General features: G+C 62.9%; 56 protein-coding genes and 1 CRISPR repeat array (1 of these 57 cut by a window edge). Of the genes, 29 read left to right on the top strand and 27 right to left on the bottom strand.

The window, feature by feature from the left end; translation table 11 throughout:
- A protein-coding gene (locus tag VGE08_RS08365; protein ID WP_331067409.1) for an MFS transporter crosses the window boundary here: on the top strand, positions 1 to 56 show its 3' portion. Its footprint begins 1,876 nt before the window's first position; only the last 56 of its 1,932 coding nucleotides appear in the window; the start codon falls outside the window, past its left edge; the stop codon is at positions 54 to 56.
- A 118-nt stretch (positions 57 to 174) separates the two neighbouring features.
- On the opposite strand, the gene ald is transcribed toward VGE08_RS08365, so the two are convergent.
- Positions 175 to 1,287 (bottom strand): alanine dehydrogenase, encoded by a 1,113-nt coding sequence (gene ald, locus VGE08_RS08360; RefSeq protein ID WP_331067408.1) that lies wholly within the window; start codon positions 1,285 to 1,287, stop codon positions 175 to 177.
- A 159-nt stretch (positions 1,288 to 1,446) separates the two neighbouring features.
- Between ald and VGE08_RS08355 the strand changes: the two genes are divergently transcribed.
- Positions 1,447 to 1,908: an Lrp/AsnC family transcriptional regulator gene (locus tag VGE08_RS08355; protein ID WP_331067407.1), complete on the top strand. Its 462-nt coding sequence runs from the start codon at positions 1,447 to 1,449 to the stop codon at positions 1,906 to 1,908.
- 265 nt (positions 1,909 to 2,173) lie between these two features.
- Here the strand turns inward: VGE08_RS08355 and VGE08_RS08350 are convergent, their stop codons facing one another.
- A complete protein-coding gene (locus VGE08_RS08350; RefSeq protein ID WP_331067406.1) occupies positions 2,174 to 2,599 on the bottom strand; it encodes a winged helix-turn-helix domain-containing protein in 426 nt (141 codons plus the stop codon).
- A gap of 71 nt (positions 2,600 to 2,670) precedes the next feature.
- Here VGE08_RS08350 and modA point away from each other — a divergent pair, with 71 nt between their 5' ends.
- On the top strand, positions 2,671 to 3,495 hold the full coding sequence (gene modA / locus VGE08_RS08345) for a molybdate ABC transporter substrate-binding protein (RefSeq protein WP_331067405.1): 825 nt from the start codon (positions 2,671 to 2,673) through the stop codon (positions 3,493 to 3,495).
- On the opposite strand, the gene modC is transcribed toward modA, so the two are convergent.
- Both modC and modB read right to left on the bottom strand, forming a co-directional pair.
- The gene (gene modC / locus VGE08_RS08340; RefSeq protein WP_331067404.1) at positions 3,481 to 4,641 is read right to left on the bottom strand and encodes a molybdenum ABC transporter ATP-binding protein; all 1,161 of its coding nucleotides are present in this window, start codon (positions 4,639 to 4,641) and stop codon (positions 3,481 to 3,483) included. The genes modA and modC overlap by 15 nt on opposite strands.
- Positions 4,642 to 4,646: 5 nt before the next feature.
- Positions 4,647 to 5,336, bottom strand: a complete 690-nt coding sequence (gene modB / locus VGE08_RS08335; protein WP_331067403.1) for a molybdate ABC transporter permease subunit — start codon at positions 5,334 to 5,336, stop codon at positions 4,647 to 4,649.
- A 176-nt stretch (positions 5,337 to 5,512) separates the two neighbouring features.
- On the opposite strand from modB, the gene VGE08_RS08330 reads away from it, so the two are divergent.
- The 7 genes from VGE08_RS08330 to VGE08_RS08300 all read left to right on the top strand — a co-directional run bounded on the left by VGE08_RS08330 (position 5,513) and on the right by VGE08_RS08300 (position 11,039).
- Positions 5,513 to 5,887, top strand: coding sequence for a hypothetical protein (locus VGE08_RS08330; RefSeq protein WP_331067402.1), 375 nt, complete (start codon positions 5,513 to 5,515; stop codon positions 5,885 to 5,887).
- 332 nt (positions 5,888 to 6,219) lie between these two features.
- On the top strand, positions 6,220 to 6,570 hold the full coding sequence (locus tag VGE08_RS08325; RefSeq protein ID WP_331067401.1) for a hypothetical protein: 351 nt from the start codon (positions 6,220 to 6,222) through the stop codon (positions 6,568 to 6,570).
- A 355-nt stretch (positions 6,571 to 6,925) separates the two neighbouring features.
- Positions 6,926 to 8,137, top strand: coding sequence for a molybdopterin molybdotransferase MoeA (locus VGE08_RS08320; protein WP_331067400.1), 1,212 nt, complete (start codon positions 6,926 to 6,928; stop codon positions 8,135 to 8,137).
- 2 nt (positions 8,138 to 8,139) lie between these two features.
- On the top strand, positions 8,140 to 9,189 hold the full coding sequence (moaA, locus tag VGE08_RS08315; protein ID WP_331067399.1) for a GTP 3',8-cyclase MoaA: 1,050 nt from the start codon (positions 8,140 to 8,142) through the stop codon (positions 9,187 to 9,189).
- Positions 9,190 to 9,206: 17 nt separating this feature from the next.
- Complete coding sequence (gene moaC / locus VGE08_RS08310) at positions 9,207 to 9,674, top strand: cyclic pyranopterin monophosphate synthase MoaC (RefSeq protein ID WP_331067398.1); 468 nt, start codon at positions 9,207 to 9,209, stop codon at positions 9,672 to 9,674.
- Positions 9,664 to 10,572, top strand: a complete 909-nt coding sequence (locus tag VGE08_RS08305) for an NTP transferase domain-containing protein (protein WP_331067397.1) — start codon at positions 9,664 to 9,666, stop codon at positions 10,570 to 10,572. Before moaC ends, VGE08_RS08305 begins: the two co-directional genes overlap by 11 nt.
- A complete protein-coding gene (locus tag VGE08_RS08300) occupies positions 10,569 to 11,039 on the top strand; it encodes a molybdenum cofactor biosynthesis protein MoaE (RefSeq protein WP_331067396.1) in 471 nt (156 codons plus the stop codon). The genes VGE08_RS08305 and VGE08_RS08300 overlap by 4 nt, the downstream gene beginning before the upstream one ends.
- Positions 11,040 to 11,048: 9 nt before the next feature.
- On the opposite strand, the gene VGE08_RS08295 is transcribed toward VGE08_RS08300, so the two are convergent.
- The 3 genes from VGE08_RS08295 to VGE08_RS08285 all read right to left on the bottom strand — a co-directional run bounded on the left by VGE08_RS08295 (position 11,049) and on the right by VGE08_RS08285 (position 14,467).
- The gene (locus tag VGE08_RS08295; RefSeq protein ID WP_331067395.1) at positions 11,049 to 12,506 is read right to left on the bottom strand and encodes an OmpA family protein; all 1,458 of its coding nucleotides are present in this window, start codon (positions 12,504 to 12,506) and stop codon (positions 11,049 to 11,051) included.
- 64 nt (positions 12,507 to 12,570) lie between these two features.
- Positions 12,571 to 13,860 carry a glutamate-5-semialdehyde dehydrogenase gene (locus VGE08_RS08290; RefSeq protein WP_331067394.1) on the bottom strand — a complete coding sequence of 430 codons (1,290 nt, stop codon included), beginning with the start codon at positions 13,858 to 13,860 and terminating at the stop codon, positions 12,571 to 12,573.
- Between the two features lie 43 nt (positions 13,861 to 13,903).
- Positions 13,904 to 14,467, bottom strand: a complete 564-nt coding sequence (locus VGE08_RS08285; RefSeq protein ID WP_331067393.1) for a DUF924 family protein — start codon at positions 14,465 to 14,467, stop codon at positions 13,904 to 13,906.
- A gap of 97 nt (positions 14,468 to 14,564) precedes the next feature.
- On the opposite strand from VGE08_RS08285, the gene VGE08_RS08280 reads away from it, so the two are divergent.
- The 3 genes from VGE08_RS08280 to VGE08_RS08270 all read left to right on the top strand — a co-directional run bounded on the left by VGE08_RS08280 (position 14,565) and on the right by VGE08_RS08270 (position 17,545).
- Positions 14,565 to 16,154, top strand: a complete 1,590-nt coding sequence (locus VGE08_RS08280; protein ID WP_331067392.1) for an alpha/beta hydrolase family protein — start codon at positions 14,565 to 14,567, stop codon at positions 16,152 to 16,154.
- A 257-nt stretch (positions 16,155 to 16,411) separates the two neighbouring features.
- Complete coding sequence (locus VGE08_RS08275) at positions 16,412 to 17,224, top strand: SDR family NAD(P)-dependent oxidoreductase (protein ID WP_331067391.1); 813 nt, start codon at positions 16,412 to 16,414, stop codon at positions 17,222 to 17,224.
- 54 nt (positions 17,225 to 17,278) lie between these two features.
- Complete coding sequence (locus VGE08_RS08270; RefSeq protein ID WP_331067390.1) at positions 17,279 to 17,545, top strand: hypothetical protein; 267 nt, start codon at positions 17,279 to 17,281, stop codon at positions 17,543 to 17,545.
- A 103-nt stretch (positions 17,546 to 17,648) separates the two neighbouring features.
- On the opposite strand, the gene proB is transcribed toward VGE08_RS08270, so the two are convergent.
- The gene (proB, locus tag VGE08_RS08265; protein ID WP_349258663.1) at positions 17,649 to 18,794 is read right to left on the bottom strand and encodes a glutamate 5-kinase; all 1,146 of its coding nucleotides are present in this window, start codon (positions 18,792 to 18,794) and stop codon (positions 17,649 to 17,651) included.
- Positions 18,795 to 18,987: 193 nt separating this feature from the next.
- On the opposite strand from proB, the gene VGE08_RS08260 reads away from it, so the two are divergent.
- From VGE08_RS08260 to VGE08_RS08225, 8 genes are all read left to right on the top strand, one after another.
- A complete protein-coding gene (locus VGE08_RS08260; RefSeq protein ID WP_331067388.1) occupies positions 18,988 to 19,329 on the top strand; it encodes a DUF6763 family protein in 342 nt (113 codons plus the stop codon).
- Between the two features lie 337 nt (positions 19,330 to 19,666).
- Positions 19,667 to 20,743, top strand: a complete 1,077-nt coding sequence (locus VGE08_RS08255) for an acyl-CoA desaturase (protein ID WP_331067387.1) — start codon at positions 19,667 to 19,669, stop codon at positions 20,741 to 20,743.
- A gap of 34 nt (positions 20,744 to 20,777) precedes the next feature.
- Positions 20,778 to 22,082 carry an NAD(P)/FAD-dependent oxidoreductase gene (locus tag VGE08_RS08250; RefSeq protein ID WP_331067386.1) on the top strand — a complete coding sequence of 435 codons (1,305 nt, stop codon included), beginning with the start codon at positions 20,778 to 20,780 and terminating at the stop codon, positions 22,080 to 22,082.
- A gap of 39 nt (positions 22,083 to 22,121) precedes the next feature.
- On the top strand, positions 22,122 to 22,919 hold the full coding sequence (locus VGE08_RS08245) for a DUF1365 domain-containing protein (protein WP_331067385.1): 798 nt from the start codon (positions 22,122 to 22,124) through the stop codon (positions 22,917 to 22,919).
- Positions 22,916 to 24,175, top strand: coding sequence for a cyclopropane-fatty-acyl-phospholipid synthase family protein (locus VGE08_RS08240; RefSeq protein ID WP_331067384.1), 1,260 nt, complete (start codon positions 22,916 to 22,918; stop codon positions 24,173 to 24,175). Before VGE08_RS08245 ends, VGE08_RS08240 begins: the two co-directional genes overlap by 4 nt.
- Before the next feature lie 12 nt (positions 24,176 to 24,187).
- The gene (locus VGE08_RS08235) at positions 24,188 to 24,652 is read left to right on the top strand and encodes a hypothetical protein (protein ID WP_331067383.1); all 465 of its coding nucleotides are present in this window, start codon (positions 24,188 to 24,190) and stop codon (positions 24,650 to 24,652) included.
- Between the two features lie 99 nt (positions 24,653 to 24,751).
- Entirely contained in the window at positions 24,752 to 26,167 is a 1,416-nt protein-coding gene (locus VGE08_RS08230) for an FAD-binding oxidoreductase (protein ID WP_331067382.1), read from the top strand.
- 202 nt (positions 26,168 to 26,369) lie between these two features.
- Positions 26,370 to 27,302 carry a DUF3187 family protein gene (locus VGE08_RS08225; protein ID WP_331067381.1) on the top strand — a complete coding sequence of 311 codons (933 nt, stop codon included), beginning with the start codon at positions 26,370 to 26,372 and terminating at the stop codon, positions 27,300 to 27,302.
- A gap of 151 nt (positions 27,303 to 27,453) precedes the next feature.
- Here VGE08_RS08225 and VGE08_RS08220 read toward each other — a convergent pair whose 3' ends face one another.
- The 4 genes from VGE08_RS08220 to VGE08_RS08205 form a co-directional block, all read right to left on the bottom strand.
- Entirely contained in the window at positions 27,454 to 29,490 is a 2,037-nt protein-coding gene (locus VGE08_RS08220; RefSeq protein WP_331067380.1) for a PhoX family phosphatase, read from the bottom strand.
- Positions 29,491 to 29,564: 74 nt separating this feature from the next.
- On the bottom strand, positions 29,565 to 29,765 hold the full coding sequence (locus VGE08_RS08215; protein WP_331067379.1) for a hypothetical protein: 201 nt from the start codon (positions 29,763 to 29,765) through the stop codon (positions 29,565 to 29,567).
- A gap of 69 nt (positions 29,766 to 29,834) precedes the next feature.
- Positions 29,835 to 30,194, bottom strand: a complete 360-nt coding sequence (locus VGE08_RS08210) for a hypothetical protein (protein WP_331067378.1) — start codon at positions 30,192 to 30,194, stop codon at positions 29,835 to 29,837.
- Positions 30,195 to 30,555: 361 nt separating this feature from the next.
- Complete coding sequence (locus tag VGE08_RS08205) at positions 30,556 to 30,981, bottom strand: hypothetical protein (RefSeq protein WP_331067377.1); 426 nt, start codon at positions 30,979 to 30,981, stop codon at positions 30,556 to 30,558.
- Positions 30,982 to 31,460: 479 nt separating this feature from the next.
- Between VGE08_RS08205 and VGE08_RS08200 the strand changes: the two genes are divergently transcribed.
- Positions 31,461 to 31,961: a hypothetical protein gene (locus VGE08_RS08200; protein WP_331067376.1), complete on the top strand. Its 501-nt coding sequence runs from the start codon at positions 31,461 to 31,463 to the stop codon at positions 31,959 to 31,961.
- A gap of 222 nt (positions 31,962 to 32,183) precedes the next feature.
- On the opposite strand, the gene VGE08_RS08195 is transcribed toward VGE08_RS08200, so the two are convergent.
- Genes VGE08_RS08195 through VGE08_RS08185 form a run of 3 tightly spaced genes read right to left on the bottom strand, consistent with a single transcriptional unit; the run spans position 32,184 to position 35,502 of the window.
- Complete coding sequence (locus VGE08_RS08195) at positions 32,184 to 33,284, bottom strand: cysteine synthase A (protein WP_331067375.1); 1,101 nt, start codon at positions 33,282 to 33,284, stop codon at positions 32,184 to 32,186.
- A complete protein-coding gene (gene cysG, locus VGE08_RS08190; protein WP_331067374.1) occupies positions 33,281 to 34,723 on the bottom strand; it encodes a siroheme synthase CysG in 1,443 nt (480 codons plus the stop codon). Before cysG ends, VGE08_RS08195 begins: the two co-directional genes overlap by 4 nt.
- A gap of 35 nt (positions 34,724 to 34,758) precedes the next feature.
- Positions 34,759 to 35,502, bottom strand: a complete 744-nt coding sequence (locus VGE08_RS08185) for a phosphoadenylyl-sulfate reductase (RefSeq protein WP_331067373.1) — start codon at positions 35,500 to 35,502, stop codon at positions 34,759 to 34,761.
- A 129-nt stretch (positions 35,503 to 35,631) separates the two neighbouring features.
- On the opposite strand from VGE08_RS08185, the gene cysB reads away from it, so the two are divergent.
- A complete protein-coding gene (cysB, locus tag VGE08_RS08180) occupies positions 35,632 to 36,609 on the top strand; it encodes an HTH-type transcriptional regulator CysB (RefSeq protein ID WP_331067372.1) in 978 nt (325 codons plus the stop codon).
- A gap of 95 nt (positions 36,610 to 36,704) precedes the next feature.
- Positions 36,705 to 38,516, top strand: coding sequence for an ABC transporter transmembrane domain-containing protein (locus VGE08_RS08175; protein ID WP_331067371.1), 1,812 nt, complete (start codon positions 36,705 to 36,707; stop codon positions 38,514 to 38,516).
- A 91-nt stretch (positions 38,517 to 38,607) separates the two neighbouring features.
- On the opposite strand, the gene VGE08_RS08170 is transcribed toward VGE08_RS08175, so the two are convergent.
- From VGE08_RS08170 to VGE08_RS08135, 8 genes are all read right to left on the bottom strand, one after another.
- Positions 38,608 to 39,342, bottom strand: a complete 735-nt coding sequence (locus VGE08_RS08170; RefSeq protein WP_331067370.1) for a slipin family protein — start codon at positions 39,340 to 39,342, stop codon at positions 38,608 to 38,610.
- A 29-nt stretch (positions 39,343 to 39,371) separates the two neighbouring features.
- Positions 39,372 to 40,835 carry a nodulation protein NfeD gene (locus tag VGE08_RS08165; RefSeq protein ID WP_331067369.1) on the bottom strand — a complete coding sequence of 488 codons (1,464 nt, stop codon included), beginning with the start codon at positions 40,833 to 40,835 and terminating at the stop codon, positions 39,372 to 39,374.
- A 214-nt stretch (positions 40,836 to 41,049) separates the two neighbouring features.
- Positions 41,050 to 41,538 (bottom strand): DUF934 domain-containing protein, encoded by a 489-nt coding sequence (locus tag VGE08_RS08160; RefSeq protein WP_331067368.1) that lies wholly within the window; start codon positions 41,536 to 41,538, stop codon positions 41,050 to 41,052.
- Positions 41,513 to 43,171: a nitrite/sulfite reductase gene (locus VGE08_RS08155; protein WP_331067367.1), complete on the bottom strand. Its 1,659-nt coding sequence runs from the start codon at positions 43,169 to 43,171 to the stop codon at positions 41,513 to 41,515. Before VGE08_RS08155 ends, VGE08_RS08160 begins: the two co-directional genes overlap by 26 nt.
- Before the next feature lie 138 nt (positions 43,172 to 43,309).
- Positions 43,310 to 44,185, bottom strand: a complete 876-nt coding sequence (locus tag VGE08_RS08150; protein ID WP_331067366.1) for an acyl-CoA thioesterase II — start codon at positions 44,183 to 44,185, stop codon at positions 43,310 to 43,312.
- A gap of 1 nt (position 44,186) precedes the next feature.
- Positions 44,187 to 45,251, bottom strand: coding sequence for an NAD(P)/FAD-dependent oxidoreductase (locus VGE08_RS08145; RefSeq protein ID WP_414717472.1), 1,065 nt, complete (start codon positions 45,249 to 45,251; stop codon positions 44,187 to 44,189).
- Positions 45,252 to 45,332: 81 nt separating this feature from the next.
- Entirely contained in the window at positions 45,333 to 45,983 is a 651-nt protein-coding gene (locus VGE08_RS08140) for a response regulator transcription factor (RefSeq protein WP_331067364.1), read from the bottom strand.
- The gene (locus VGE08_RS08135) at positions 45,980 to 47,695 is read right to left on the bottom strand and encodes a GAF domain-containing protein (RefSeq protein WP_331067363.1); all 1,716 of its coding nucleotides are present in this window, start codon (positions 47,693 to 47,695) and stop codon (positions 45,980 to 45,982) included. Before VGE08_RS08135 ends, VGE08_RS08140 begins: the two co-directional genes overlap by 4 nt.
- Positions 47,696 to 48,148: 453 nt before the next feature.
- Between VGE08_RS08135 and VGE08_RS08130 the strand changes: the two genes are divergently transcribed.
- Positions 48,149 to 48,814 (top strand): TonB family protein, encoded by a 666-nt coding sequence (locus VGE08_RS08130; RefSeq protein ID WP_331067362.1) that lies wholly within the window; start codon positions 48,149 to 48,151, stop codon positions 48,812 to 48,814.
- 38 nt (positions 48,815 to 48,852) lie between these two features.
- On the opposite strand, the gene VGE08_RS08125 is transcribed toward VGE08_RS08130, so the two are convergent.
- Positions 48,853 to 49,317 (bottom strand): hypothetical protein, encoded by a 465-nt coding sequence (locus VGE08_RS08125; RefSeq protein ID WP_331067361.1) that lies wholly within the window; start codon positions 49,315 to 49,317, stop codon positions 48,853 to 48,855.
- A gap of 131 nt (positions 49,318 to 49,448) precedes the next feature.
- Between VGE08_RS08125 and VGE08_RS08120 the strand changes: the two genes are divergently transcribed.
- Both VGE08_RS08120 and VGE08_RS08115 read left to right on the top strand, forming a co-directional pair.
- A complete protein-coding gene (locus tag VGE08_RS08120; RefSeq protein ID WP_331067360.1) occupies positions 49,449 to 50,726 on the top strand; it encodes an NAD(P)H-binding protein in 1,278 nt (425 codons plus the stop codon).
- On the top strand, positions 50,708 to 51,172 hold the full coding sequence (locus VGE08_RS08115) for a DUF2269 domain-containing protein (protein ID WP_331067359.1): 465 nt from the start codon (positions 50,708 to 50,710) through the stop codon (positions 51,170 to 51,172). Before VGE08_RS08120 ends, VGE08_RS08115 begins: the two co-directional genes overlap by 19 nt.
- Here VGE08_RS08115 and VGE08_RS08110 read toward each other — a convergent pair.
- Positions 51,145 to 51,708 (bottom strand): hypothetical protein, encoded by a 564-nt coding sequence (locus tag VGE08_RS08110; RefSeq protein WP_331067358.1) that lies wholly within the window; start codon positions 51,706 to 51,708, stop codon positions 51,145 to 51,147. The two genes, VGE08_RS08115 and VGE08_RS08110, sit on opposite strands and share 28 nt — an antisense overlap.
- Before the next feature lie 82 nt (positions 51,709 to 51,790).
- Between VGE08_RS08110 and VGE08_RS08105 the strand changes: the two genes are divergently transcribed.
- On the top strand, positions 51,791 to 52,351 hold the full coding sequence (locus tag VGE08_RS08105; RefSeq protein ID WP_331067357.1) for an isochorismatase family cysteine hydrolase: 561 nt from the start codon (positions 51,791 to 51,793) through the stop codon (positions 52,349 to 52,351).
- A gap of 95 nt (positions 52,352 to 52,446) precedes the next feature.
- The gene (locus VGE08_RS08100; protein WP_331067356.1) at positions 52,447 to 54,489 is read left to right on the top strand and encodes an NAD(+) synthase; all 2,043 of its coding nucleotides are present in this window, start codon (positions 52,447 to 52,449) and stop codon (positions 54,487 to 54,489) included.
- A gap of 176 nt (positions 54,490 to 54,665) precedes the next feature.
- On the opposite strand, the gene VGE08_RS08095 is transcribed toward VGE08_RS08100, so the two are convergent.
- Positions 54,666 to 54,866, bottom strand: a complete 201-nt coding sequence (locus VGE08_RS08095; protein WP_331067355.1) for a DUF2905 domain-containing protein — start codon at positions 54,864 to 54,866, stop codon at positions 54,666 to 54,668.
- 133 nt (positions 54,867 to 54,999) lie between these two features.
- Entirely contained in the window at positions 55,000 to 55,404 is a 405-nt protein-coding gene (gene rnk, locus VGE08_RS08090; RefSeq protein ID WP_331067354.1) for a nucleoside diphosphate kinase regulator, read from the bottom strand.
- Positions 55,405 to 55,743: 339 nt separating this feature from the next.
- Positions 55,744 to 56,506: direct repeats of the CRISPR family, unit length 36 nt; unit sequence GCTTCAACGAGGCCGCAGCAGTTCGCTGCGGAGATC.
- Between the last annotated feature and the right edge of the window lie 54 nt (positions 56,507 to 56,560).

Here is a 56,560-nt window from a genome sequence, read left to right as displayed (position 1 = left end):
CCGACGTGCAATGCCTGCGGCAACGCGTCGTCGAATTGCGCGGCCCGGCTCGATAGCTTCCGGGCCAAAAAAAGCCCGCCGATAAGACGGGCTCAACAGGGGGATTGATTCCAGTGCGACGGTGCCATCAAAGCACCGTCGCTGCTCAAAAGCACTTGTTCGAAAGTCCTGTCTTCAAGCCGCGACGCCACGAGGGCTGTAATCCAGGTGCAGATCTCGAGCTACTGCCTCGTGCGTGATGGCGCCCGCGTGCACATTCAAGCCCGCCGCGAGGTGCGGATCGGCGGTCAGCGCCTTCTCGACACCCAGATCTGCCAGTTGTTTCACGTAGGGCAACGTCGCGTTGGTGAGCGCGAACGTCGAAGTACGCGGCACGGCGCCTGGCATGTTGGTTACGCAGTAATGCACGACACCATCGACGGCGAACGTCGGATCGGCATGCGTCGTTGGCTTGCTGGTCTCGAAGCAGCCGCCCTGATCGATGGAGATGTCCACCATCACGGCGCCTGGCTTCATTTTGCTGACCATGTCGCGCGTCACGAGCTTGGGCGCAGCGGCGCCCACCACGAGCACGGCACCGACGACGAGATCCGCTTGAGTCACCAGCGATTCGACGGCTTCCACCGTCGATGCCATCGTCTTCAGACGGCCGCCGAACAGCGCATCCAGTTCCCGCAGACGCTTGAGCGATTTATCGATCACGGTGACATCCGCACGCATGCCAACCGCAATCTCCGCGGCCGCAGTACCCGATACACCGCCGCCCAATACGACGACTTTCGCCTGGGCCGTACCCGGCACACCACCAAGCAACACACCCAAACCGCCGTGCGCTTTCTGCAACGAAGCGGCGCCCACCTGCACCGACATGCGGCCGGCGACTTCGCTCATCGGCTGCAGCAGCGGCAGCGAACCATTGGGAGCAGTGACTGTTTCGTAAGCGATGGCCGTCGCACCGGAGGCCATCAAGGCTTTGGCCTGCGCCGGATCGGCGGCGAGATGCAGATAAGTGAACAGGACCTGGCCGGGGCGCAGCATCTTGCATTCGGCGAGCTGCGGTTCCTTCACCTTCACCACCAGGTCGGCGGCATCGAAAACTTCCTTGGCAGTGGCAACGATCTTGGCGCCGGCCGCGACATACGCCGCGTCTTCGACACCGATGCCCGCGCCCGCCGAGCTTTGCACCAGCACCCGATGACCGGATGCCACCAGCTCGCGCACGCCGGCGGGAACCAGGCCTACACGATATTCATGATTCTTGATCTCTTTCGGTACGCCAATTTGCATAAAACCTCGGGTTATCTCCCCGGTGGGGAGGGGTTGAGAGTTGCAGGCGGCTCACTCTAGGACCGGGCCTGCGCTGGAAGTTGCTGCAAACGGGCGCCATTCAGCGGATTTGTGGCAGAATCTGCTTCATTACTCCGATTTTCAGACGGATTCTTGCGCATGAAATTCGACCGTTTCGATCGCGCCATCCTCCAGGCCCTGCAACACGAGGGGCGGATTCCGAACAGCACCCTGGCCGAGCGAGTGAATCTGTCGGAATCCGCTTGCCTGCGCCGCATCCGTCAGCTGGAAGAATCCGGACTGATCGAGGGCTACACCGCGCTCATCAACCAGCAGAAGGCCGGCTTCCCGGTGAACGTGTTCGTCAACATCACGCTCGAGCGCCAGGACGAATCCGATCTGCGCAAGTTCGAGGAGGCGGTACGCAAGATTCCCGAGGTGATGGAGTGCTATCTGATGACCGGCGACTACGACTATGTGGTGCGCGCTGTCGTCGCCGACACCGCCGATTTCGAACGGCTCCACAGCAAACATCTCACCCGTCTGCCCGGAGTGGCCCGCGTACACTCGAGCTTCGCGCTGCGCACGGTGCAAAAGTCGCGAGAATTGCCGATTCGTTGATGGAGCATGTGACAGTCTCGTTACAGATCTGATGCGCCGCTGACGTCCGTCATTGGCTGGCCGTCAGACAGGCGTTGCTAGAGTGCCGGCCAACGTCGCACGAGGTTGAAACAAGCAACTTCCAACAATCCTCACTGTGATGGCTGACTCGCCCTGATCACCGTCCCGATATGCAGGATTGGACATAGCGCGCCCGCCAGCTCCGTTATATCCTCGCGGCTATTTCGCCAGTCTGTTCGCGAGGTCGTCGGTGAACGAGCGTCTGCTAACGAGATACGGATCGCCGGGACGCGGCGGCCGATGGCGAGCGCAGCGAGCGAGCAATGGTGCGCTTGGTGCCCTTGCGCTCCGGGCTCACCGTCTCGAGCATGTGACCGAAGTACTTCTCGGCGCGCGCGTTGGTTTCTTTTTCGAACTGCCGGTACGCCGCCACGATAGCCTGGCCGAACTCGGTGAGCGTGGTGCCACCGCCGCCGCTGCCACCGGTGCTGGTGAGCACGAGCGGCTCGCGAAAGATCTGGTTGAGACTGGCGAGCAACTGCCATGCGCGGCGATAGCTCATATCGAGCTCGCGCGCGGCCTGCGACAACGAACCGCAATCGCGCATCTTCTCGAGCAGCGCGACCTTGCCCGGCCCGATGGCATGGACGGAGTCGAAATCGACGCGCAAGGTGATCTTGAGCCGGCTCATCGCAGTCTCCACGAACGATGCGCGACGTTAACGCAGCCCAGGCGGCCTTCCAAGCACCAGGCGGTACGCACGTGATCAAATCGCTCGCACGCCTGTGCACGCTGTTGTTCCTATCGGCCGCGCTGCTGGGCGGGCCAGCGCTTGCGGCCGAGCCACAGCGCGAACCGCTGATCGTCTTCGCTGCCGCCTCGCTCACCGAAGTGCTGCAGCAGATCGCGCCGCTTTACACGCGACAGTCCAACGTACCGGTGAAGTTTTCCTTCGCCGCAAGCTCCGCGCTGGCCAGGCAGATCGAATCGGGCGCCCGCGCGGATGCATTTTTGTCCGCGGACCAGGATTGGATGAACTACCTGCAGGAGCGCAAGCTGATCAAGGCCAGCACGCGCTCCGACCTGCTGGGCAATCGCCTGGCCTTGATTGCGCCGAAAGACAGCAAAGTCACATTGAAGCTGCAGCGTGGTGCGCCACTGCTGGCGGCTTTAGGCGCGAAAGGCCGGTTATCGACGGGCGATCCTGACTCGGTACCGGTAGGCAAGTACGCCAAGGCGGCGCTAGGCAATCTCGATTTGTGGCCTGCTCTCGAGCCGCGGCTGGTGCGAGCGGACAACGTTCGCGTGGCTTTGATGTATGTGGCGCGGGGCGAGGCGCCTCTGGGCATCGTGTATGCCACGGACGCCGCGGTCGAGCCGCAAGTGCGCATCGTCGATCTGTTCCCCGAGTCGTCGCACGCTCCGATCACCTATCCGGCCGCGGCAACCGCGAGCGCATCGCGTGAGGCAGAGTCGTTCCTGAAGTTCCTGCGAGGCGCCGAGGCCCGCGCCATCTTCACCAAGGCCGGGTTCACAGTGCTTGGCGGCGGTGAACCTGCGCCGCAAGGCAGCTCAGACAGCCGGTGATGAAGACTTGAGCGAAGCGAGATGCTCCGTGGGCCGAGCTTCGAGGAACGCATGCCCGCGAATCGACACCGACTTCACCAGCACCCATACAGGCAGGCCGACGCGCAGACCAAGCGCGATCGATGCAGCTCGGGTGACGCGAGAGAGTAACGAAGCGCCACCAATGTCGACGTACACCAGATCGGTTTCCGGATCGTCGGGAACGATTCGAGCGACCGTGCCCATCATCGTGTTGCGCACGCTGAGATTGTCGGGACGACTGGTGGCGAGAATGATGTCGCGAGCGAGCAGTTGAACACGCACCGCCGCTCCGGCACGCGCATCGCGCAGATGTATGTTCAGCAAGCTCGAGCCGATACGAACCGTCGCAAGCCCCGTTCCACCATCGACCCCTTCGATAGTCCCATGCAGCACCGCACCGACTGCGTCCGGCCCGACGATGGCGCGCAGTTCCGGATGCAGACTGAGATCATCCAACGTGCCTTGCGACAGCACCTTGCCGCGCTCCATCAGCACGACGTGAGTGGCCAGCCGAAGGACCTCCTCGAACTGGTGGCTCACGTAGATCATCGGGATCGCGAGCTCGTCGCGCAGCTTTTCGAGATAGGGCAGCACTTCTTCGCGGCGAGCGGCATCGAGCGAGGCCAGCGGCTCGTCGAGCAACAGCAGTTGCGGTTGCGAGAGCAAGGCGCGGCCCAATGCGACGCGTTGACGCTCCCCTCCAGACAACTGATGAACCCGCCGTGACAGCAACGGCTCCAGCCCCAGCATCGGCGCAACTCGATCGAGCGTGATAGGCATCTGCGTGCCCGCGACTCGGCTCTTGGACATGAGGCGTTGAGTGCGCTTCTCGCCGTAACGCAGATTGGCCAACACATCCAAATGCGGAAACAACCGCGCGTCCTGGAATACGTAACCGATGCGTCGATGCTCGGCGGGCACGCGCGTTCCATTCCCTTCCAGCAACGCACCATTGATCGCGATGCGTGCCTCGTCGGCTGGCAGCAGCCCGGCAACGATGTTCGCCAACGTCGTCTTGCCACAACCGGAGCGACCGAACAGGGCGATCACGCCGGGGGAATCGACCTCGATGGCCACGTCGAGCAGGAATTCATCGCGGCGTTTCCTGGCGCGGATACTGAACATGCGCGCTACCTTCCCAGCATCCAGCGCACGCGGCGCGCAATCACCTCGGCCGCGATCAATCCGAGCAGTCCCAGCGAAAAAGAAATCGTCGCGAGCCGAGCCGCAACCGCATCTCCGCCGGGCGTCTGCAGCGCGGTGTACAACGCCAGGGGCAAGGTCCGCGTCTCGCCCGGAATGTTGGAGACAAAGGTGATGACGGCGCCAAACTCGCCGAGCCCGGCCGAGAACGCCGTGACCGCGCCGGCGAGAATGCCGGGTAACATCAACGGCAGCGTCACGCTGAAAAATCGGTCCCAGGGGCCGGCGCCGAGCGTTCGCGCGGCATCCTCGAGGCCGGCATCGACACCTTCCAGCGACAGTCGAATGGCGCGCACCATCAACGGAAAGCTCATGACCGCCGTCGCGAGCGCCGCACCTGCGCTGGTGAACACCAGCTGGATGCCGAAGGTCTGGTATAGCCACCCGCCGATGGGCCCGCGCATGCCAAACAACAACAGCAACAAGTAGCCGACCACCACCGGAGGCAGCACCAGCGGCAGGTGCACGATCGCGTCGAGCAGCAGGCGGCCGCGCAGCATGTGGCGAGTCAACAGCCACGCCACGGCAATGGCCAGCGGCAAGCTGAACAGCACGCTGCGCAGGGCAATCGACAGGCTCAGGCGGACGGCGTCCACCTCGGCGGCGGTGAGCATCATCGCGCCAGTATAGAGAAAAGGAGACGCAGCGATTTCCGCCGATATTCGCTGCCCGGGCGCGGGTGCCGGCATCGTCGACATTTTCACCATAGCCAAGCGGCGCAAGCGGGCTTTAAGATGCACCCGCCTGACCATCGGGATCAGCGCCTTTCTCCGTCGAGCGAAGAGGACCCGTCATGAACAAAACCACTATTACCGGAGCGCTGCTGGCCAGCCTGCTGGCCACCGCCGCCGCGAGCGCGGACTGCACGTATCCCAAATCCCCCTCGGGCCTGCCCGATGGCGCCACCGCGACCGAGGAAGAGATGATCAGCGGCATGAAGGCCATCAAGGAGTACAACAACCAGGTCACCTCCTATCTGAGCTGCCTGGAAACGGAAATGAGCACTCGCATCGAGGCCGCCGGGACGGACGCGCCGGCCGAGCAGGTCGAGCAGATCAAGGCCATCCACACCAAGCGCCACAACGCCGCCGTGGAAGAGCTGGAGGCGACCGCCGCCCGCTTCAACGAGCAGGTGAAGGTCTATAAGAACCGGGCAAAGAAGAGCTGAGGCTCGTTGACAATCCTTTGACAACCCCCTGACAAAATGGGGGGCGCGCGATGCACCGCGCGACAGCCAGGTGACAGAAGATACGCGGCGCTTATGTGAAAGCGCCGCGTGGTCCGCAGGCCGGGGAGATCCCCCGAACGCCCGCCGCGGACATCCCCCCAGGGACCCATTTCACGCTTTGCCGCGCACCCCAGCGGCCAGTGCGACCCTCGTCGCAGTTGTGCAAGGAGCCTCCAGATCGACCCTCAAGCGGACGCGCGTAGGGCCGATGCCGGCAGTGACCGCCGTTGCACCCGACGGCCTGCTTTATGGCAATAGCTGGAGTACGAAGAATGAATCGCAAGTTGCTCACCATCGGCGCTGTCTTCGCCGTCGCCTTTGGCGCGGCTACCGCCCATGCCGAATGCGCCTTCCCCAAGGCCCCGGACACCATCCCCGATGGCAAGACCGCGACCGAGGCGGAAATGGTCGCCGCCATGCAGGCCTTCAAGGCTTACAACGATGCAGTGACCGCGTTCGGCGCGTGCCTGGAAGAGGAGACCAAGAGCAAGGCCGCCGGCACGGCGCAGCTGATGCAGCTGAAGACCATGCAGACCAAGAAGCACAACGCCGCCATCGATGAGCTGCAGACCAAGGCGAAGCTGTTCAACGAGCAGGTTCGGGTGTTCAAGGCTCGGGGCTGAGAACGGCTGCCTTTCGAGGCGACCTGACGTCGCCTCGAAGCGCACAAGCGACAGCACAGGGACGTACTGGCTGGCCGAGTTTCCAGGCCGAGTTTCCAGGCCAAGCTTCCAGGGATGGCTGGTACAGATTGATTTCTCGGGGGGCGAGTTGCACACGGCAGGTCCATGTGCCTCGCCCTTCGCGCTATTTGCAAGGTCTCGCGCAAACTCACATTGATCCAAATCAAGTGAATGCGAGTACACGGATGTAACGACTGGTGCCGGCGCCCTCTCGGGGCTCCGGACAACTTGCACATTCCTGCGCTCTTCCCCTAGCGATATAGCGATCCTCGGAAGCTCGTGACACACTGCGCGTGTGCCCAGCCCTCTGCCCACACCCGCTGAAGCCGAAGCCGCGATTCGCCAACACGCGCGGCCGCTGCCGGCCGTCCATCTGCCGCTGACCGAGCTGTCGGGCGCGGTGCTGCGCGAATCCATCACGTCGACTCGCGATCAGCCACCGTTCGACCGGGTCACCATGGACGGCATCGCCTTCTCGTTCGACAGCTGGGCAGCCGATCGCAGCAGTTTTCGCATTGCCGGCACGCAGGCGGCCGGCGCCGCGCCCGTGACATTGCACGATCCTGGCGACTGCATCGAAGTGATGACCGGCGCGATGTTGCCGATCGGCTGCGATTGCGTGGTGCCAGTCGAGAACATCGAGATCTCGGACGGCATCGCCCGACTGCGCGACGACGCGCCGGCGCCGGTTCGCAACCTCAATATTCACGGCCGCGGCATCGACTCCCGGCGCGGCGACTTGCTGTTGCCCTCGGGCTGCCGGCTGGGGCCCGCCGAAGTAGCGGTCATTGCATCCAACAGCCAGACGCATGCATTGGTGTCGCGACCGCCGCGTATCGTCGTAATCTCGACCGGCAACGAGTTGGTCGAGCCCGGCCAGCCGCTGCAGGACTGGCAGATCGCACGCTCCAATGTTTATAGCGTGCTCGCATCGCTGCGGCAGCATGGCTACTCGGCGCTGACGCAAGATCACGTTCCCGACGATCTGGCCGCACTGCGCGAGCGGCTGCGAAATCATCTCGCCAGCAACGACGTGATGATCCTGAGCGGCGGCGTCTCCATGGGGCGTTTCGACTACGTCCCACGGGTGCTCGAGGAGCTGGGCGTGCGCAAGATCTTTCACAAGATTGCACAGCGGCCCGGCAAACCCATGTGGTTTGGCGTAGGCGCAGGCGGACAGTCCGTGTACGCCCTGCCTGGCAATCCGGTGTCGACGCTGATGTGCCTGACGCGCTACGTGCTGCCCGGCCTACAGGCTGCGCAAGGCGCGATTCCGGCCGAGGTTGAAACCATCTCCCTGGCCCAAAGCTATGATGTGAAGCCGCCACTGACCGTCTTCTTGCCCGTGACGCTCACGCAGACAATCGCCGGCCAATGCGCCATGCCGCACCCGACGCGCGGCTCCGGCGATTTCACCTCGCTGGTCGGCACGGTGGGGTTCGTGGAACTGCCGCCGGGCCCGCGAGTCGTTCTGGAAGACGTGTCCTTGCCCCTCTATCGCTGGTAACCATGCCCTCCTCAATCGTCGAATTGCCCGTGAAGCATCGCCCGCACGACACGTTGGGCCGGCCGCTGCACGACCTGCGCATCTCGGTCATGGACCGGTGCAACTTCCGCTGCCCGTATTGCATGCCGAAGGAAACGTTCCACGAGAACTACCGTTTCCTGAAATCGAACGAGCGGCTGTCGTTCGAAGAGATCGTGCGTCTGACGCGACTGTTCGTGGACCTGGGCGTGAAGAAAGTACGCCTCACCGGCGGCGAGCCCTTGCTGCGCTCCAATGTTTCCGACCTGATCGGCGACCTGACCGCTATCGAGGGCGTGCAGGATGTGGCGCTGACCACCAACGGCGTGCTGCTCGCTCAGCATGCGGTCGAGCTCAAAGCCAATGGCTTGCACCGGATCACCGTCAGCCTGGATACGCTCGATGCCGAGATCTTCAAGCGGATGAGCGGCGGCATGGGCGACCTGGATCGCGTGCTCGATGGCATTCGCGCCGCGCAGGAAGCCGGCCTCGCACCCATCAAGATCAACACGGTGATCGAACGCGGCCTGAACGATCACACCGTCCTCGATCTGGTCGAACGCTTCCGCGGCACCGGCGTGATCGTGCGCTTCATCGAATACATGGACGTGGGCAATCGCAACCACTGGAGCCTCGATCGCGTCGTTTCTTCGCGCGAGCTGGTGGAGCGCATCGGTCAACGCTGGCCGTTGCATCCCGTCGATCCGAACTATCGTGGCGAAGTCGCCGAGCGTTATGCATTCGATGACGGTCTCGGCGAGGTCGGCTTCATTTCTTCCATCACCAATCCGTTCTGTGGCGATTGCACGCGGGCGCGGCTGTCCTCCGAAGGCGTGCTCTATACCTGCTTGTTTGCGCGCTCCGGCATCGACCTGCGCGCCCCCATGCGCAACGGGGCATCGGACGAGGAACTGACTCAGCTGATCTCGAATACGTGGCTCAGACGCGGCGATCGCTACAGCGAAATCCGCTCGACTCTGAAGAATGGCGAACAGCCATTGCGCAAGATCGAGATGTACTACATTGGAGGCTGAGCGGGGCGGCTGATCGAATGGCGACGTTTACTCATATCGACTCCAGCTCGCGCCCGACCATGGTCGACGTGGGCGACAAAGCCGTCACCAAGCGGACAGCGACCGCGCAGACGCGCGTGCGCTTTCCAGCTGAAGTTGCCGAGGCATTGCGCACGCAGCAGTTCAGCACGGCCAAAGGCCCGGCATTTCAGACAGCGATCATCGCCGGCACAATGGCAGCGAAGCGGACGCACGACCTGATTCCGTTCTGTCATCCGCTGGGCATCGAGAAGTGCAAATTCGACATCGTCATGGACGGCGACGACGCCGTCATCGAGTGCACGGTCGCCGTCCATCACAAGACGGGTGTCGAGATGGAAGCGCTGACCGGCGCGAGCGTCGCGGCGCTCACCATCTATGACATGTGCAAGGCGTTGTCGCATGACATCGTCATCGCGGAAACGCGATTGCTAGAGAAGCGTGGAGGAAAGAGCGATGTCGGCTGAAGCCCCCTTGTTCGGCCTCGTGCTGGCCGGCGGCGCCAGCACTCGCATGCAGCGGGACAAGGCTGCGCTCGAATATCACGGCCAGTCCCAGCTCCACTGGACGTTTCAATTGCTGTCGCACGTGTGCGCGGCGACGTTTGTTTCCGTGCGCCCGGATCAACGCGAGGAGCCGACGCGCGCCGGCTTTCCCCAAATCGTGGATCGTCAGCCGGGCATCGGTCCGATCGCCGGCATCGCCGCGGCTTTGCAGGCTCATCCCAAGGCCGCGTGGCTGGTCGTCGCTTGCGATCTGCCGTTCTTGAACGAGCAGACGCTGCGCCATCTGGTGGCCCATCGCGATCCTCACAAGCTCGCCACCGCGTACAAGAGCAACCACGATGGCCTGCCCGAGCCCTTGTGCGCCATTTGGGAGCCCGCCGCTCGCGAAGCCGTGCTTGCCTTCGTCGCCGCGGGCAAACACTGTCCCCGCAAATTCCTGATCAACGCGGACGCGCTGATCCTGGATCTGCCGGACGCCCGCGCGCTCGATAACGTGAATACGAAAGACGAGTACCAAGCCACCGTAGCTACACTCGGCCACGGGGCCGCCGTTACTTCTGCTCCACCAGCTACGCACACCGGCACTGCAGCCAATGGCGGCGGTACCGACTCCAAGGCGCGCACGCTTCGTATCCAGTACTACGCCATCCTTCGCGAACAGGCCGGACGCAGCGAAGAAACATTGGACACCACCGCAGCAACGCCGGCCGAGCTCTACGACGAGCTGCGCCGCCGTCACCCCTTCCAGCTCACGCCCTCGCAGCTGAAAGTGGCATTGAACTCCGAGTTCAGCGACTGGCAAGCGCCTTTGCGTCACGGCGATACTGTTGTCTTCATACCCCCGGTGGCAGGCGGATGAAACCCTTCTCCTTCAGCTCCACGGCCCTGACGCTCGACGCCTATCGTCACGAGCTGGCCGATCCCACCGCCGGCGGCTACGCCTCCTTCGAAGGCTGGGTGCGTAACCACAACGAAGGCCACGCCGTCACGCGCCTCGAATACGAAGCGTTCGAAGCACTGGCCAACAAGGAAGGCGAGCGCATCGTCAACGAAGCCATCGAGCGCTTTGGTGTGTTAAAGGCCGCGTGCGTGCATCGCATCGGCTCGCTCGCCATCGGCGATGTAGCCGTCTGGGTCGGCGTCAGCTCCAAACACCGCGCCGAAGCCTTCGCCGCCTGCCGCTACATCATCGATGAAGTGAAACACCGAGTGCCCATCTGGAAGAAGGAGCACTACATCAACGGCGACTCGGGTTGGGTGAACTGCGAACGCTGCGCGGTTCCAGGTCATGATCACACGCACGCGCACCCGCACGCGCATGAGTGAGCGGGGACGCTAGCCCGTTCCCTGCAACTGAATCACCAGATCGATCCGCCGATTCCTTGCCCGCCCCGCGGCCGTCTCGTTGGTCGCCACCGGCCTCGCCTCGCCGTAACCGATGGAGCTGATCTTCTCCGCATTCGCTCCAAATTGGCTCACGAGATACTGCTTCACCGCATCCGCCCGGTCCTGCGACAAGATCAGATTGGCAGAGTCGCTGCCATTCGCATCGGTGTGTCCCTCGATCAGAATGGACGCATCGGGAAACAACGCCAGCGCCTGCTGAACCTTACGCATCAACGGCGCACTGCTGGCCTCGATGGTGCTGCGGCCCGAAGGGAAATTGATGCCCATCAACGACACCACCACATCCCCACCCTGCCGATAAACTCGTGCCTCATCCGAAGTAAACGACGCCTCGATCGCAGCGATGCTCGCTCGCAGCCTCGCCTGCGCATCCACCTGCCTCTGCAACGCAATTCGCTCCTGCGATTCGCCCCCCAGGCGCGACTCCAACCGCTGCAACTGACCGTTGAGCGCCGCAATCTGCTCCTCGCGATCCTGCAGCTCGGTCTTGAGCCGGCGCATTTCCTGCGCCTGCTGCTGAGCGTATTCGCCCAGTTCCTTCATCGGCCCGTGCTGCCCCTCGTCAAAGCGAATGTCCAGCTCCATGTCCGCGGCGATACGCTCCAGCGGTTCTTCCCAGGAGAGAATGAGCGCCTCGATGCCCCCTTGATCGCTCTTCTCCTGCTGCAGGACTTTCTCGATCTGCTGCGCCAGGTAAGTCGCGTGCCTTGCGTCATACCTCGCTTGGGCAGCAAGCCTTTTCGCGTTGCTCACGTCGTAGCGATTGCGCTGAATCTCCTGCTCCGCCTCGGCCAGATGCCGCTTGGCCGATTGCAGCGTTCTCGGCGCATAGCGCGCCACCTTCGCCTGATCCGCTCGTGCGATCAGATTGCGCGCTTCGTTGAGAATGGCACCTTTGATGCCGATCAGCTCGGCCTCTCGCAACAGCACTTCGGCTTCGGCCGCTCTTTTTTGCGCGTTGGGCAGATCGCCGCTTTCATTCTCGCGCATGGCCTGCAGGAAACGATCGTTGGCCTTGGCCCACGCATCCGACGCGAACTTCGGCGCTTCGGCAATCAATGCATCCTGGCGAGTCTTGATCACGCCCGCCAGGCTTTGCTTCGCACTCGCCGCGACCGTGCGCGCCTTCTGCAGCGCCGCCTCGCCTTCCTGCACGCGAGCTGCAACTTTTTCAGCGGAACGACCGCGTTCAGCTTCCCGGGCCGCGCTCTGGCTCGCCTGGACCGCCGCAGCGAACGTTCGCGGCGCGAGCACATCGAGTTGCTCGGCTCGCCCCTGCTCAATCGCAGCCGCCAAAGCAGCAGCATCCATGGTGTCGGCCGCCAGCGCGGGCCCGCCGGCCAGGCCGAGAAACAGCACAACGATCAGCGCGAATAGCTGGGACATACGAACGGGGCTCGAATCGTAACGTGGCCGGAAGTATACGTTGCTTCGCGCGCGTGAGACGTAATCAGGGCCGGATCTGGCCAGCCCCGCGCACCACGTACTTGTAACTGGTGAGCTGCTCGACGCCGACCGGGCCGCGTGCATGGAATTTATCGGTGGAAATGCCGATCTCCGCGCCCATGCCGAATTCGCCGCCATCGGCGAACTGAGTCGATGCGTTATGCAAAACGATGGCGCTGTCGACGCCACTCAGGAAGCGCTCGGCCGTGGCGGCATTGCCCGTGACGATGGACTCCGTGTGAGCCGAGCCATACTTCGCGATATGCGCGATCGCATCGTCCACGCCATCGACGACCTTCGCTGCGATGATGGAGTCCAGATATTCCGTGCTCCAATCCGCCTCGGCAGCCGGCACCACGCGCGCATCGAGGCGCTGTATTGTTTCATCGCCACGCACTTCACAGCCGGCATCGAGCAAGGCTTTGAGCACGGGCTCGGTCGCGCTGCTGCCGCGATCGAACAGCACAGTCTCGGCGGCTCCACAAACCCCCGTGCGCCGCAGCTTGGCATTGAGCACGACATCACGCGCCATGCTCACATCCGCCTCTCGATCCACATAGACATGGCAATTGCCATCGAGGTGACCGATCACCGGCACGCGCGCTTCGGCCTGCACTCGCTCGACCAGGCTGCGGCCGCCGCGGGGCACCACCACGTTGATGAATTGAGTCATGCTCGACAGCATGTAACCGACAGCGGCGCGATCCGTGGTCGGCACGATTTGAATCGCCGCCTCGGGCAAGCCCGCGGCACGCAAGCCAGCCACCAGGCACTCGTGGATGGCCTGGCTCGAACGACTGCTTTCGCTGCCACCCCGAAGAATCACGGCATTGCCCGATTTCAAACAAAGCGCGCCGGCATCGGCAGTCACATTCGGCCGGCTTTCGTAAATGATGCCCACGACACCCAGCGGCACACGCACGCGCTCGATCTTCAATCCGTTCGGCCGCGTCCAGCTGGCGATGACGCTACCGATCGGGTCCGGCAGAGCGACAATCTCCTCGATGCCCCGCGCCATGGCCTCGACGCGCTGCTCATTCAAGATCAGTCGATCGCGCAACGCGGGCGAAATGCCTTTCTGGGCGGCCTGCTCGACATCGGCTCGATTGGCCGCCAGCAATTCGGCACGGCGCTCGCGGATTGCGGCGGCAGCCGCGCGCAGGGCGGCGTTCTTGGTCTCGGTGCTGGCCTGAGCCAAAGCCTTCGCGGCGTCCTTGGCCGCGCGGCCGAGGCCTTGCATCAACTCGGCGATCGCGGCGCTGTCGGACTGTGTAGCGGGAGTGGGAGCGTTCATGAGTCGATTCTAGCGGCAGCGGCCCCGGGGACAGAAGCGTCGGCTACACCAGCGGCGCTTCCGTGGCGAGAAATTCCAGCTCCTCGGGCGTGGATTGCCGACCGAGAATGGCATTTCGATGAGGAAACCGGCCGAAGCGCGCGACGACATCATAGTGATGGCGCGCGTACTTCAAACCATCCGGACTGCCCAACCCGGTGAACAAGCGCAGCGACTCGGCCTGCGCGGCCCGCTCTTCGCTGTGCATGAAGGGCAAGTAGAGGAAATTCCGTTGCGTCGTGCTCAACGAACGATCCTTGCCACTTGCAACGGTCGCGCGTGCCAGCGAGAGCGCAAGGGCATCCGTTGAGTAAGCTTGTGGCGTCCTGCGAAAGATGTTGCGAGGGAATTGATCGAGCGCGATCACTGCCGCAAGCAACGTGCGCGCATCGGCTTTGTCAGGATCTGGCGGATTGTTCTTCAGCGCCGCGTGCAGCGACCCGAATCGGTCTCGGCACATTTCATCGACCTGCTGACTGCTGCCGAACCAGTCCCGAGCCGTCAGCTCTTCGAACCAGAAACGCAGCACCTGCTCGACCCAGCCTTCGGGTAATTTTTTCGAGGACACGGTCAGATCCGTGCTCGCCGGAAATTTTTCATGATCCACCGATCCAGGTTCCGCTCTCACGCATTAACACCTACGCACGGCAGAGGATATATGAGACATGGCGACAGGGTTCAGATTTCCAGGCTTGAAAGTATTCGCAGTACTTGGCTGCGTCGCCTTGCTTGCGGCATGCAGCAACAACGACGATGACGACAATGGCGATGCCGGCGCAGGCGACCCGCCTCCGGCCGAACCCGCGCCCACCGCTGGAACGCTGATCGAGTCTCCGCCGCCGCGACTCACCTCTTTGACCGCCGCCGATCTGATCAATGCGGTGAACGTGAGCTCGGTAGGCCAGCAGATCCTGGATCTCATCGTCGATCCGGAGTGCGGTGTCGACGTGCACCAGATTCGCTACAACACACTCGATCCCGTCGAACAGGCTACGACTGCTTCTGGCGCGCTGATGATTCCGACTGGCACCAATGCCGCATGCCAGGGCGCACGCCCGATCGTCGTGTACGCGCACGGGACCGCGGCCGAGAAGGCCTATAACATCGCGGATCTTTCCAATCCCGACAACGCCGAAGGTCTGTTGATTGCCGCGACGTTCGCCGCTCGAGGTTATATCGTCGTCGCGCCCAACTACGCCGGCTACGACACATCCGAGCTGACCTATCATCCGTATCTGCACGCCGGGCAGCAGGCCAAGGACACGTACGATGCTTTGACAGCCGCTCGCAGCGCGCTGCCGACAAGCACGGCGCCGACTGTCACCGATGATGGGCGTCTATTCGTCACCGGCTACTCGCAGGGTGGCTACGTCGCGATGGCGGCGCATCGCTTGATGCAGACCAATGGTGTGGCCGTCACTGCCTCGGCGCCGATGTCAGGACCGTATGCACTCGCGGCGTTCGGCGACGCCGTGTTCCAGGGTCAGGTCATCGACAGCGCGCCACTGCTGGTGAGCTGGCTGATGACGACCTATCAACGCATCTACGGAAACATCTATTCGGCGCCCACCGATGCATTCGAAGCGCAGTATGCGACCGGCATCGACGCGTTACTGCCGACCACGGGCACGCGCGGGGCCCTGTACGACCAGGGGCTACTGCCTCGCGAGCAACTGTTCAACAGCACACCGCCCGACCCGGCGTACGCAGCCTATACACCAGCCACCACGCCTGCGGATCTGGCGCATGTATTTGCCCGAGGCTTCGGGACCGCGCCGTTGCTCACCAACACTTTCAGAGCCAGCTATCTGCAGGACTCGCTCGCCACCCCGGACGGCGGCTTTCCAACCTTCACCGACGGCATGCCCGCCACCGCTCCGGCCCATCCGCTGCGCATTGCGTTCAAGGCGAACGATCTGCGTAACTGGAGTCCGACCTCGCCGGTGCTGCTCTGTGCCGGACATGACGACCCGACCGTCCTTTATATGAATACAGACCTGATGCAACGCTACTGGGCCAACGCCGGCGTCACTGCCGGGATTCGCGTGCTGGACGTCGATGACGACCCGTCGCTCGGCGATGACGATGCGACGCTGAAGCTGGCTTTCAACGCCGCCAAAGCATCCGTCGTCGCCGCCGCTGTGGCGGGTGGTGCGAGCGATGGCGGCGCCGCGGCCGTTGCCGAGGCTTATCACAGCACGCTGGTGCCGCCGTTCTGTCTCGCGGCGACGCAGTCCTTCTTCGATGGCTTCTAACTGGAGCGCCTATGGCGCGGCGGTTGGCGGTTAGCGGTTGGCCAGAATGGCTGGTCTTGGAACCCCAACCGCTATCCGCTAACCGCTGTCGGCTCTGCTGGCACTCGCACCGTCGTGCCATTGCATTAATCCGCACTCCCGCACACACTCATTGGTCGACGGACGACAGTCCGAGCTGCTCCTGGGCGCGGCTCGCTGCAAGTTCCGATCTGCAAGAGACGCTCCAAAAAAATACCGGACAAGAACGCAGGACTCCCATGCGCATCCCCAACCCCGCCGTCGACGGTCAACTCAAAGGCAAAGTCGCGCTGGTCACCGGTGCCGCCAGCGGTATCGGCCGCGCGAGCGCACTGATATTCGCGCAGGCAGGTGCCGCCGTCGTGGCATTGGATCGTGCGGCCGAGGTGGAAGACACGGTTGCCGCCATTCGCAAGGACAACGGGCGCGCCGTGGCCCTCTGCAAGGACTCCTCGCACGAAGAAAACATTGCCGATGCCATCGATACGGCCGTGCGTGAATTCGGCGCGCTGGATGTTTGTTTTGCCAACGCCGGTATCAGCGGCGGCCTGGTGCCGCTGCACGAGCAGACGCCGGAACACTGGCTCGAGGTGCTGACCATCAATTTGATCGGTACCTTCCTCGCCGTGAAGCATGCGGCCAGAGTCATGGCGCCGCGTAAGCGCGGCTCGATCATCTGCACGGCATCGGTCGCGGGCTTGCGCTCGGGCGCGGGCGGCTCGCCCTACAGCGCCAGCAAGGCGGGGGTCATCAGCCTGGTGCAAACCACGGCGGATCAGCTGGCCGGCAGCGGTGTGCGCATCAACGCCATCTGCCCCGGACTGATCGAAACCGGCATGACCAAACCCATCTTCGATCAAGCACGCGCGCGCGGCACGGACAACAAGATCGGCCAGCTCAATCCGCTGCGGCGCGCCGGAGCACCCATCGAGATTGCCCGCACGGCGTTGTTCCTGGCCTCGGATGCTTCCTCCTACGTCAACGGCCAGGCGCTCGCAGTGGACGGCGGATTGTCCAGCTCGCACCCCATCGTGCCACCCCGGATTCCGTGAGGAACCGCCGAGGCCAGCGAAGCGTCTGGAAGGGGGACACGATGGAGGATCACCATGCGCGACGCGCGCGAATTTGACGACGACTTCGGCCGGCCGCGGCACAGCCGCTCGGTATTCGGCGCGGTCGAATCGGTTTTGTTGCTGGGCGCATTGGCCGTGATCGCCTCACCCGCGATCAAGGGGATCGCGCGGCGCTATCGGGTCCGCAATCCCGCCGCGGCGGACAGTGACCATGTCGATGAGTCTCTCAAAGAGACGTTTCCCGCCAGCGATCCGCCGGCATCGCGCTTCGTGGACATTCCGTCGAACCGGAGGAATTGACCGGCCGAGCCGAGCAGCAACAAAAAACTGAGCGCAATTCTGGCGCAGTGAAGTTGTTGTAAGACTTGCATGTATTCCCTGATGCTTTCGACCCGCCGAGGTTTCAGCGAGTGAGCACCAGGTCGTCGCGATGGATCATCTCGTCGCGCCCGTGAAATCCGAGCAGCGCCTGAATCTCGCTCGACTTGCGTCCCAACAATCGTTCGGCGTCGGTGCTGGAATAGGCGACCAGGCCGCGCGCGATTTCGTTCCCGGATTCGTCGCGCACGATCAGGGCATCGCCGCGTTGAAACGGACCCACGATGCGAGTGACGCCCGCCGGCAACAGACTCTTGCCCCGGCTGAGCGCAGCGGCGGCGCCCGAATCGACATACAGCTCGCCAGCGGGTTGCAGCGTGCCGGCGATCCATTGCTTGCGCATGGTCGCAGGGCTCGCGGATGGATAGAACCAGCTGCAGCGCGCGCCCTCTTCGATCCGGCGTACCGGGTGCAACTCGCGGCCCAGCGCCACGCACATATGACAACCTGCACCGACCGCGATTTTCGCCGCGGTGACCTTCGTAGCCATGCCGCCGGTGCCGACCGCGGATGCCGAGCCGCCAGCCATGGCTTGGATTTCCGGAGTGATCGAGCGCACCTCGGGGATGAACTGCGCACCAGGATCGCGCGTCGGATCGGCGGTGTACAAACCGTCCACATCCGATAAGAGGATGAGGCAATCTGCGCTGATCATCTGCGCCACGCGCGCCGCCAGCCGGTCATTGTCGCCATAACGAATCTCGGCGGTCGCCACGGTGTCGTTCTCGTTGATCACCGGCACCGCGCCCAGCTTCAGCAATGTCCGAAGAGTATTGCGCGCATTCAGGTAGCGGCGGCGCTGTTCGGTATCGCCGGGCGTGAGCAGGATTTGCGCCACGCTGAGCTGGTGCTCCTCCAGGACTTCGGTCCAGGCGTGCGCCAGGCGGATCTGGCCGACCGCCGCGGCCGCCTGCTTCTCCTCCAGCTTCAACTTGCCCGGCGGCAGCCCCAATTGCCGCCGTCCCAGCGCAATCGCGCCCGAAGACACCAGCAGCACCTCCTGGCCCCGCCGACGCAGGGTGGCGATGTCGGCCGCCAGGGTGGCCAGCCAGTCACGCTTGAGCGCGCCACTGGCACTATCTGCCAGCAAGGCGGAACCCACCTTGATGACAATACGTCGTGCCTGCAGCAGCGGCCGGGCGGAATCGGGAACTTGCGACGGCGGCGTCATGGCTTGGAGAACCGGCTTGAGCGTCATGGCACGAAGTGTGAAAGGGCGCGGCAGTGTAGGCAGCCGCCGAATCCTCGTCCATCCGCCCCGTGGCAACCGCACGGGGGGCTGTTTCACTCACTTGGCAGTCTTGGAGAATGCCCCTAATATTCCGCCGCCGGTGAGCACACCGGTCCCGTCTTGAGGTGTTTGCGTGGCCAGAGATTACGACCCGGTCCAGGGAAAATGGTACGAGGATCTCGAAGAAAACGAGGTCTTCAAAGTGCTGTCCGTGGATCCCGACCAGGAGCTGGTCGAGGTGCAATACGAAAACGGCGATATCGAGGAGATCGACCTCGATACCTGGCACGAGCTCGACCTGGAGCAGGCCGAGGAGCCCGAGGGCTGGGCCAGCGACGATGAAGATGACGACGAAGAAGAAGACGAAGACGAAGACGAGGACGATTGGGACGAGGACGAAGACGATTGGGACGACGAGGACGAAGACCTCGACGAGGATGACGACGACGACTACAACGATCGGGACGACGCCTGAGCTGGCGGCGTTTCGCCTCCCTTCTCCCTAGCCTCCGCCCCTTCGCATAGACGAATTCACGACCGCGCCGTTCCGACCGGCGCGGTCGTTACCCATCCTGCTTCCGCCGCGCGGCCCTGAGCTGGCCGACCCCGGCCCCCGGTCCACGACCCGTTGTCGCCACGCTCCGACAGGTGCGTTTGGAAACACGGGGAATCAGTCTGGGGGTCACCTGCTTTCTTCCTGTCCTGGAATTGCGGGATTCCCCCAAGCGCACGCTCGCCCGTCCCTACCGCCAGGCAAGCATTGAATCCGCAGCTCGCCGCTCATGCGAAATCCGTTGCGAGGACGCATGAGTATGAGCAATCACCCTGAAGTCGCGCAGCCGCTGAGTCCGGCAAAAGTCACGCCGTTTGACGGGCCGGTCGAAACCGCAACGGCCGACTTCGGCAAGCGGCCCGACGCAACCGCCTCGGCCGGTTTCGGCAAACAGCAGGGAAAGCTGCTGACCAGCCTGACCAGCTGGCTCGACGCCGGCGCGGGCCTGGCCAATTTCGACAATGCCAAGATCGACCGCGTCGACTGGCTGCGCGTGATTCCTTTCATCGGCATGCACATCGCCTGTCTCGCCGTGCTCATCGTCGGCGTGAGCCCGGTTGCGGCGCTGGTGGCGTTCGGCCTGTACGTCATCCGCATGTTTGCGATCACCGGTTTTTATCACCGCTACTTTTCGCATCGCTCCTTCAAGACTTCGCGCGCCGGCCAGTTCGTGTTCGCTCTGCTCGGCGCCTCCGCCGTGCAGCGCGGCCCGATCTGGTGGGCTGCGCACCATCGTCATCACCATGCCTTCTCCGACACCGAGCAGGACGTGCACTCGCCGGTGCAACGGGGCTTCCTGTGGAGCCACATGGGTTGGTTCCTGTCACGTCGGCATTTCCAGCCCGACCTGTCCCGCGTGCGCGACCTGCTGCGCTTTCCCGAGCTGAAGCTGCTCGACCGCTTCGACATCCTGGTACCGGTGGCGCTGGCGGTGGGCTTGTTCTTCCTGGGCGCCGCGCTCGAGCGCTACGCGCCGGGCCTGCACACCGATCGCTGGCAGATGCTGGTGTGGGGCTTTTTCGTTTCCACGGTGGTGACCTATCACGCCACCTACACCATCAATTCGCTGTGTCATCGCTTCGGCAAGCGCCGTTACGAGACCAGCGACGACAGCCGCAACAACCTGTGGCTGGCGCTGCTCACTTTCGGCGAAGGCTGGCACAACAACCACCATCACTATCCGGCGTCGACGCGCCAGGGGTTCTACTGGTGGGAGATCGACCTGACGTACTACGGGCTGCGAGTGCTCGCGCTGCTCGGCATCGTCTGGGATCTCAAGCCGGTGCCACGCGAAGTGCGCGATGCGCGCACCCGCGTGCATGCCAAAGCCGAATAACAACAAGCATCCATAACTTTCGGGACAGGTCCATATGCGCATCGCAGTCATCGGCGCCGGCATCGCAGGCTTGTACGCGGCCTGGAAGCTGAGCGGCCAGCACGACGTTACGGTGTTCGAAGCGGGCAACTATCCCGGCGGCCACACCAACACCGTCGACGTCGAGTGGCAGGGCAAACACTACGCGGTCGACACCGGCTTCATCGTCTTCAACGACTGGACCTATCCGAACTTCATGGCCATGCTGCGCGAGCTCGGCGTGGAGTGGCAGCCGTCGAACATGAGCTTCAGCCTGCGCTGCGAGCGCACCGGCCTGGAGTACAACGGCACTTCGGTGAACGCGCTGTTCGCACAGCGTTCGAACCTCGTCAGCCCGTCGTTCCTGCGCATGATCTACGACATCCTGCGTTTCAACCGCGAATCGCGCGCCTTACTGAAAACCAATGACGACAAGCTGACGCTTGGCGAATACTTGCGCAACAACGGTTATTCGGAATCGTTTGCAGAGCGCTACATTCTGCCCATGGGGCGCGCCATCTGGTCTGCCGAGGCGGATGCGATGCTGTCGTTCCCGGCGCGCTTCTTCGTAGATTTCTTCGAGCGCCACGGCTTTCTCAACATCGACAACCGTCCGCAATGGCAGGCGGTGAAAGGCGGTTCGCGTGAATACGTGCGCAAGCTGATTGCTTCGATGAAAGCTGACGTGCGCTTGTCGACGCCCATCGAAGGCGTGCGCCGCCGGTCGAATGAAGTCGAGGTCTGCACCCGACGAGGCGAGGTGCATCGCTTCGATCACGTATTCATTGCGTGTCATAGCGATCAGGCGCTCGACATGCTGAGCGATCCGACTCCTGCCGAACGCGAAGTGCTGAGCGCATTTCCGTATGCAGCGAACGAAGCCATTCTGCACACGGATACCTCGCTGCTGCCGCGCCGACCGCTGGCACGCGCCGCGTGGAACTATCACGCGCTGAAGAATCCGCAGCAGCCGGTCGCGCTCACGTATGACATGAACATCCTGCAGACGCTGGACGCGCCCACCAAGTTTCTGGTCACGCTCAACCACGCGGATGCCATCGACAAGAGCAAGATCGTCCAGCGCATCGCCTATCACCACCCGGTGTATCTGCCGGCAGGCGTTGCCGCCCAGGCGCGGCATCGCGAAGTGAACGGCGCTCGCCGCACTTACTATTGCGGCGCCTATTGGCGGTACGGCTTTCATGAAGACGGTGTCGTAACCGCGATGCGCGCGCTCGAACACTTCCAGTGGGACATTACTTCCCGCAGCGAACCTGGCGCCGAACCCCAGGTCGCGCCGGTCGCCGCCGGCGCGGCTTGACCATTCACTAGTCACCAGTCACTAGTCACTTCTGATCTCATGCATAGCTGCATCTACAACGGCTCCATCCGGCACCGCCGGCACGAGCCGGCCGGTCATCAGTTCCGTTATGAACTGTTCATGATGTATCTGGACCTGGCCGAGCTGCCACACCTGTTCGATCGCTACTGGTGCTGGTCGACGCGGCGGCCCGCGTTCGCGCGCTTCAAGCGTTCCGACTATCACCACACGCTCGAAGACAGCGACGATGCTCACGGCGAGCTGAGCCTGGACGAAGCAGTCCGCCGCACGGTGACCGCGCAGACCGGCCGCAGGCCGGATGGCCCGATTCGCCTGCTTACGCACATGCGCTACTTCGGGTACATCTTCAATCCCGTGTCGTTCTACTACTGCTTCGACAGCAGCGGCACCAAGGTGCAGACCATCCTGGCCGAGATCACCAACACGCCGTGGAAGGAACGTCACGCGTATGTGCTGCCAGTCTCGGCGGCCACGCGCAACGACAATGTGTTGCGCTTCGAATTCGGCAAGGAATTTCACGTCTCGCCGTTCTGGCCGATGGAGATGAGCTACGACTGGCGCTTGAGCACGCCCGGCGAGCAACTGCGCATTCACATGGACAATCTGCGGCACCAGGACGGACAAACCCGTCGCGTGTTCGACGCGACACTGACGCTGCAGCGCCAGGAAATTTCCAGCGCCGCGCTGTCGCGCGCGCTGCTGAAGTATCCGCTCATGACGGTCAAAGTTTCCGGAGCGATCTACTGGCAGGCACTGCGCCTGTGGTACCGACGCACGCCGTTCTTCACTCATCCGAAGTGGACCCCGACGCCATGACAACAGCAAGACCGTCGATTCTGCCCAACACCCCCGCCCTGGTAGCCAACGACTCGTGGCTGCAACGCACTGGCCGCGATGCGCTGCTCGGGCAATTGAAACATTTGAAGCATGGCGAGGTCACGGTCGTCGAAGGCGGTCAGGTGCATCGCTTCGGCAAGCACACTCCGGAATGTTCGCTGTCCGCGACGGTGGACGTAGCGCATCCGCAGTTCTGGGCCGATGCCGCCTTCGGCGGCACGACTGGCGCGGGCGAGGCATACATTCACGGCCATTGGCGCTGCGATGACCTGGTCGCACTGGTGCGCATCATGGTGTTGAATCGCGAGATCATGCAGGGCATGGAAAGCGGGCTGGCGTTCCTCACCGCGCCGTTGCGCCGGATCTTCCATTGGATGAACCGCAACTCCAAGGATGGCAGCCGCAAGAACATTGCCGCTCACTACGACCTGGGCAACGAGTTCTTCCAGCTGTGGCTGGACGACACCATGGCCTACTCGTGCGGCATCTTCGAGACGCCGGAAGCCACGTTGGAGGAAGCCTCGCTGGCGAAGTTCGAGGCAGTGTGTCGCAAGCTGCAGCTCAAGCCCACCGACCACCTGGTGGAAATCGGCACCGGCTGGGGCGGTCTGGCGATCTATGCGGCCAGGAAGTATGGCTGCCGCGTCACGACCACCACCATTTCCAAGGAACAATATGCGCTGGCCAAGGAGCGCGTCGCCACCGCGGGCTTGAGTGACCGCATCGACCTGCGTCTGGACGACTATCGCGATCTTACCGGACAGTACGACAAGCTGGTGTCCATCGAGATGATCGAGGCCGTGGGTCATCAGTACCTGGATACTTACATCGCCAAGTGCGCCTCGCTGCTCAAGCCCAATGGCGCGATGCTGATCCAGGCCATCACCATCCAGGACCAGATCTACGACGACGCACTGAAGAGCGTGGATTTCATCCAGCGTTTCGTGTTTCCGGGCAGCTTCATTCCTTGTGTCACCGCCATCACCGATGCGGTGACGCGCGCCACGGACATGAAGGTCTATCACCTCGAAGACATCGGGCCGCACTACGCCACCACATTGCGCAGGTGGCGCGAGAACTTCTTCGCCAATATCGGCCAGGTGCGGGCATTGGGGTATCCGGAGGAATTCATCCGGCTGTGGGACTACTACCTGTGCTACTGCGAAGGCGGCTTCGCCGAGCGTCAGCTCGGTGACGTGCACATGTTGATGGTGAAGCCGGGCTGGCGCGGGTAAAGTTGCGGGCGCATGCTGCCGCTGCGCCTCGCCATCTTCGCCGCTGTTTTCGGTATCGCTCTGTCCGGGCTGTTCTGGCTGCTCGGCAACCTGGGCGAGCCGGAGCTGCTGCGCTCCAAAAAGGCCGTGGTGGTGAAGGGCTGCGATCCCATCGAAACCGAGGATGCAGCCCGGGTCTGCCCGCAGCTGTTCTGCCAGAAGTTCCTGCTCGACACGCGGGCGTTCGAGCTGCGCTACCGGTTTGACGTGACGGTCGACAAGCGCTCCGGAACGGAGCATTTGATCGGCGGCGTGGCCAAGCCGTTCGTTGCCAAGCCTGGCGATGGGCCACCGCGCAGCTTCGCATGCGTGCTGGAAGGCAAGCAGGTGGTTGCGGGCCGGGCGCTGCCGGCTGCGGAACTGGCGGAACTTGCGGAGCAGGACAGCTGGCAGGAGCTGACGGCCGACGCGGCCAATGCTGAAGCCGCCGGCCACTGACTCACCGAAACACTGATCTGGGCCTGCATCTGGGCTTGCATCTACGCTGGGCAGCGCAGCCGCTGCGAGCGCCGGCCTTTGGCGTTAAGCTTGCTGGCCATGACCATCAGCACTTCCCTGCTCGCCGAGCTACGCCGCGTCGTCGGGCCTCAGGGCTATCTGGATCAAGCGGCCGACATCGAACCCTTCCTCGTCGACCATCGCCAGCTCTATCGAGGCGCCACGCCGCTGGTATTGCGCCCGGACAGCACGCAGCAGGTCTCCAACATCATGCGCCTGTGTAACGAAGCGCGAGTCGGCGTCGTGCCGGTCGGCGGCAACACGAGTTACTGTGGTGGCGCAACGCCCAGCGAGGACGGCTCGCAGATCGTGTTGTCCCTGTCACGCATGCGGCGCATCCGTTCGGTCGATCCACTGAACTACACCTTGATTGCCGAAGCAGGCTGCGTGCTCGCGGAAGTGCAAGCCGCCGCCTCCTCGGTCGACCGATTGTTTCCAATGAGTTTGGGATCGGAAGGCTCTTGCCAGCTCGGCGGCAACCTGTCCACGAATGCTGGCGGCACCGCCGTGCTTCGCTACGGCATGATGCGCGATCTCGTTCTTGGACTGGAGGTCGTGCTGCCGGACGGACGTATCCTCGACAGCCTCAAACCCCTGCGCAAAGACAACACTGGATACGACTTGCGCGATCTGTTCATGGGCGCCGAAGGCACCCTCGGCGTGATCACCGCGGCAGCATGCAAGTTGTTCTCGCGACCCGCCTCGTCAGTGACCGCGTTCGTCGGTCTCGCCGATCCTCAGCGTGCGGTGGACTTGCTATCCCGATTGCGCACGTTTACCGGTGACGCGGTCTCGACGTTCGAGCTCATTCCGCGGGCCGCGCTGGAACTGGTGCTCGAACACATTCCCAACACCGCCAACCCGCTGGACCAATATCACGACTGGTACGTGCTGCTGGAAATCGGCATGGGCCGGCACGATGAAACGCTGCGAGGCGCCATCGAGTCGGAGCTGGCCGACGCCATGGAGCAAGGGCAGATCAGCGACGCAGCACTGGCCAACAACGAGTCGCAGCGGGAGATGTTCTGGCGCCTGCGCGAGAGCATTCCCGAAGCCCAGCGCCGCATCGGCGCCAGCATCAAACATGACGTTTCGGTAACGACCAGCGAGCTGCCGCGCTTCATCATCGCAGCGTCCCGCCTGGTGCGCGAGATTTCGCCGCAAGGTCGTATTGTTTCCTACGGTCACCTGGGCGACGGCAATCTGCATTTCAACGTCAGCCGCCCCGCCGGCGGCGACGATGAATCGTTTTTGCGGCTGGCACCGAACATAAACCGGGCCGTGCACGACCTGATCGCACGCTATGGCGGCAGCATCAGCGCCGAGCACGGCATCGGCAGGCTCAAGCGCGAGGAGCTGGTTCGTTACAAACAACCGGTGGCGCTCGAAGTCATGCGCGCCATCAAACAGGCGCTGGATCCCAACGGCATCATGAATCCCGGCAAAGTGCTGTAGGGAGGATTGCCACACCATTCATGTCCAGGAGGACCGCCCATGACGACGCGTCGAAAAATGTTCGCCACGCTGCTCGTCATCTGCTGCTGGGGAACGGCAGGGGCGGCCGAGCAGCGTGAATGGCATCATCCGGGCCTGCTTCGCGGGCGCGACCTCACGCCTTTTGGTTTGTTTCGTCTCGACATGCTGCCCCGCGCACACCGTGGATGCGCGGCAGGACAGCTGGGCATTCGAGATTCTCACCGCTTACCAGAACACGTTCGTCATGAGCGACAACGTGCGCGGCTATCTCGAAGCGCGCGGCGTGGGCCGGCAGGCGCTGAGTCAGGAGGATGCGGACGCAATCCTGAACATGCCGGGTGACGCCTACTACGTCGATGGCGAAGTCGGCTTGATCGATGTCGTGTTCCACAAGCGCCTGAGCTCCTGGTGGACCTCGTACCTGAGCATTCCATACATTGGCTACGGCCGCGGCGTGCTCGACAGCACGATCGAGTCCTTCCACGATGCCATGGGATTCAGCCAGCAAGGCCGCGACCTGGTCGCGCGTAATCAGTTTCAGATGGTCTATAACATCCGTGGCGCGCGACTATCCCAACTTGCGCAGTCGCGCGGCGGATTTGGAGATCCCGTGCTGGGTTTGCGCTATTCGCTGCCTGAGCCGCGTTACGGCTGGGATGTCGTGTTCGAGCTGGCGGCGAAGTTCGCGGTCGATGGCGAACGTTTCCTGTTGTCTACGGGCCGTGATGATTACGGTACGCAGCTCACATTGCAAAGAACGTGGGGACGACACGCGTTGTATCTTGCCGGCAGCGCAGTGTATTACGCCGGCGGACCTGAGACGCCGGCCGACGAGCACCAGATCATTCCGACGGCGCTATTCGGGTATGGCTTCGGCATCACGCCCAGCACCACCACCATCCTGCAGGCGTATGCCAGCCGCAGCACCGTGCAGGATGCGCGCGATCTCGAAGAGCTGACGGAGAACAAATATCAGCTCAGCGTCGGCTTGCAGCAACGGGTCGGTGACGTGCAATGGAGCCTGGCGGTAACGGAGAACATTTCCAACTTCGGCAACACGCCGGATATCGGCGCGCAACTGGGGCTCGCGTATATTCCGATTGGCCGGCGTTAAGCATCCCCCCTCACCCCAGCCCTCTCCCAAAGGGAGAGGGAGCCAAGCGATAATTCTTGCCCCTCTCCCCTTGGGAGAGGGGTTGGGGTGAGGGTCCTGGGAAGAGAGGTTGGGGTGAGGGTCCTGGGGAGAGAGGTTGGGGTGAGGGCGCTCAGCCGCCGATGACACCGCCACCCTCTTTCCGAATCGCGATCACGCTCGCCCGCGGCTGACTGTCTCCCCCGTCGGGCCAGTGGCTGCGCGGTTCGGCAGTGCTACCACCCTCACCGGGATGCTGGATGCTGATGAACAGAGTTTCGTCATCCGGCGAGAACTGGCAGCCGCAGACTTCACAGCCCACCGGGCCGCTCATGAACTGCTGCAAGCGGCCGCGATTCGGGCCCACAGTGGGCGTCACCCAGCAACCATTGTTGCTACCGTCGGGCTGTGCGCCATCGGACACCATCCATAGATTGCCCGCGCGATCGAAGCCGATGTTGTCTGGGGAAGCGATGGCGCTCAGGTCCGCGGCATTGGCATAGCCAGCGTAATACGCACTGTCGCTCTTCAACTCATTCATGTCAGTGATCAAGCGCCCGCCCGAAGGGTCGCCCGCCAGCAGGAACACTTCCCAAGAGAACTCCAGCGACGTGTGATCCTCGCCGTCTTCGGTGATCTCGATGATGTGGCCGTTCGCATTCGCGCTGCGCGGATTGGCTGCGTTGGGTGCGCTGTCGATTTCTCGTCCGCCATACGTCATGGTGCCTGGCTCGACAGTGCGGCTCTCGTTACGTGTGCACGCGATGTAGATGCGGCCGGTGGTTGGATTTGCTTCAACGTCCTCGGGGCGATCCATCGGTGTCGCACCCAACAGGTACGCGGCCATGCGAGCTTTGATGAGCACGTCGGCCTGGTCGCGAAACCCGGCTGCGGCATTCAGCGGCCCTTTCGGATCGAACACCAGCGGCAGCCATTGGCCCTTGCCGCTCGCGTCGAAACGCGCTACGTGCAGCGTGCCTTGATCGAGCAAGTTACGGTTGGCCGCGCGGTTCTTCGCATCAAAGCGTCCGTTCGAGATGAATTTGTAGACGTACTCGAACTTGTCATCGTCACCCATGTACACGGCAACCTGGCCGTTGCCCGCAATCACCGGGCTTGCGCCTTCATGGGCGAAGCGCCCGAGCGCGGTCCGCTTGATCGGAGTGCTGGTCGGGTCGAGCGGGTCGATCTCCACGATCCAGCCGAAGCGGAACGGCTCGGTCGGCGTCGTCGCCAGATCGAACCTCGCGTCGGCGATGTCCCAGTTGTACAGCGATTGGTTTTTCCACATGCGCCAGCGGCGATGCGACTCCACGATGAAGGGGTCGACATCACTGCGCGCCTCGAGCTGGTCCAGATTGGCGAAGTAGTCCTGAATGTTCTCTTCCGCGGTGAGATAGGTACCCCACGGCGTCTCGCCGCCGGCGCAGTTCGCGAATGTGCCAAGAGCGCGCTCGCCGGCAGGATCATTCTTCGTTCGCATCAACGCCGTACCGCGCGCGGGCCCACCGATGCTGATTGGCGTATCCGCGGTGATTCGGCGATTGAAACGCGAGTCCTTCACGAATTTCCAGCAGCCGCGCTCCCGCTTGATTTCGACGATCGACACTCCCTGAGCGGCTTTTGCGACGGGCACGACCTGCGGATGTTTCTTTACGTAGTCGCGGCTCGCTCCGCCACGGATACCCCGAAAGCCCGGATGACCTGGAAACATCAGCGCATCGTCCGTGTACTCGTTGTTCACGCACAGCACGCCGTGATCGCCGCGCCCCTTCAACGGGAAAAAATGAATCGCATCGCAGTTCTGGCCGAACTGGTTGCGCTGATGTTCGGCGGCGTTGGGCTCGAGCAGCACGCCGGCGTCGAGTCTTGCTGCGTCGAGGTCGGGCACCTTGGAGGTCAGACTCTCGCCCCACCGAATCAGCACATCGTGCGTATAGCCGGGCGGTAACACGATGGCATCGGCGCTGCTGCCACGGATCGGCTTGAATCCCAGCTGCGTGGCCTTGGAAGCTCGTGCATCCGTCGGCGCGAACAATGCCGAGCCCACCATGGCCCCGGTCACCATCGCCGGCGCGATCGCGGCGCCGGCTTGCAACACACGTCGGCGAGTCAGCCGTTGCGCGAGCAGGTCTTCGAAGAATGGAGCATCGGGAGCGCGGCGGGTCATGAGCGTGGATCGGCAGGCTACGACTGATGGCTGCAGCCTACCGCAATTCCGCCGGTCTCCGTATTACAGTGCGGTTATTGCCCGGCCGCCTGCGAGAGCAATTGCAACCCGCTCTGCTTTCGGAACCACTCGACCTGCTGCTGGAAGTAGCCGTCTTCGTAGCTCACGACATGGCGTTCGCCGTCGTCCTTTTCTTCGAAACGCAAGATGCCGTGCTCGGCGTCGGGATAGACGAAGTACTCGATGGGCTTGCCGGCGGCTTGCAGCTTGCGCAATGCGTCGACACTCCACTGCGTCGGCGCGCTGGAATCCTTGCCGGTCCTGATTCTGTGCCGGCTATTGGCTCACGGCCCACGGCGGCCCGTGACCATCATCCACTCCACTCCCGCCGGCATCAGCTGCCCGGGCGGCGCATATCGGAACGTGCCAACCCAGGCGGTCAACGCCTGCTGTACACATGCCGGGCTCGCAGGTGCTTGAATGTTCCCTGTGTGCCCATCACTCAGCACCGTGAACTCGACGAAGTAACTTCCACTCGCCTCGCAGCCCTCTGCCAGCGTCAGCGGCTGCGATTCAAGCAACTTCAACTCCGGCACCGGCGGCGCGGATGATCCCACCGGCGCTGTCTGGCAACCCGCCAACGCGATCGCTCCGAAAGAGACAGCGGCGAAAGCGAGGCGTCGGTGAATACGGTACGAGAACATTGTCATCACTCCCTCGGATGCTTCATCTCAAAGTTGAGCTACGCATGACTTCAAAGAATCGCCTGCAGTCCCTTGTTGGCGATGACGTTCAACAGCTTGAGCGCCCGCCGCGTGCAGCGTGGCCAGGTCACCACGCAGGCGCTCAATGATCTTACCCACAGGCAACCTCCAACAGAACACCCCTTGCCAACGCCTTAGCCAGACCCGCAGCTTCAGACTCAGAAATACCCTGCCCACGAACTGCAAGGCTTTCCGAACAGTCGGCGGCCGCATCCAGATTGGATGCGGCCGCACCGTTGATGCGCCTTCCTGCGCCCTCTGCCGTCCGTCTTAGACTCACCGACAGCGGGCGCTCAGGTCGTCAGGCCAGATACACGGGCGTCGGCTCCCTTACCCGATACGGCTCATGGCTCGCCGGTCCGCCTTCGCCTTCCTCTCCATTGCCGTGTGGTCGAAGCGCCTCGATCAAGGGCCGCAGGTTCACGAGATCCAACTTGACTGTCGCCTCGTTAACCCAGTCCTCCAGCGCCTTCGCCACTTCCGCGTGCATCACCGCGTCATCGTCATCCGAGTACAGCAATACGTCGGACAAACAGTGAAGCGTTGCGCGGATCTGCATCAGCAGCGTTCTCACGTTCTCGACTGCTTCTTCCAGAGTGCGCGGCGGCGTTGGTGGGCTTGGCGGATCGCCGCCGCCGAGCGGCGCTGCGATCGGTGCCTCGGGAGTGGTCGTGGATTGATTGCGTCGTGAAATGCGTGGCATGGAAGTATCATCGCTAGTAGCCATGTCATCCTCCTGTTTAGGGTGATCTGGTCAGGCGTTCGGCGGTGGTGACACGCCGTCGAGCGCCGCCTTTGTGCATTGAACTCACTCGCTCCAAATGACTTCGGGGGCCGCTCGAAAATTACAGGATGGTTTCGGGCGGAAATCGGTGTGCCTGATCAGACACGGGACCGATCGTATCTCAGCACATCGTTACTGTATATAATCACATAACGCACTCTTGAAAGATTTTTTTCCTCCGTTCCGCGCGCTTCCCGCGCATGGCGAGTCCGCGGGATGACGCGTGAGTAGTGGCCGCGGCGCGACCTCGCGTGTTCAACTCTTTCCTCTGGCCCGTCTGCGTAGCGAACTTGCGCGCGCAGTTGGAGTGTCCGGTGTACGTACTCGTAGTGACGGCTAACGATGCCGTAGCGAAATGGGCCGCGCAGCCCATCGACATGGGTGGTGGCAATCTGTTTCCGCTGGTCATCGGCCCCTCGGACGTGCCTGAAGTCGTCGATGACGATCACGCACAAGCCAATCCAGAGCTTGCTGTGCTCTCGGCCGTATTGCGTGGCCAGGATGAAGACATCACCAAAGCAGCCCGCATCGCCGCAGTCGCGCTGCACGCTTGTGCCAGTCTCGACACGGAGCGGGCACAATTGTATTTTGACCTGATCCATCGATCACTCAGCGAAGCCGCCCGCCGTGAGTTAAGTGACATGCTGCCACCGAACTATGAATATCAAAGTGAATTCGCCCGGAAGTATTACGGCCAGGGAAAGACGGAAGGTCGGGCCGAGGGGCGTCGCGAGACACTGATCGATCTCATCACCAAACAACTCGGCCTGCGCTTCGGTCCGCTCGATAGTGTTCATCTCTCGCGGATCAACGCCGCCACGAGCGCCGAATTGGAGAAAGTCGCCGAACAGTTGCTGGCCGCACCCACACTCGATGCGGCACTAGCTGTTGTCGCTAGCCCCCAGATCAGCACGGCCAGATGACTGACATACGATCAGCCGACCGAGCCAGCAAGAGAGGAGCCAAGAATCGTTGAACAGCTGAAGATTGCTGGAACACGACTGCGCAGCCGGTACCACCAAGAACAGATTCTATTTTCGTGACGAGGTAAAAAAGTGATCTGGAGATCGATCGCACGCGCCTGCCGGCTCTGCCCCGCAGCCGGCTCATCATCAGCAACGTGCGATTGACGGCCTGGCGACGCCTCAAGCACTCAGCCGCTTGGGAAAGGCCCCAATGCTCGCCACGTTCCTCGCCACCTCGGCAATCGACACCGGCTGCCCATTGGACGGCAATCCCGTCGCGTCGAGCAACCCCTTCTCCGCCAGCCACTTCTTGTTGAACAGCCGCGACTGATACTTCGCGCCGTTGTCGCAAAGAATGGTGACGATGGTGTGGCCGGGGCCAAGTTGCTTGGCGATCTGCACGGCCGCGGCGACGTTCACGCCGCTGGTGCTGCCGAGGAACAAGCCCTCGTCGCGCAGCAACTGATACACGGTGCGAACGCAATCGATATCAGTGATGTGCAGCGCGTCGTCGATGGGCGAGCCTTCGAGGTTCGCGGTGACGCGACCAATGCCGATGCCCTCGGTGATCGACCCCGGGCCGGTGGCCTTCAGCTCACCGTTGCGAATCCAGTGGTACAGCGAGCTGCCCTGAGGATCGGCCAGTACGGTACGCACTTTCGGATTCTGTTTCTTCAAGTAACGCGAGATGCCACCCAGCGTGCCGCCCGTGCCGGTGGCTGCAACGAATGCATCGATCTTGCCGTCGGTCTGCTGCCAGATCTCCGGGCCAGTGGTCTTCTCGTGCGCATCGCGGTTGGCGGTGTTGTCGAACTGGTTGCCCCACACCGCGCCCGGAATCTCACCAGCCAGGCGGCCAGCGATCTTCTGGTAATGATTCGGATCGCTGTACGGCACGGTCTTCACGCGCAGCACTTCAGCGCCGAGCGTTTCGATCATTTGATACTTCTCGGCAGACTGGTTGTCCGGCATCACAATGATGCAACGATAGCCACGAGCATTGCAGACGTGAGCGAAGCCAATGCCGGTATTGCCAGCCGTGCCTTCGACCAACGTGCCGCCCGGCTTCAGCTGGCCGCTGCGCTCGGCCACTTCGATGATGCCGCGCGCGGCGCGATCTTTCACCGAGCCACCGGGATTCATGAACTCGGCCTTGCCTAGGATCTCGCAGCCAGTGAGCTCGCTGAAACGGTTCAGGCGGATCAGCGGCGTGTTGCCGATGGCATCGGCGAAACCGCGGCGAATCAGACTGGGGCGTACATTGTCGTTTGCGCTGTTCATGCGGACAGCCTTCCTTCTTCAGCGGATGCTACGTCGACGGAGCGTGCGTTGAACCAATGCAGAGCGTCATGCAGGCGAGCCACGTCGCCCACGATCAGCAATGCCGGCGACTCCACACGAGCTTCGGCGGCCTTATGAACCAGATCGGCGAGCATGGCAGTAACGACACGCTGCGTTGGACGCGTGCCCTGCTCGACGATTGCGGCGGCCCGCGTTTCCGGCGCGCCATGCTCGCGCAAGCGAGCAACGATGTTCTCGAGTTGGTTCAGGCCCATATAGAACACCACGGTGTGACCAGGACGCGACAGCGCGCTCCAGTCGACATTGTCTGCCTCGCCCTTGCAGTGACCTGTAACAAACGTCAGTGCTTGAGCATAGTCACGATGCGTGAGCGGGATGCCTGCATACGCGGCGCAACCTGCCGCGGCGGTCACGCCCGGCACGACTTCGAATCGAATACCCTCGGCGGCCAGCGCTTCCAACTCTTCGCCACCGCGGCCGAAGATGAAAGGATCGCCGCCTTTCAGCCGACACACGCGCTTGCCTGCTTTGGCGAGTTTCACCAGCAGCGCGTTGGTGTCTTCTTGAGAGACGTGATGCGAGCCCGCCGCCTTGCCGACATAGATGCGCTCGGCATCGCGACGCGCGAGATCGAGCACTTCGGCGGACACCAGCCGGTCGTAAAGAACCACATCGGCGTTTTGTAATGCTCGCAGTGCGCGCAACGTCAGCAGGCCGGGATCGCCGGGGCCCGCGCCGACCAAGGTCACTTCGCCCGCGAACTTCGACTGCTTGGCGAAGCGAGTGAGCGAGGTACCGATGCGATCCAGAATGCCCTGCCCTGCCGCGTCCTCGCGTCCGGACAGCACATCCGCGGCAATCGAGCCGTCAAAGAAATTTTCCCAGAAGCGCCGCCGCGTACCCGGGTGCTCGAGTTTGGCCTTCACGGAGGCACGCAGCTTGCCGGCGAGCTTGGCGAGATCGCCCAGCCGCTGCGGCAGGAAAGACTCCAGCTTTTCCCGCAACCGGCGGGTCAGAACGGGCGCATCGCCGCTGCTGCCCACCGCGACCACCACCGGCGAGCGATCGACGATGGCGGGCATGATGAAGCGCGACAGCTCGCGGTCGTCGACAACGTTCACGGGGATATTCCGGCGCTCGGCCTGATGCGCCACCCACGCGTTGACCGATTGCTTGTCGGTCGCCGCAATCGCCAGCCGCATGCCGTCCAGCAGCTCGGGCTGGAATTCGCCAGGAACGTGGTCGATGACGCCGTCCGCGGCCTTCTGCGCCAGCGACTCGATCAACTCGGGAGAGACGACGGTGACCTTCGCCTGCGTGCGCAGGAGCAGGTCGATCTTGCGAGCGGCCACTTCCCCGCCGCCGACGACCAGCACCGGTTCGTTCGCGAGCCGCAGAAAGATCGGAAAGTAATCCATTGGCGTGCGTCGTCCTGCGACGCGCTGGCGTCGCTTTACTGGCCGGCCGCGCGGCGCGGCTCGACCTTCAGCGGAATAACCCGGCGGCGCGGCTGCAGGCCGCACTCGCGAGACTCGGGATTCTCCCACCACCACCGGCCCGAGCGCGGGTCGGCACCGGGCTCCACTGCCCGGGTGCACGGCGCGCAGCCGATGCTGGGATAGCCTTTGTCATGCAGGGCGTTGTAATGGAGGTTCCGAGCCTTGATATACGCCCACACGTCGGCTTCGGTCCACTCCAGCATGGGGCTGATCTTCCACAAGCCGTAGCGCTCGTCCCAGGAGATCGGCTCGCCCAAGGCGCGCTCCGCCGATTGCTCGCGGCGCACGCCCGTCACCCACGCCTTGCGGCCGGCGATGGCGCGCTTGAAGGGCTCGATCTTACGGATGCCGCAGCAGGACTGCCGCTCGTCGGTCCCGAGGTAGAACCCGTTGATACCATTGTCGCGGATGTACTGCTCGATGGCCTCGGCTTGCGGCACGAACACCTGAATGCGGCGCTGGTAGCGGCGCTCCAGGCGGTCCAGCAGCGCCAGGGTCTCGTCGTGCAGGCGGCCGGTGTCGAGCGTGAATATCTCGATTTCCGGCGTGTAGGTGCAGATGATATCGGTCAATACCATCGCCTCGGCGCCCAGGCTGTTGGAGTAGACCACGTCGTGGTGCTCGCGAAGGGCCTGCTCCAGCAGGGCGCGAGAGCCCTCGATGAGGGCTTGCAGACGTGGCGACAGTAGCTCGGTCATGGTCATTCTGGTCCTTATTCCGAGCTGGCACTGTAGCTAACCCCCTTATAACCAGGGAAAGACTGGTTTGTTCTGTCATGATGCGGGCCCGTTATGACTTTGGAGCCGCGGCCCGCTATAGTTAAGTTCATGAAACTACAACAATTACGGTACCTTGCTGCCATCGTTGAGAACGATCTGAACATCACCGCGGCGGCGGAGCGCCTGCATACCTCCCAGCCGGGGGTCAGCAAACAGCTGAAACAGCTCGAGGACGAGCTCGGATTCCCCATCTTTTTGCGCCAGGGGCGAACCTTGACGCGCGTCACACCCGCCGGCAAACGGGTCATCGAGCGAGCACAGAAGATCCTCAAGGAAGTCCAGAGCATCAAGCGCCTGGCCGAGGAGCAGAAGGGCGACGGGAAGGGCCAGCTCTCCATCGGCACCACCCACACCCAGGCGCGGTATGTGCTGCCCCAGGTGATCCGGCGCTTCCGCGAGCGCTATCCGGACGTGGAGCTGCATCTCCACCAGGGCACCGCCGAGCAGATCGCCGATATGGCCACGCGGGATCGCATCGATTTCGCCATCAACACCGGCTCGAACGAGTTGTTCACCAACCTGGTGCTGCTGCCCTGCTATCGCTGGCATCGCCGCATCGTCGTGCCGCAGGGACATCCGCTCGCGCAGGAAGGCAAACCGACCATCGAGACCCTGGGCAAGTACCCCATCGTCACCTATGTGTTCGGGTTCTCGGGACCCTCGTCGCTGCAGCAGATCTTTGCGCGTCATGGCATCACGCCGCACGTGGCCCTCACGGCTCGCGATGCCGACGTGATCAAAACCTACGTGCGGTTGGGGATGGGTGTCGGTATCGTAGCGAGCATGGCGGTGGACCCGCGCGAAGATTCGGACCTGGTGTCCATCGACGCGTCGCACCTGTTCCCCGCGCACACGACCTGGGCGGGCTTTCATCAAGGCGCCCTGCTGCGCAGTTATATGTATGACTTCCTGCAATTGCTAGCACCGCACCTGACGCGCCGGCTGATCGATCGGGCTGGCAACGCGGCCACGCCCACCGATGTGGAAGCGCTGTTCTCTGATGTCGAGTTGCCGGTGTATCGCTGAGCCGGCTCATTTATTCACTGTGACAGGACTCTGCCAGCCGTCGCGGGATCGACGGCGTTTCAGATAAGGACGTTCGCGCCCCTATGTCAGCCGAAATGGAAGAAAGACCCAAAGCCCGCTCGTTGAAACCGCTGCGCGAGCTGTGGCCGTACCTGCGCCGTTACGTCGGCATCCTGTCGCTCGCCATGATCGCGCTGCTGGTGGCGGCGGCGGCGATGCTGATCATCCCGATGGCCTTTCGCGATCTGATCGATCGCGGCATGGCGGCGCAGGACGCCGAGACCATCAACACGTACTTCGTGGCTTTTCTGGGGGCAGCCGCGCTGTTCGGCACGTTCGCCGCTCTGCGGCTTTACTTCGTCACGTGGCTGGGCGAGCGAGTCGTCGCCGATCTGCGTGCGGATGTATATGCGCGCGTAGTGCGGATGGATCCGACGTTCTTCGAAATCACGCGCGTCGGCGAAGTGCTGTCGCGGCTGACAACGGACACGACGCTGGTCCAGGGCATCGCCGGCGTCAATCTCTCGATGACGTTGCGCTCGGCCATTCAGATGGTCGGTGCGATGGTGTTGATGATCATCACCAGTCCCTCGCTCGCCGGCATGATCGTGGTGCTCATTCCGTTCGTGGTGGTGCCGATCATTGCTATCGGGCGCAAGCTGCGCACACTGTCGCGCGAATCGCAGGACAAGGTCGCCGATACCAGCAGCCTGGCGGGCGAGACGCTGAACGCCATTCAGACGGTGCAGGCATTCACGCTCGAAGGACTGCACACCAAGCGCTATGCCGAGGCGGTTGAAGCGTCGTTCCGCGCGGCCGTTCGGCGCACCAAGGTCAGTTCCGCCATGTCGGCCATCGGCACGATGACCATCTTCGGCGCCATCACGTTCGTGCTGTGGCAAGGCGCGCACCGGGTGCTCGATGGGCAGATGACCGCCGGCGAGCTGAGCCAGTTCCTGATCTATGCCATGTATGTCGCGGTCAGCGCGCTGACGCTGAGCGAAATGTGGGGCGAAGTGCAGCGCGCCGCCGGCGCGATGGAGCGCCTGGTCGAGTTGAAGGTTGCCACACCGAACATCGTCGCTCCGCCGAAGCCGCAGAAGCTGCCCACGCCGCCCGTCGGGCGCATCACGTTCGAGCACATCTCGTTTCGCTATCCATCGCGGCCTGAATCATTGGCGCTGGATGACCTGTCGCTGGCCATCGAGCAGGGTGAAACCGTCGCGTTCGTTGGCCCCTCGGGCGCGGGCAAGAGCACGACGTTTCAGCTGCTGCTGCGCTTCTACGACCCGGAGTCCGGACGCATCACCATCGACGGCGTCGACATCTCGAAGGCACGGCCGGAAGACGTTCGCGCGCGCATCGGCCTGGTTCCGCAGGAAACCGTGCTGTTCGGCACGACCGCGCGAGAGAATATTCGCTATGGCCGCCCCGGCGCTTCCGACGCCGACATCGAAGCCGCTGCCCGCGCCGCCGGTGCCGATGAGTTCATTCGAGAGCTGCCACAAGGCTACGACACGTTCCTCGGCGAAAAAGGCACACGACTGTCCGGCGGCCAACGCCAGCGCATCGCCATCGCTCGCGCCTTGCTGAAAGATCCGCCGATCCTGCTGCTCGACGAAGCCACCAGCTCGCTCGATGCCGAGAGCGAGCGTTACATCCAGGAGGCTCTGGAACGCCTCATGGAACATCGCACGACGCTGATCATTGCGCACCGCCTCGCCACCATCCTGAAAGCCGACCGCATCGTCGTCCTCGACCACGGCCGCATCGTCGACATCGGCACTCACGCCGAGCTGCTCCAGAGCAACGAGCTCTACGCCCGCCTCGCCGCCCTGCAATTCGCCGACCTCAGCGGCAGCTCACCCGCCGGCCAGGACGACCTTGCGCGCTTTCAGGCGGGATAGCGGTTAGTGGTTGGCGGTTAGTGGTTGGAACGCTGCCAAACGCCTCCCTTCTACACTAACCACTAACCACCAACCGCCAACCGCTGGCAGCTCAACGATCCAGCAGCGGTTTGATCAGATCGAGCGGTAGCGGGAAGACCAGCGTCGTGGTGCGATCGTTGGCAACGTCGGTCAGGGTCTGAAGGTAGCGCAGCTGCATGGCGCGAGGTTCGGCGCTGAGCGCTTGGGCGGCTTCCACGAGCATGGCCGAGGCTTGTTTCTCGCCTTCGGCGTGGATGACCTTGGCGCGGCGGGTCCGTTCGGCTTCGGCTTGCTTGGCCATGGCGCGGATCATGGTCTCGTCCAGGTCGACGTGCTTGATTTCGACGTTGCCGACTTTGATGCCCCAGGCGTCGGTGGCGTGATCCAGGATCTGCTGGATGTCGATGTTCAACTTCTCCCGCTGGCCGAGCATTTCATCGAGCTCGTGCTGGCCGAGCACCGAGCGCAGCGTGGTCTGCGCCAGCTGGCTGGTAGCCTCGAATGGATTGGCCACCTGGATCACGGCGCGCGCCGGATCGACGATGCGGAAGTACACCACCGCGTTCACTTTCACCGAAACGTTGTCGCGGGAAATGACATCCTGGGTGGGCACGTCCAGCACGATGACGCGTAGATCCATTTTGGCCATCTGCTGCACGAAAGGAATGACGAGGATGAGGCCCGGCCCGCGCGTGGCAGTGTAACGGCCCAGGGTGAAGATCACGCCGCGCTCGTATTCCTTCAGAATACGAATCGAGCTGAAGATCAAGAACAGCACTATGGCCGCGGGGACGATCAGATACATGGTGCGCTCCTCGTGACAGGGAAGAAAATCTATTCGCGCGGCACGACCTCGAGCGTCAGCCCATCGACCCGCACAACCTGCAGCCGCTGACCTTTCTTGACCGGCGCGCGCGCCACCGCCTGCCAGATCTCACCACGAATGGTAACGTGGCCGGTGGTATCGAAATCCTCCATGGCTACCGCGGTTTCGTGCAGCATCTGCTCGACGCCGCTCGTCACGGGCGCCTTTCTGGCTCGCATGAACAGGGTGACAGTCAGCAGCATGATGATGGCTGCGCCGAACGCAGCACCGCCGATCAGGCCGCGCGCAATCTGGAAACCCGGCACGCCCGTGTCGAATAGCAGGATGGAGCCGATCACGAAAGAAACGATGCCACCGATTCCGAGCACGCCGACGCTCGGCGAGAACGCCTCGCCCACGATCAATGCGATGCCCAGCGCGATCAGCGCGAGCCCTGCATAGTTCACGTCGAGAATCTGAAATGCATACAAGGCCAGCAATAAGCTCACCGCGCCGACGACGCCGGGCAGGACGGCACCCGGGTTGTATCCTTCGAGCAGCAGTCCATAGATTCCCGCGAGCATCAGCAGGTACGCGACATTCGGATTGGTCAGCACGCTGAGCAGCTTGACGCGCCAGTCGGCCTCGAAGTCTTCGATCACCAAGCCTTCGGTCTTCAGCTGAACGGTGCCGAATTGAGTGCGCACCTCGCGGCCATCGATCTGCCGCAGCAGATCGGGCAAGTCGGCGGCCACGACATCGATGATCTTTTGTTCCAGCGCCGCGCTGGCCGTGAGGCTGACAGCCTTGCGCACGGCTTCTTCGGCCCAATCGGCGTTTCTGCCGCGCAGCTCGGCCAAGCCGCGAATGAAGGAGACGGCATCGTTGATGGCTTTGCGCTCGGTCGCCGTCCCCGGCGCGACGTTTTCGTCTTCCTGCTTGCCCTCTTCCTGCTTGCCGTCCTTCTGCTTGTCATCTGCAGGCTTGTCCTTCGCCGGCTTGTCCTTGGCATCGGGCGGACTCGAACCTCCGCCGCCGATCTGAACCGGCGTCGCGGCCCCGATGCTGGTCGCTGGCGCCATCGCCGCGATGTGACTCGCATAAAGCAGATAGGTACCGGCACTCGCCGCGCGTGCGCCGGAAGGGGCGACGTAAATCGCCACGGGAACGGGGGATGCAAGGATGGCCTGGATCATTTCGCGCATCGCCGTGTCCAGGCCGCCGGGCGTATCCATTTCGATCACGACCAGCTGCGCATTGCGCTCCCGAGCACGCTCCAGGCCTCGAAGCAGGAAGCCGCTCGTCGCCGGGCCGATCGCGTCGCGGATTTCGAGCCGCACCAGCAGATTGCTGGGAGCTTCGGGTTGCCCTTCTCGCGCGGCTTTCTCCTGCGCGGCCCAAGCGGCCGACGTGCACGCAGCAGACATGAACAGCAGACATGCGAGCAACGCTGCCTTCATGGGAGAACTGCCCAGATTCTGCCGTAGAGCCATCTGCCGCTCCGCTCGTGGATCACACGCGCCGCACGCCCATTGCAGTAGAAATCACCGCAAACAGCAAGGGTTGCAAGCACAGCGCGCGCAACAGCGGCTGGGTTCCCGGCACGGAACAATAGTTCCAGACCGGCCGGCCGCTAGAGGGCCGGCGTCCGTGGTGGACAGATCAGGGGGAGGTTATTCGGAAGGTTCGGCTCGAGACCGTCGCGCCTCAGACTGCGCGACGCTGAACGTGGACGCCGGCAGCATCGACGGCGCCCTGATACGCCACCGAGAAGTCATCGAATGCAGTGAGCGCCACGTCGAGATCGGCGCCTTCCGGCAGCTCGAAAGCATCGAAGCCACAACGCGCCATGTAGAACAGCTGATCGCGCTGAATCTTGCCCACCGCTCGCAACTCGCCGGTGAACTTGTAACGCGTACGAAGCAGGGCCGCCTGGCTGTAACCCCGCCCTTCCGGCAAGCCACTGAATTCAATCGCGACCAGCCCGACGCGCGTGAAGTCGTTCTTCAGCTCGGCGACCGGATCGGTCGGCCCAAGGCGCACGCCCAGCCGGCCATCCCACAGCCACCATTGCTCACGCTCGGTCTTCCAGCGGGCGAACGGCAGGATCAGCGCCCGCTCGCGGCCGACTGGATCTTCGTCGGCGTAGCGCCAATCGTCGATGATGACTTCACGCTGCTTGATGAGACGGCGCATAAACCCTGGCCTTGAACGGAGCGATGCCGATGCGGCGGACGGTGTCGAGGAAACGTTCCTCTTCCAACCGCTGCTCGACGTAAACATCGAGAATGCGTTCGATCGTCTCGGCGACGTCGTTGTGGGCCACGCTGGGGCCGATCACCTGGCCGAGCGATGCGTCCTGACCGCCGGTGGAGCCGCCGAGGGTGATCTGGTACCACTCCTCGCCGTTCTTATCGACGCCCAGCACACCGATGTGGCCGACGGAATGATGGCCGCAGCCATTCATGCAACCCGACATCTTCAACTGGATCTCGCCCAGGTCGTACAGATAGTCGATGTCGTCGAAACGCTCGTTGATCTGCCTGGCCAGCGGGATCGAGCGGGCATTGGCCAGCGCGCAGAAATCGCCGCCCGGGCAGCAGATCATGTCGGTCAGCGTGCCGATGTTCGGCGTCGCCAGATCCAACGGCTTCAGCGCCTGCCACAGCGCAAACAGGTCGCTTTGCTTCACGTGCGCGAACAGCACGTTCTGATCGTGCGTCGAGCGCACCTCACCCAGCGAATACTGATCGGCGAGATCGGCAACGCGATCCAGCTCGTCCGCGGTAATGTCGCCCGGCGGACGCGTCGGCGACTTCAATGAAATGAACGCGGCACGGTAACCCGGCACCTTGTGCTTGCGGGTGTTGTACTGATACCAGCGGCGGAACTCTTCCGGCTTGCCGGACACCACGTCCTGGTCCTGCAGCGTTTCGTAATTCTTCGGCGCAAAGAACGCCTTGATGCGCTCGAAACCCGCAGCGTCGAACTGCGGTGCCGTGTCCTTCGCGGCCGCGAATTCTTCTTCGACCAGCTCGCGGAACTTGGCCGGAGTGATCGCCTTCACCAGGATCTTGATACGCGCCTTGTGAATGTTGTCACGCCGGCCTTCCAGGTTGTACACGCGCAAGATCGCTTCGAGATACGCGAGCAGATCCTGCTTCGGCAGGAACTGGCGAATCACATGGCCAATCATCGGCGCACGGCCCAGGCCGCCACCCACCAGCACTTCGAAGCCGACTTCGCCTGCGGCGTTCTTCACCAGGTGCAGTCCGACATCATGCACGCGCGAAGCGGCACGATCCTGCGGTGAACCGGTGATCGCGATCTTGAACTTGCGCGGCAGATACGAAAACTCGGGATGCAGCGTCGCCCACTGGCGAACGTATTCGCACCAGGGACGCGGATCTTCGAGCTCATCCGCCGCCACCCCGGCGAGGTGATCGGCGGTCACGTTACGAATGCAGTTGCCGCTGGTCTGAATGCCATGCAACTGCACGCTGGCAAGCAGCGCCAGGATGTCGGGCACCAGCTCCAGCTTCGGCCAGTTGAACTGCATGTTCTGGCGAGTCGAGAAATGGCCATAGCCCTTGTCGTACTCGCGCGCGACGCGGGCAAGCATGCGAACCTGCTGGGTGCGCAGCAGGCCGTAGGGGATCGAAATGCGCAGCATCGGCGCATGCTTCTGGATGTACAGGCCGTTGCGCAGGCGCAGCGACTTGAAATCCTCATCGGACAACTGGCCCGCGAGAAAACGCCGCGTCTGGTCCCGATACTGGGCGACGCGCTGGTCCACCAGCGTTTGGTCGATCTGGTCGTACTGATACATGGTGCGGGACTGTAAGCCGCCCCGGCCAAAGCAGAAATTCGCTTTGGATATGAACAGATGACGGTTAGAAAGGGGTCACGCGGATCAACGACTTAGGGCGCTTCGGCAGCACTCCGGGACGCACCGAAACAGGGCGCTTCAGCTGCCCTGGTCGGTTCTTGGGACGCGCCGGACCAGCCCCTCCTGGGCCGTCGATGCCACCAGCCGCCCATCGCGGCTGAACAAGCTGCCCCGGGCGAAGCCTCGAGCCCCCGACGCCGTGGGACTATCGTTGACGTACAGCAGCCACTCATCCGCCCGCGCCGGACGGTGAAACCACATTGCGTGGTCGATGCTGGCCATCTGCAAGCGTTCACGCTCCTTGCTCATGCGGGCATCCATGCTGGCCGGACCGAGCAGGAAGTAGTCCGAGGTATAGGCCAGCAGGCAGTGATGCAGGACCGGATCGTCGGGCAGTCGACCTTTGAGCCGGACCCAGATCTTGACGCGCGGCTCGCGCGGAATCTCGGCGAGAGGATCGGGCAACTCGGCGGGCCTGAAATCGAACGGATGAGGATGATCGCGAAACGGCCGTGGCCGATCCGGCGCCTTGCGTTTCAACTCGGCCATCGCCGTGACCAGGTCGGGCAGCGACTCGGGATCGGGCACCTGCGGCATCTCGCCCTGCCGGTCGAGCGCCGGCTCTTCCGCCTGGAACGATGCCGACATGTGAAATATCTGCTCGCCATGCTGAATGGCCACCACGCGGCGGGAGGAAAAACTCTTGCCGTCGCGACTGCGGTCCACTTCATACACGATCGGATGATCGGGATCGCCGGCACGCAGGAAATACGCATGCAACGAATGCACCGGCCGATCTTCCACCGTCGCATACGCCGCGGCCAGCGCCTGCCCGAGCACTTGCCCGCCGAACACGCGGCGCACGCCAGGATCGCGGGATTCGCCTCGGAACAAATCGACTTCCAGGCGTTCGAGCTTCAGTACCTGGAGCAGGTCGGCAAGCAGCGGATCCACGTCATTGCTCTCCGGCGACACCCAGCCGCTTTTGCATGATGGGACTGGTGGTCGTGTATTGCAGCGGAATCTTCTTGGCCGGATTGAGATGCGCGGCCACCGCGAACGCGGCCAGTGCCGCTTCGTGAAAGCCCGACAGAATCAGCTTCTTCTTGCCGGGATAGGTATTGATGTCGCCGACCGCGAAAATGCCCGGGATGCTGGTTTGGAACTTCTCCGTATCGACCTGGATGGCGCGCTTGTCCAGCGCCAGGCCCCATTCGGCAATCGGCCCGAGCTTCGGATGCAAGCCGAAGAACACGAGCGCGCGATCCGCCAGCAGATCTTCGATCTCGCCATCGTTCCTTTTCACGCGCACGCCCTTGAACTCGCCGCCCTCGGTGATGAGCGACTGCGCGATTGCTTCCACATAGCGCATGCTTCCGGAGCTGACGAGATCGCGCATCTTCGCAACCGATGCAGGCGCTGCACGAAATTCCGCACGTCGATGCACCAGCGTCAAACTGCGGGCCTTGCCAACCAGCTCCAAGGTCCAATCCAGCGCCGAATCGCCGCCACCGAAAATCAACAAATCCTTGCCCGTGAGCTCGGCCGCGTTTTTCACCTTGTAATGAATGCTCGTGCCCTCGAACGCTTCGACGCCTTCGCAGCCGAGCCGGCGCGGCTGGAACGAGCCGAGACCGCCGGCAATGATCACCGCCCTGGCGTGAAAGCGCGTATCCAGCGACGTGCGCAATAGAAACGTCTGGTCGGGCAACACCTTCAACTCGGTGACTTCCTGCCCAAGATGAAACTGCGCGTTGAACGGCTTGGCCTGTTGCAACAGCCGGTCGACCAGTTCCTGCGCGCCGCAGACCGGCAAGGCGGGAATGTCGTAGATGGGCTTTTCCGGGTACAGCTCGCTGCACTGACCGCCGGGATGCTGAAGCGAGTCGACGATGTGGGCACGGATCCCCAGCAGGCCCAGCTCGAAAATCTGGAACAGCCCGCACGGGCCCGCCCCGACGATGACCACGTCCGCCTGAATCGCGCCGTCGACACCGGCGACTGTCGAGCTATCACTCACATTGGTGCTCAAAGCTGCTTCCTCTCGAGTGTCGGCATGATGGCGCCAATTCTACACAAGCGCCGGTCGTGTCAGGGGCGGTCAGCGGCGACCCATTCCCCGCTGGACCGCGAACAGCGCAGCTTGCGTGCGATCTTCGAGTTTGAGCTTGGCGAGAATCGTGCTGACGTAACCCTTTACCGTTCCTTCGGTGAGATGCAGCTCGTCGCCGATCTGGCGATTGCTCATGCCGTGCGCAATCAGTTCGAGCACGCTGCGCTCCCGCTGTGTGAGCAGCGCCAGAGGATCGGCCTGGCGATTGCGCAGTTGCTCGACGAGCGATCGTTGCGCGAGGGGATGCAGCCACGTCTGGCCGCCAGCGACAGTACGCAGCGCGGTGACGAAATCGGATTTGGTCACATCTTTGAGAATGTAACCGGCGGCGCCGGCCGCCATGATCTCGCGCACTTGCCCATCTTCGGCGTAACTGGTGAGCGCGATGACCTTCACGGAGGGCGAAGTCGCGCGGATCACGCGAATGGCATCGCTTGCCGCCATGCCGGGCATCTTCAAATCCATGAGCACGATATCGGGTTGAAAGCGGCGGACCGCTTCGCACGCTTCGTCACCGTTGCTGGCCTCGCCGACGATGACGAATTCCTCGCCATCGTCGAGCAGTGCGCGCAGCCCTTCGCGAACGATGCCGTGATCGTCGACCAGCAGCAGCTTGATGGTCTGCGTCGAGGCCGTCATGGTGTCATGGCCAGCAGCGGAATACGAATGCATACGGTGGTCCCTCGTCCAGGCTGCGATTGAACCTCACAGACGCCGCCGAGCGCGGCGGCGCGCTCGCTCATGGTCTGCAGACCGATTCCTTGCTCGGGGGAATCATTGATGACTTCGGCACGTGCCGCCACATCGAAGCCGCGGCCGTTGTCTTGAATGCTCAGCATCAACACGTCGTCCTTGACTGCGGCGCTCACATCGAGCCTGCCCGCCCCGGAATGACGGATGGCATTCGACAACGCCTCGCGGCAGATCAGATACAACCGCTCCTCCAGCGAGGGCGATTGCGGCCGGTAAGCGGCGAAATCCAGCCGAATGCTCGGCGTCTGCGGCGCCAGGATGAAGGCGAAACGTTGCAACGCCGCGGCCAGCCCCATCTTTTTCACGTCTCCGACACCGGCATTGTCGGCGGAATTCAGCCCTACATCGCCCGTCGAATCGGGTCGCAGCTCGCGCAACAGTGCCCGCATTTCAGCAAACGCCAGCCGCGCCAGCTCTTCGATACGCCGCGCCCGACGCTCGCCTTCGGCCGGATCGCGGCGCCACGCCGGCACGATGGATTGCGACATCAAGCTGATCGAGGACAACGCCTGGCTGACCGCATCGTGCAGATCGCGCGCCAGCCGCTGCCGCTCGCGCATCACCGCGGCCTGGCGCGCCTCGCGCGACAAGCTGGTGTTCTTGATCGCGACCGCCAGGTGATCGGCAATGATCTGGATGCTGGCGACATCGTCTTCATCGAAGGGATTCAAGCCTTCGATATTGATGCAGCCGAACACCTCATCGCCCAGCACGATGGGCATGGCCAACTCGGTGCGCACATTGATCGGAATCGGTGGCGGCACGTATCGCGGGTCCTTGCGCACATCGTTGACGATCTGCGCGTTGCGCGTCAGAACGGCGCTGCCAGTCACACCCTTGGTGACAGGCATACGATGCGACAGGTCCATCACATTACCATAGTTGCCGGCGTGCCCGTCGAACAGCAGATACTCCTCGTCCTCGTCGCGATACAGCAGCGGGATGACGACATTCGGATAGCCGAGATGTTCGTGAATCACTTGCGCGGCGGTCGCGACCAGCTCGTTCGCTTCCAGGCCGGCGGTAATGACGCGAGCGATATGGGCGATCAGCGTCATGCGCTCGGTGCGACGTTTCTCGCGTTCGTAGCGCATCGCGTTCTGAATCGCGATGGCCGCGTGTCGTGCAAACAAACTCAATGTCTCCAGATCGGCGGTACCGAATTTTCGCGGCGGCGGCGCACCGATCCCGAACACACCGAGCAAGCCGCCGCCCGGGCCATGGATGGGCACGCCGATGACAGCGTTTTCCCGCAGCTCGGGCAATGAAATGCGCTCCAGCACGCCATACCGGTCGACGACCACGGGCCGGCCGTTGGCCAGCACCTTGCCGATCAAGCCCTCGCCCGGCTCGAACTCCAGCCCCAGCTCGGTCAGCGGCAACTGATGAACGGCCTCGACCTGCACCGTGTGCCGACGCGGCACATACAACCCAATTGCGCCGCTGTGCGCGCCCAGCAACTTGCAGGCGCGCGTAATGATGCTGGTCAGCAAGGGACGCAGTTCCAGCTCGCTGGCGATCTCCTCCAGAATGGTGTTGAAAGGCTCGCTCATCACGGGGACATCGCGGCCTTCGATTCTCAGTATTCCGGAGCTCACGGGAGGGCTGCAGCGCGTTGTTGATCAGCGAAGTATTCGCTGGGCGCAAGATTCGATCAAGCGCGTTCTGGCGGCACTGACTTTGGTCAGGAAACCGTGCCCCCCATTCGGCATCGCGCCCCATTCTGGATCGGCGGGGCCGGCCCGGCCGATGCAGCGGCGGGTGCAGCAGGGTGACGCGGCGGGCGCCGCATCGATCAGAGCTGTTTTTTGTTATTACAAGCCCAATTCGACAACCCCAGCCAAAGGAAAATTCCCCAACGCCCCAACCGGAATATGCTTACTTCCGGGAGCCCCACACCCGGGCGCAGATTCGGGCCGCGGGTGCAGCGCCGATCGTCGTCCGGCGCACTGAACACATCGGCCACCGGATAGGGCCGTCGCCGCACCTTCCGCGTAACGCTCGCTCGTGCGCACGGGCGAGTTCCAACAACACGCCGGGAGATATAAATAATGACTGCGACGACGATCAACAGTTTTCCATCGATGCACAATTGGAGATCGCCCCGCGGCTGGGCGCTGGCGATCATCGTGCTCCTGCACGTGGGGTTCTTCTGGACGCTGAGCAGCGGCCTGACGCCGCAGATGATAAAACAGTTCATCTCTGAGCCGCCGGTGTTCATCCCGATACCCGAGCAACCCACGCCGCCCAAGCAGGTGGAGATCAAGGATGTGGACATCGAGCCGATGCCAATCCCGACTTCCGTGCGACCGGAGATCCCCATCCCGAACGACACTTTCAACGAGCGGACGACCATCATTGCGCCCGAGCCCACAGCGCCGAATGACTTCGGCGCGGGGGATGTGGTCGAACCCGCACCACCCATTCGCATCGTCGAGCCACGAATCGATGCGCGGCGCGGATTGAGTCAGCCGCTGTACCCGCCGCAAATGATTCGCGAGGGCGCCGAGGGGACGGTACTGCTGTCGATCTATGTCCTCGCGGACGGCCGCGTCGGCGAAGTGAAGCTGGATCGCTCCAGCGGCCACACGAAACTGGACGAGTCCGCAATGCGCGAGGCGCGGCGCTGGCGTTTCGTGCCGGGCACCAGCGACGGCCAGCCGACGGCGATGTGGAAACAGGTACCGGTCACCTTTCGTCTGAACACGCGGATGTAGTGTGAATAGCAGTGCCGGCTGCATGCCGGCACTGCGCATCAGCGGCGGCGGTCGCGCGCGATCGCCGCAATCGCCAGGCCAGCAGCGAACGCGGCGTACACCGCCATCATGCCCTTCGGACTGACATGCTTTTCGAAGCCAGGGCGCAATCGCCTCGGCGTCAGGTGATAATCCACGACATAGGCGGTCGCGGTGCTGACCGCCGCTTCAGCACAGTGTTGTAACACCGGCTTGTTGCGACGGCTGCCTCCGAACACAGTTTCGTGCAGGAGTGCCCAAAAAATGGACGTGGCATGATGAATCGCATACCCCGCGGCGGTGTGCCGCAGAGTTGCTTCGCGAGTATAGGCTTCGTGCTCGCCCCACAACCATTGACTGGGACCATTCAGACCGCCTGCCACGCTGCCCTCATGCAAGGCGCTGCAGGTCATCAAGGCTGCGGCCGAAGTCACGCTGGCCGCGCTTCCCAACACGAGAGCATCGCTCGCGACGCGCTTCGCCATGGAACCTGGCCGCCTGCGAAAGGTGGCGAAATGGCGGCGCATGCTGGAACGTTGCGGAACATTGCGAAACATCGTCAGTTCAACCTCGCAGGCGGCTCGCGAGTTCCCTCAACGATCCATCCATTAGTGACATGGTCATCCTGATCACCGGTGCGACCGGCTTCATCGGTCGCCGACTGGTCGCCACACTGCGCGAGTCCGGACATCGTGTCATCGCCGTCGTTCGGCATGCTGATGCGACCGAAGATGCCGTCAGCGGCGATTTTACCCGTGACCTCGATCCCGAGACATGGGTACCCAGACTCGCGGGCGTCGATGTTGTCATCAATGCTGTCGGCATCCTGCGGGAGCGCGGCCAGCAGACCTTTGAGAATATCCATACGCGCGCGCCGCAAGCATTGTTCTCGGCATGCGCGACGGCCGGCGTCAAGAAAGTGATTCAAATATCCGCGCTCGGCGCGGACCGGGGCAATACAGGCTATTTCACGAGCAAGCACGCGGCGGACGAACATCTCGCCACTTTGGATCTGTCCTGGACCATTGTGCAGCCCTCGCTGATCTTCGGCGCGGGCGGCGCCAGCGCCACCCTGTTCGCAGTGCTCGCCAGCCTGCCGGTCATTCCGCTGCCGGGTGGCGGGCGTCAGCGGGTTCAGCCGATTCACATCGACGATGCGGTTCGTGCCATCAAAGAAATCGTTGAAACCGATGTAATGCACCGGCGGCGCGTCGCGCTGGTCGGTCCCGAGCCAATGAGCCTGAGAGATCTCCTGCAAAGATTGCGCGCTCGGATGCAATTGCCCCGTGCAAGGTTTATAAGCATTCCCGCCGCGATGATGCGGGCGTCGGCCGCCATCGCCGAGCACTTGCCCGGTTCGCTGTTGGATCGAGAAACCCTGGCCATGCTCAATGCCGGCAACACTGCTTCACCCGAAGATACTCGCCGTCTGCTTGGCGAGCCGCCACGTGCACCGGAGCAACTGCTGACGGACGAGCAGCGTCACGGGCTGGTCAGAGAAGCTCAGCTTGCGTGGCTGCTGCCATTGCTGCGAATCAGTATCGCGCTGGTCTGGATCTGGACGGGCATCGTGTCGCTGGGCCTGTACCCGGTGGAGCAAAGCTACGCGCTGCTCGCTCGCGTTGGCATCGCTGGCGTACTCGCACCTGTGATGTTGTATGGCGCTGCCGTGCTGGACCTGCTCATCGGCATCGGCATATTGGTCTTGCGCCGCCGGCGCTGGCTGTGGCTGCTGCAGCTCGCGGTCATCGGCGGCTACTCGCTGATCATCACGTTCAAGCTGCCGGAGTTCTGGCTGCATCCGTATGGGCCGCTGAGCAAGAACCTGGTGATGCTGGCCGCGATCTACATGCTGTATACGCTGGAAGGGCGTCGATGGAATACCTCGTCGTAAAGTGGCTGCACATCCTGTCGTCGACGCTGCTGTTCGGCACGGGCCTCGGCTCGGCTTTTTACATGTTCTTTGCCAGTCTCACTCGCGACTCGCGTGTCATCGCCACGGTCGTGCGTTATGTCGTCATTGCGGACTATGCATTCACCACGCCCACCGTCATCCTGCAACCGCTCACGGGGTTCTATCTGATTCATCTCGCCGGCTTTCCGCTCACCAGCACCTGGATCGTGGTCTCGATCGCGTTGTATCTGCTGGCAGGTGCGTGCTGGCTGCCCGTGGTGTGGATGCAAATCAAAATGCGCGACATGGCCGCATCGGCGACGACCAATGGCACGGAACTGCCGCAGCGCTACTGGAGCTTCTTGAAGTGGTGGGTGGCGCTCGGCATCGTCGCCTTCTTCTCGCTGGTCGTGGTGTTCTATTTGATGGTCGCCAAGCCGGCCTGATGGCGCCGCGAGGGCTTGGCGCGATGCCGGCGCGTGCGCATCAGTTCCTCCAGGATCGGAATGCCGGCCAGCACCGCGAAACTGGCCAGCAGCAGCACACTCGGCAACGTTAGCGGTGACGCCAGCGACAGGATAGGCGCGTCGAACCCGGTTCCTATCTCGTCCCAATGCAATACGCCGAACATCGCGACAGCCACCAGCGGCAGCACATTCATGAATCCATGGATATGTTGTTCGAGCGGCGATATGTAGCGGCGGCCGTCAGTGTAGGAAACATCCATATGTGCCAGCACTGAGTGCGCCGATACCATGGCGACCATGACCCCGAAGGTCATTGCATTCATTTCAAGCAACATCGCGACAGCCAACGCAACGAGCAAGACCAGCAATTGCAGCACGTGATACCACGATTCGTGGCTGCCCGAGCTGTGCTCGATGTCGGTGACACGATGGCACAGGTAGTCGCCCGCGCCTGCCAGCAACCACAGCGGATAGATTCCCCATAGCAGCAGATTTTCCAGCGCACTCGCAATCATCGCATCGATGGAAATTCCCGCTGCGCGCGCCGGGTTCCCGCCGACAGGGAACCAACCGGGGGCGGTACTACATTCTGACCACATGCCCCGCAAGCAACGTCAACCCAGGACAGCGCTGCTGATCCTGGACATGCTTTCCCAGTTTCGCTATCCCGACGGCGAGCGGATCGTGCGCGGCGCACGCAAGGCAGCGGCAAACATCGCTCGGCTACGGGAGCGCGCACATACCGCCGGAATACCGGTGATCTACGTCAATGACACCGCCGGCAAGTGGGAGTCGGATCAGAAGTCATTCGTCCGGCGCTGCATGGAGCCAGCTTCGCGAGGCCGGGACATTGCTCAACTGCTTGCGCCGGGGCCGAAGGACTACTTCATGTTCAAGCCGAGGCACTCAGCCTTCTTCGGCACGCCGTTGCACACCTTGCTCGACCGGCTGCATGTCCGCAGGCTGATCGCGACCGGCATCACGAGCCATCAGTGTGTATTGTTCACGGCCATGGACGCGCACGTTCGGGAGTTCGAGCTCGTCATTCCGCCCGACTGTATCGGCGCGGGTGCGGCGGCCGATACCAAGCATGCTTTGTACATCTTTTCGCAAGCGCTCATGGCCAAGACCGCCAGCTCGCGCCAGCTACGGTTCTGAGTACGTAAACCTCGCAGGCTGTCGCCCGCTCAAGGAACCTGGACTGGCGACAGCAGGTTGAATCAGTACATCCGAACCTTACTCGCCGAGGGCTCATGACAGCGCCCTTTTACGATATTCACACTCATGGGCTGGTGCGCGTCGCCAGCTGCACGCCGCGCGTCGAAGTGGGCAATCCGGCCTTCAATCACCAGCAAACGCTCGATCTGGCACGGCGCGGCCACGACCAGCATGTGGACCTGATGCTCTTCCCGGAGCTGGGCCTGTCGGCCTATGCCATCGACGACCTGCTTCTGCAGGATGCGTTGTTGCAGAGAGTCGAGGACGAGATTCGCGCGCTACTGCGAGCCTCGGAAACATTGCGCCCCGTATTGATTCTCGGGGCGCCGCTTCGCAGGAACAGCCGCATCTACAATTGCGCGGTGGTCATGCATCGTGGCCAGTTGCTCGGCGTCGTACCGAAATCGTTCTTGCCGAACTATCGCGAGTATTACGAGAAGCGCTGGTTCGCCGCCGGCATCGGCACCGAGGGGCTGTCGATCGAGTTGGCGGGACAGACGACCGCATTCGGCACCGATCTCATCTTTGTCTGCCGTGACATCGCCGATTTCATTGTTCACGTGGAGATCTGCGAGGACTTCTGGGCCGCGTCGCCCCCATCAACGCAGGGCGCGCTCGCGGGAGCACTGATTCTTTGTAATCTCTCCGCGTCCAACATCGTCGTTGGCAAAGCGGACGAGCGTGCCCTGCTATGCGCATCGCAATCGGTGCGCTGCCAGGCGGCCTATATCTACTCTGCCGCCGGGCCTGGCGAAAGCACCACGGATCTTGCCTGGGACGGACAAGCATCGATTCACGAGCTCGGCGTGCAACTGGCGTGCACCGAGCGATTTCCGCTGGAGAGCCAGATGGCGGTCGCCGACATCGATGTCGAACGACTGCGGCTGGAGCGCATGCGCACGCCGACGTTCAATGATGCGGCCGCTGCGGCGGGCCATCCCGAGCGGCGTTTCCGCCGCATCGTCTTCAGTCACGCCCGCAGCCCGATCGATACCGGGCTGCGGCGGCAGGTCGATCGTTTCCCCTTCGTGCCCGACGACGCAGCACGCCTGGATCGCGACTGCTACGAGACGTTCAACATCCAGGCGCAAGGTCTCATCAAACGTCTGCAGGCCACCGGCATCGACAAGATCACGATCGGGGTCTCCGGAGGCTTGGACTCCACGCATGCTCTGCTGGTGGCTGCCAAAGCCTTCGATCTGATTGGGCTGCCTCGCGCCAACATCCTGGGTTTCACCTTCCCTGGCTTCGCGACCAGCGAACACACCAAGAAGAATGCCTGGGCGCTGATGCGTGCACTGAAGATCACCGCCGAGGAAATCGACATCACCCCGATGGCAAGGCAAATGCTTGCGGACCTGCAGCACCCCTACGCATCTGGCGAGCAGGTATTCGATGTGACGTTCGAGAATGTGCAAGCCGGACTGCGCACGGATTATCTATTCCGGCTCGCCAATCAGCGCGGCGCCCTGGTCTTGGGCACCAGCGATCTCTCCGAGCTGGCGCTGGGTTGGTGCACCTACGGCGTGGGCGACCATATGAGTCACTACAACGTCAACGGCTCGCTGGCCAAGACCATGATCCAGCACCTGGTGCGCTGGATCATTGGCAGCGGGCAATTCGATGCCGACACATCGCAGACCTTGCGCTCCATTCTGGAAACCAGGATCTCTCCCGAGCTGGTCCCCGGCCAAGGCGCGGCGCTGCAGAGCACAGAAGCGAAGATTGGTCCCTACGAGTTGCAGGATTTCAATCTTTACTACGTCACGCGTTACGGATTGCGACCATCGAAGATTGCATTCCTCGCCTGGCACGCCTGGCACGACGTAATGCAGGGCGCGTGGCCGGAAGACATGGCCGAGAGCGTGCGACGCTCCTATCAGCTAGCAGACATCAAACATTGGCTCCAGATCTTTCTGCAGCGTTTCTTCGCCATGAGCCAGTTCAAGCGGTCGGCGTTGCCCAACGGACCGAAGGTGATGTCAGGCGGTAATCTTTCTCCGCGCGGCGACTGGCGGGCCCCTTCGGACGGCAACGCCACGGTCTGGCTGGAAGAGTTGGAACAGAATGTTCCCTGAAGCCGGTTCAGTTGCTCGCTTGCGCCAGGAACTCGGCGACTCGGACTCCGGATAATGCCGCCGCCTCTGCGTACAAAGTTCCGAAGGCGGGCGAGCATTTTCCCGACCCCCGACACGCCAGATGCCCTGGGCGGGCGAATCAGTTCTTCATGCTCCTCGATGCAGCGACTCGATCATCACTTCCGGAAGATCATCAATATCAGCGAGATCACGATGCTGACGATGATCATGGTGGTGAGCGGAAAGAACAGCTTGAAACCCGGCCGGTCGATCACGATATCGCCGGGCAGGCGCCCGATAGGCAGCTTGGAAATCCAGGGCCAGGCGAGGCCGACCAGGGCAATGACCAGGCCAAGAACGATGAGGGAGCGTTGCATGCGGCGTTCTCACGGTCCAGTGCGACCGGACAGGCCATCAGCATAGCAGGCCGCCGCCTCGGCTGGCTGCCGGGCGACTTCAGCAGGCGTCAGGCGATTGCGCCGACTCGATCCGGCAAGTTGCTCCGTATTGCTAGTGGGCCTCCGCGGTTTCCAGCGGCACGACGGCCTCGATCTGCAAGCGCCGAATGCCACCGGGCATGAGCCATTCGACTTCGTCACCTTCGCGGTTGCCCAGCAGCGCGGTGCCGAGCGGCGCCAGCACGGAGATGCGCCGTGCGCTCACATCCGCCTCGGACGGACTCACGAGCACCACTTCCTGGCGCTTGCCGCTGCTCAGATCGACGAATCGCACCAACTTGTTCATGGTGATGACCTTGGCGGAGATTTTCTCCGGCTCCAGCACCTGGGCGCGCTCCAGCTCCACACGCAACTCTTCCAGATGCTCCTGGTCGCGGGTCGCAGCAGAGCGCGACGCAAGCAAGCCACGCAGCAAGCGCGCGTCTGGCTCGGAAATTACAATGGGATTGTCACGCATGATCGGCTCCATTCTCGTATAGAGCCATGGTGGGGGCGCCTGGCAGTTAGATCAATGTGAATTCTTCTTGGCAACGCTTCGTTATTTTCGAAGCTTTGGGCGAGTGTCCTCCGACTCAGCATGGAGCTGGCCGCCTTCGGCGCGCGAAAACGCATGCGAGCTCCTATCCCCTCGCGCACACACCATATGGCGGATACAGCTCGCGACATTGCCGCCTCAGCGCTTCATTCCTAGCTGTCCCGTCAGCGGTGCCGACGACGGATCCAGTGGCTCAACGAGCTCGCATGGGTTGCAGCCATTTCTGACTCCCAACTCGTTGAACCGACATTGGAAAGCGTACATTCAATGGGGCCGCAGCGGTTCGCTGCGGAGATCGATACGAAAAGCCCGCGGCAAGCCGCTCCGGCTTTCGCTTCAACGAGGCCGCAGCAGTTCGCTGCGGAGATCCCGAAGGCGGCGGCGACGGCTGACCGAGGTTCGGGCGCGCTTCAACGAGGCCGCAGCAGTTCGCTGCGGAGATCCAGCCGAACGCGGCAGCATCAGCCTCGAGCCACATATGCTTCAACGAGGCCGCAGCAGTTCGCTGCGGAGATCCTCACGTTCATGCGCCCGCATCGCTGCAATCATGGCGTGCTTCAACGAGGCCGCAGCAGTTCGCTGCGGAGATCAGAAAGTGTCCGCCGCAGTTTCCGGCGATACGAAAGCTTCAACGAGGCCGCAGCAGTTCGCTGCGGAGATCCGGCCGCGACGACGATCTCTGGCCTCGATCACTTGGCTTCAACGAGGCCGCAGCAGTTCGCTGCGGAGATCCCATTGTCACCAACGCGAGCCGCATGCGCGTGCTGGCGCTTCAACGAGGCCGCAGCAGTTCGCTGCGGAGATCTGACGACTTCGATGTTGTTCCTACCTGGAGACCCTGATGCTTCAACGAGGCCGCAGCAGTTCGCTGCGGAGATCCTGTCTGATGCGGTCAAGACGCGCCTCACTCAGATTGCGCTTCAACGAGGCCGCAGCAGTTCGCTGCGGAGATCGTCGGCCTGTGCGCGTGACACTGATCGGCTGGAGTGCTTCAACGAGGCCGCAGCAGTTCGCTGCGGAGATCCGGTAGCGCTGGACGTGCCAAGGCTCGCGCAACCGGGCTTCAACGAGGCCGCAG

The sequence above is a fragment of the Steroidobacter sp. genome (genome assembly GCF_036406195.1).
Lineage (GTDB): Bacteria > Pseudomonadota > Gammaproteobacteria > Steroidobacterales > Steroidobacteraceae > Steroidobacter.
Note: the sequence above shows the minus strand (reverse complement) of the source record. Positions and strands in the feature narration are given on the sequence as shown.

Coding starts and splice junctions, on each gene's coding strand:
- VGE08_RS08220 (WP_331067380.1), bottom strand. CDS start 29,490: ATGACCCGCCGCGCTCCCGATGCTCCATTCTTCGAAGACCTGCTCGCG.
- VGE08_RS08165 (WP_331067369.1), bottom strand. CDS start 40,835: ATGGCTCTACGGCAGAATCTGGGCAGTTCTCCCATGAAGGCAGCGTTG.
- VGE08_RS08280 (WP_331067392.1), top strand. CDS start 14,565: ATGGCGACAGGGTTCAGATTTCCAGGCTTGAAAGTATTCGCAGTACTT.
- VGE08_RS08170 (WP_331067370.1), bottom strand. CDS start 39,342: ATGTATCTGATCGTCCCCGCGGCCATAGTGCTGTTCTTGATCTTCAGC.
- cysB (WP_331067372.1), top strand. CDS start 35,632: ATGAAACTACAACAATTACGGTACCTTGCTGCCATCGTTGAGAACGAT.
- VGE08_RS08240 (WP_331067384.1), top strand. CDS start 22,916: ATGACAACAGCAAGACCGTCGATTCTGCCCAACACCCCCGCCCTGGTA.
- VGE08_RS08275 (WP_331067391.1), top strand. CDS start 16,412: ATGCGCATCCCCAACCCCGCCGTCGACGGTCAACTCAAAGGCAAAGTC.
- VGE08_RS08325 (WP_331067401.1), top strand. CDS start 6,220: ATGAATCGCAAGTTGCTCACCATCGGCGCTGTCTTCGCCGTCGCCTTT.
- VGE08_RS08140 (WP_331067364.1), bottom strand. CDS start 45,983: ATGACGGCCTCGACGCAGACCATCAAGCTGCTGCTGGTCGACGATCAC.
- ald (WP_331067408.1), bottom strand. CDS start 1,287: ATGCAAATTGGCGTACCGAAAGAGATCAAGAATCATGAATATCGTGTA.
- VGE08_RS08120 (WP_331067360.1), top strand. CDS start 49,449: ATGGTCATCCTGATCACCGGTGCGACCGGCTTCATCGGTCGCCGACTG.
- VGE08_RS08205 (WP_331067377.1), bottom strand. CDS start 30,981: ATGGCTACTAGCGATGATACTTCCATGCCACGCATTTCACGACGCAAT.
- VGE08_RS08130 (WP_331067362.1), top strand. CDS start 48,149: ATGACTGCGACGACGATCAACAGTTTTCCATCGATGCACAATTGGAGA.
- VGE08_RS08290 (WP_331067394.1), bottom strand. CDS start 13,860: ATGAACGCTCCCACTCCCGCTACACAGTCCGACAGCGCCGCGATCGCC.
- VGE08_RS08245 (WP_331067385.1), top strand. CDS start 22,122: ATGCATAGCTGCATCTACAACGGCTCCATCCGGCACCGCCGGCACGAG.
- VGE08_RS08350 (WP_331067406.1), bottom strand. CDS start 2,599: ATGAGCCGGCTCAAGATCACCTTGCGCGTCGATTTCGACTCCGTCCAT.
- modB (WP_331067403.1), bottom strand. CDS start 5,336: ATGATGCTCACCGCCGCCGAGGTGGACGCCGTCCGCCTGAGCCTGTCG.
- VGE08_RS08305 (WP_331067397.1), top strand. CDS start 9,664: ATGTCGGCTGAAGCCCCCTTGTTCGGCCTCGTGCTGGCCGGCGGCGCC.
- VGE08_RS08210 (WP_331067378.1), bottom strand. CDS start 30,194: ATGTTCTCGTACCGTATTCACCGACGCCTCGCTTTCGCCGCTGTCTCT.
- VGE08_RS08235 (WP_331067383.1), top strand. CDS start 24,188: ATGCTGCCGCTGCGCCTCGCCATCTTCGCCGCTGTTTTCGGTATCGCT.
- VGE08_RS08230 (WP_331067382.1), top strand. CDS start 24,752: ATGACCATCAGCACTTCCCTGCTCGCCGAGCTACGCCGCGTCGTCGGG.
- VGE08_RS08295 (WP_331067395.1), bottom strand. CDS start 12,506: ATGTCCCAGCTATTCGCGCTGATCGTTGTGCTGTTTCTCGGCCTGGCC.
- VGE08_RS08270 (WP_331067390.1), top strand. CDS start 17,279: ATGCGCGACGCGCGCGAATTTGACGACGACTTCGGCCGGCCGCGGCAC.
- VGE08_RS08105 (WP_331067357.1), top strand. CDS start 51,791: ATGCCCCGCAAGCAACGTCAACCCAGGACAGCGCTGCTGATCCTGGAC.
- VGE08_RS08160 (WP_331067368.1), bottom strand. CDS start 41,538: ATGCGCCGTCTCATCAAGCAGCGTGAAGTCATCATCGACGATTGGCGC.
- VGE08_RS08100 (WP_331067356.1), top strand. CDS start 52,447: ATGACAGCGCCCTTTTACGATATTCACACTCATGGGCTGGTGCGCGTC.
- VGE08_RS08125 (WP_331067361.1), bottom strand. CDS start 49,317: ATGGCGAAGCGCGTCGCGAGCGATGCTCTCGTGTTGGGAAGCGCGGCC.
- modC (WP_331067404.1), bottom strand. CDS start 4,641: ATGTTCAGTATCCGCGCCAGGAAACGCCGCGATGAATTCCTGCTCGAC.
- VGE08_RS08185 (WP_331067373.1), bottom strand. CDS start 35,502: ATGACCGAGCTACTGTCGCCACGTCTGCAAGCCCTCATCGAGGGCTCT.
- VGE08_RS08195 (WP_331067375.1), bottom strand. CDS start 33,284: ATGAACAGCGCAAACGACAATGTACGCCCCAGTCTGATTCGCCGCGGT.
- proB (WP_349258663.1), bottom strand. CDS start 18,794: ATGACGCCGCCGTCGCAAGTTCCCGATTCCGCCCGGCCGCTGCTGCAG.
- cysG (WP_331067374.1), bottom strand. CDS start 34,723: ATGGATTACTTTCCGATCTTTCTGCGGCTCGCGAACGAACCGGTGCTG.
- VGE08_RS08175 (WP_331067371.1), top strand. CDS start 36,705: ATGGAAGAAAGACCCAAAGCCCGCTCGTTGAAACCGCTGCGCGAGCTG.
- VGE08_RS08110 (WP_331067358.1), bottom strand. CDS start 51,708: ATGATTGCGAGTGCGCTGGAAAATCTGCTGCTATGGGGAATCTATCCG.
- VGE08_RS08095 (WP_331067355.1), bottom strand. CDS start 54,866: ATGCAACGCTCCCTCATCGTTCTTGGCCTGGTCATTGCCCTGGTCGGC.
- moaC (WP_331067398.1), top strand. CDS start 9,207: ATGGCGACGTTTACTCATATCGACTCCAGCTCGCGCCCGACCATGGTC.
- VGE08_RS08300 (WP_331067396.1), top strand. CDS start 10,569: ATGAAACCCTTCTCCTTCAGCTCCACGGCCCTGACGCTCGACGCCTAT.
- VGE08_RS08355 (WP_331067407.1), top strand. CDS start 1,447: ATGAAATTCGACCGTTTCGATCGCGCCATCCTCCAGGCCCTGCAACAC.
- moaA (WP_331067399.1), top strand. CDS start 8,140: ATGCCCTCCTCAATCGTCGAATTGCCCGTGAAGCATCGCCCGCACGAC.
- VGE08_RS08155 (WP_331067367.1), bottom strand. CDS start 43,171: ATGTATCAGTACGACCAGATCGACCAAACGCTGGTGGACCAGCGCGTC.
- rnk (WP_331067354.1), bottom strand. CDS start 55,404: ATGCGTGACAATCCCATTGTAATTTCCGAGCCAGACGCGCGCTTGCTG.
- VGE08_RS08330 (WP_331067402.1), top strand. CDS start 5,513: ATGAACAAAACCACTATTACCGGAGCGCTGCTGGCCAGCCTGCTGGCC.
- VGE08_RS08255 (WP_331067387.1), top strand. CDS start 19,667: ATGAGCAATCACCCTGAAGTCGCGCAGCCGCTGAGTCCGGCAAAAGTC.
- VGE08_RS08250 (WP_331067386.1), top strand. CDS start 20,778: ATGCGCATCGCAGTCATCGGCGCCGGCATCGCAGGCTTGTACGCGGCC.
- VGE08_RS08115 (WP_331067359.1), top strand. CDS start 50,708: ATGGAATACCTCGTCGTAAAGTGGCTGCACATCCTGTCGTCGACGCTG.